Origin of the sequence: Candidatus Flexicrinis affinis (genome assembly GCA_016716525.1) — a bacterium.
Taxonomy (GTDB): Bacteria; Chloroflexota; Anaerolineae; order Aggregatilineales; family Phototrophicaceae; genus Flexicrinis; species Flexicrinis affinis.
The window spans coordinates 517,266-574,936 of sequence record JADJWE010000009.1; the positions used below are offsets into that span (position 1 = coordinate 517,266).

Here is a 57,671-nt window from a genome sequence, read left to right on the forward strand (position 1 = left end):
TCGCCGCCGCCGACCGTGACGCGCACGACGGTTTCTACGACCGCGCCCGGCAGCGCTACAGCGCGCTGTTCACCGTTGCGCCGGAAGCGTCGGCGGGATACGCCAAGATCGCGCTGCGCGAAGGGGATTTCGGCGGCGCGCTGACCGCGCTCAACTCGTGGCTGACGCTGAACCCGGACGACCCGCGCTCTGCCGACTCGTACTTCCTGCGTGGCGAGGCGAACCTCGGCGTGGGCCGCTGGACGACCGCCATCAACGACTACCGGCAGTTTCTGCGCCTGCGCCCGGGTGTGATCGACAGCTACGTCCACGAACGCATCGGCGATGCGTTCTTCGCGCTCGACATGACGTCCGACGCGCTGGCCAGCTACGACGCGGCGGTCGCCGCCTTGCGCGCCCGCGTGCCATTGGCGGCGCTGCGCGAACGAGCGGCGCAGATTTACCGCGCGGCAGGTCAGCCGGCGCAAGCCGTTGCCAGCTATGACGCAATCCTCGCCGACGCGCAGAACCACGCCTACCGCGCCTTCATCGAGCGCGAAGCCGGTGACGCTTTGCGCGCAAGCGGCGATGTCGCGGGGGCGACTGTGCGCTATCAGCGTATCGTCGATACCTATACGGACGTGCCTGCGCACGCCGGCCCGGCGCTGGCCGCGCTGATCGAAAACGGCGTGAGCGTGAACGCCTATACGCGCGGCAAGGTCTACTACTACGCCGAGAACTACGCGGCGGCCATCGAGGCGTTCAACGAGTACACAACATCGGTGACGCTCGATCAGATTCCCGCCGAACTGCACCTGTTCCTCGGCCGGGCATACCGCGCGGCTGGGAACAGCGCTGCAGCACGCGTCGCCTTCCGCACGATCGTCGAGCAGTACCCGACCAACGCATTGTTCGGGGATGCCGTGCTGGAACTGGGCCGGACCGATTTTCTCGCTGGCGACATCCCGGAAGCGATCCGGCAGTACCTGTCGATTGCGGAGACCTACCCGAACCTCGCGGAAACGGCTGCCGAGGCCCTGTGGCGGGCGGGCTTCCTGCACAACGAAGCGGCGCAGTTTGCCGAAGCGCAGGACGTCTTCGTCCGGCTTGCCGAGCGCTATCCTGACAGCGCGCAGGCTGTCAGTGGGCTGGGGATTGCCGCAGCGGCAGCGCGTGCTAACGGGGACACGGGGTCTGCCGAGCAGTTGTACCGTCAGCTTGCCAACGTGTCGACCAAGGCGACCCGCGCGGAAGCCTTGTATCAGGTCGGCCAGCTTGCGGAAGCGCGCAATGCGCCGGATGTCGCCCGTGACGCGTTCGCGCAGGCGGTCGCGGCGGACAGCGACAGCTATTTTGCCGCGCGCGCCCGCGATGCACTCGACGGACGTCCGATGTTCGATCCGCCGGCGAACGTGCAGCTTGTGACCGCTACCGACCCGGCCAGCATCGCCGAGGCCGGCGCATGGCTGATGGCGCAGCCGAGCGTCCCGCCGGAAACGGTGGTCGGCGAACTGCCGCAGACCGTCGCCAACGACCCGCGCTGGACGCGGGGGCAGGCGTTGTGGGACCTCGGCTTGTTCGAGGCCGCAGAAGCGGAGATCCTCGACCTGCTGGAGGCCATGAAGGACGATCTCGCGACCAGCTATGCGCTGGCGTTGGCGCTCAGCGAGATGGGCGTGTACTACCCCTCGCAGCAGGCGGCCGCGAATTTGATCGCCGCGGCAGGTGTCGGGACGCTCGACGTGCCGCCGTCGATTGCGCGCTTGCGTTTTCCGGTGCCGTATGCCGATCTCGTCGTCCAGCAGGCCACCGAGCGCGAGTTCAACCCGCTGCTGCTGTTCGCGCTAATCCGGCACGAGAGCCTGTTCGACACGACTGCGACGGCGGCCGCGGGCGAAAAAGGCCTGACACAGGTCATCCCCGGCACCGGCGACTACATCGCTGGGCTGCTGGCGTGGCCTGACTACGAGCACAGCGACCTGTTCCAGCCGCAAGCCGGCATCGCGTTCGGTGCGGCCTATCTCGACGAGCAGCTTGACCGCTTTGGACAGGACGCCGTAGCGGCGCTGGCGGGTTACAACGCCGGCCCCGGACGTGCAATTGCATGGCGCGAGGCCGCCGGACCGGGCGACGACGCGTTCATCAACGCCATCGCCATTGGCAGCACGCGGCTGTACGTCCAGCGAATCTACACGTTCTTCACCATCTACCGCGCCCTGTACGGCGCATAAGAACGGGTGAATTCGGCACATCGTGGCGCGCGTTAAGCAAATGTGAAGTATAGTATTGAGCAGTACCGTGCGATCGACTGCTGAAACCTACACGCATGACGAGCCTACTTGACCCCAACCGACTCAAGCGGCAGTACGCGTCAGACAAACTCAATCGAGATATCGTAGAAACGCGTGAGAAGTACGCTGTTCCACGGATCGACTTCGTCTCTTGGGCGCTGAGCAGTATCCGCTGGCAGGGGGACGAGTCTGTATTGGATGTCGGCTGCGGCTATGGGCAGTTCTACGACAAGCTGATGCCGCGGATTCCGGACGGATCGTACCATGGGGTCGATCTGCACGCCGGCACGCTGTCGAGCCACCCGGCTCAACACAGCCAGTTGGCGGTCGGCGATGCGGTGAAGCTCCCGTACGCGACCGCGTCGTTCGACGTCGTGATGGCCAACCATATGCTGTATCACGTCGCGGATATCGACGGCGCGCTGGTCGAAATCCGTCGTGTGCTCAAGCCCAATGGCGTGCTGATGGCGACGACCCACAGCGTGCAGACCATGCCGGAACTGCGCTCGCTGCTGCGCCGCGCGGTGATCATCTTGACCCAACAACCGCCGTCCGCGGTGCGCATGCCGCTGACCGCCAGCGACCTGTTCGGCCTCGAAAACGGAACGCGCATGCTGTCGCGCCATTTCTACGCCGTCGCCCGTTCCGAGCTGCCGACTACGATGATCTTCAGCACGGCCGAGCCGTTGATGCAGTACGTCAATGCCTTGCGGGACATGCTCGAGCTGTATCTGCCGCCGGACGTCAGTTGGGAATTGGTGCTCGACGTGCTGAACGATCAGGTCGTGCAGCTTCTCAACCAGTGGGGCGAGCTGCCGATCTCTCGCCTTGCCGGCGTGCTGGTCGCCAGCGATCGCGGTGACTTTATCCGCGATTTTCTTGCGCGCCGCGCTCAAGCTAGGGGCGAGGCTGTCTAGCCGGTGCGCCGCCGCCGCATTCTGGTCGCGTTCCCTTTACTCGTACTGATCGTACTGGTTGCGCTGATCGTCGCTCGGCTGAGCACGCCGCCCGTTCAGCTTGCCCAACCCTCGGGCGCGCTCGCATTCACGACGAATCAGGGCGGAACATGGGATATCGGCATGATCGAGCCGGACGGCGCCGCACGCCTCGTCACGCCGGAAGACGGCTTTCACGACTACTTCGCCAGCTTCGACTTCGCCAGCGAGCGGATCAACTTCCTGTCCAACCGGCTGACTGACGATGCGCTCGGCCCGACTCAGGTCCAACCAGACGGATCGGGGCTGCGCACGCTCGATATCCTCAGCGCAGTGACGACTCTGTTCTTCGAGGGGCGCCTCGATTGGGACCCGGCCTTTGCGCCCGGCGGATCTGCGCTGGTGTGGGCGTCGCTGCGCGACCTCAACCTTGAGCTGTACGTGGATACCGACCCTGTCAGCGACACGGATTCGCCGGTGCGAATCACTTCGACCGGCGCGCGCGACTGGTTCCACAGTTGGTCGCCCGACGGGCAGTGGATCGCATTCGCCAGCGACCGCACCGGCAACGAGGACATCTACGTCGTGCGCCCGGACGGGTCGGACCTCGTACAGGTCACGACGAACGCGGCCGACGACATCTACCCGGTGTGGACGCTCGACGGCGATCGGCTGCTGTTCGTCAGCGAACGGGATGGCTTATTGAGCGACGGCAGCCTCACGCTGTATGCGATCGACGTTGCCGACGCAGTGGCGGGCCGCGGCGACGATGCCGTGGAACTGCTGGCACTGGTTGACGGGCTGGAGGCCGACCCGACGTACTCCGCCGACGGTAAGCAGGTCGCGGTGATGCGGCGTCAGGATGACGAGTGGCGCATTGTGGTCATGGACATTTCGGACGACGGCGAGCCGATGCGCGAGTCGGCACAGGTGCTGACCCGCGACGGCGACGCGCTGTTTCCGGTGTGGCGTCCATAGCACGCGTAACGTATTCAGGGGAGGATGGACGATGGCTCTCAACGGTAAGGTCGTCATGGTGACGGGCGGCAGCGGAAACCTCGGCCGTGGCGTGGCGGCGGTGTTTTCCGGCCACGGCGCGCAGTTGGCGCTGGTCGACTTGCAGGCCGACCGCGTTAACCAGATCGCGTCGGCGCTGCCCGGCGGCGCCGAGTCGCACGCGGGTTTCGCCGGCGACCTGTCCACGCCCGAGGGCGTGCAGGCGGTGATCGACGCAGTGCTGGACCGCTTTGGCCGCATCGACGCGCTGGTGCACACCGTCGGCGGATTTGCCGCCGGCAAACCGGTTCACGAAGAATCGCTCGACGTGCTTGACAGCATGTTCAACCTGAACGTTCGGCCGCTGTATCTGGTCGGTGGGGCAGTGGCGCGTCACATGCTCGACCGCGGCGAAGGCGGCAGCATCGTGTTTATCCTCGCGCGCGCCGGGCAGAAGGGCGCCAAGAACATGGCCGCCTATACCGCCAGCAAAGCCGCCGCGACCCGCGTCATGGAGGCCATGGCCGCCGAACTCAAAGATTTCGACATCCGCGTCAACGGTGTGTCGCCCAGTACGATAGATACCCCGGCCAACCGCGAAGCCATGCCGAACGCGGACCCCGCCAAGTGGGTCACCACGGCGCAGTTGGCGGAGGCGTGTGCGTTCCTGTGCAGCGGCGACACCGGCGTCTACGGCGCTAACGTCGAAGTGTTCGGGAAGAGTTGACGGGCTGGTATTTGCATTTTTCCCGTTTTGCCCCCATAGTTTAGGTAACGCGCGAACTTGTTACTAACTCTTATGGGGGGACTATGACGCGCCGCGCCACATTGATCGTTACGCTTTTATTGGCCGTGCTGCTGGCTTTGCCGGTAGCGGCCGCAGATCGCAACAATCTCAGCTTGACCGTGACGTGCACCGGGTTCACGACGCAGGGCGGATCCATTACGCTCGATCGTGATAACACCGGCGCGGGCCGCGAACGGTTCTCGTTCGTCGCCAGTGACGGCAACGGCACGACCATCTACAGCGGGCCGGTCGAGTCGTTCTACGTTGGTTCCACCATCAGCTTTCCGAACGGCCTCGCGACGAACTTCACCGCGACCCCGGCCGCCAATCCGATCGTCGTATCGTTGGTGAGCGCCGCGGGTAACGGTGTGGGTGAGCAGGTCGTTTACACCGCCGCGGGAAGCTGCCCGAGCCTGCCCACCGGCACAGCCGTCGAGTCGGTTGCGACCGGCCCGGCATCGCCAAGCGTGCCGGTCAACGTGCTGCCGCCCAGCGACGTCAACAGCGACTCCGCGATAGCCGGCCAGCCCGGGTATCTCGTCGTCAATACCAGCTACCTTAACCTGCGCAGCGGTGACGGCCCCGAATTCACCATCGTCGGGCGCGTGCGCGGCGGCGACAAGCTGATCGCGCTGGGCCGCAATGACGACTTCTCGTGGTGGTACGTACAGGCTGGCGACTTGGTCGGCTGGGCGATCAGCGATTTCCTCATCGCACGCCTTGACCTGACCGACGTGCCGGTGGTGATCCCCGCCGGTGAAATCGCGCTGCCGCGTTTCTTCCTGTACAGCTCGCAGAGCCTGCTGCTCAGCCCGTCGGTGGGTTCGCCGGCGCTGTGCACGATCCCCGGCAACCTCGAATACGAGATCGTCGGGCGCAATGGTGACGTGAGCATGGTGCGCGTAATCGCCGACTGCGGCGGCACGTTGGTACGCGGTTGGCTGCGCACGTCGGACGGAGCGGTGCGTAACCCCGGCAATCTGGTGATCCCGATCGCCAGCTAGCCGCCGAAAATCTCATATCGACAAAGACGACCCGGTGACACGCCGGGTCGTTTTTGGTGTGGCGGGAGATGCCTTTCGCACACAGGCGCGACCGCTATTCGCGATGCGCGACAACGAGTCTTGGAGTACATGTATGAAAATGCTGCTGACGTCTGCCGGCGTCCGAAACGCCAGCATCCACAACGCACTGGTCGAACTGCTGGGCAAACCGATAGCCGAGTGCAGCGCGCTGTGCATTACCACCGCGAGTTACGCCTTGCCCAACGGTCCTGCCCTCGCATGGAGTTTCATCACCGGCGAAGGCTCCCAAACGCCCATGACGGAACTGGGTTGGAAGTCGGTGGGCGTGTTGGAATTGACCGCGCTGCCCAGCCTCGACCGGGCGATCTGGCTTCCGCCGGTTCAAAAAGCCGACGTCCTGCTGGTGAATGGCGGCGACCCCTTGTACCTGTGCTACTGGATGCGACAGTCGGGGCTGGCTGATGTCCTGCCGTCGCTGTCTGCCGTCTACGTGGCGCTAAGCGCCGGAAGCATGGTGATGGCGCCCCGTATTGGAGACCACTTCGTCGGCTGGACGCCGCCCTCCGGCGGCGACGAAACGCTGGGACTGGTCGACTTCGCGATGTTTCCGCACCTAGATCACGTGATGCTGCCTTACAACACGATGGCCCACGCAGAAAAGTGGGCCGCCGGGATGCAGGTGCCGAGCTACGCGATGGACGACGAGACCGCCCTCAAGGTGGTTGACGGGACTGTCGAGGTCGTCTCCGAAGGTCACTGGAAACGGTTATCGCCCTGAATAGGGCGCTTCAGCACCGAACTGTTCAGGACTAAAGACTACGCCGTTTTATCGGAGCGTGGGTCGAGCGCGTCGCGCAGGCCGTCGCCGAGGAAGTTGATGCTCATGACGGTCAGCACGATCAGCGTGCCGGGGGCGACCCACAACCACGGCGCGCGGTCGAAGAACTGGCGCGACCCGTCGAGGATGTTGCCCCACGTCGCGGTCGGGGGGCCGACGCCGACGCCGAGGAAGCTGATATAGCTTTCCTGTAAGATCGCGCCCGCGATACCGAGCGTTGCCGTGACGATCACCGGGGCGAGGATATTGGGCAGCAGGTGGTTTGCGATGATCCGAACGTCGCGCGCACCGATCGCTCGAGCCGCGACGATGTACTCGGTCTCCTTGAGCGACAGCACGAGCGAGCGCACGATGCGTGCTAGATACATCCAGCTTGTGAGTCCGATGATCAGAATGATGACGACCACGCTGCCGCTGAACGTGCGCCCGAAGAGCTGCACGGACGGGAATCTCGAGCCGAACACGTTCGCGATCAGCAGCAGCAGGAGCAGGGTCGGGATGCTCAGCATGGCCTCGGTGATGCGCATGAGGATCGAATCCACGATCCCGCCGTAGTAGCCGGTCACGACTCCGATCGTCACGCCGATCGTCACCGACACAGTGACGGCCAGCAGGCCGATCATCAGCGAGATTTGGCCGCCGTAGATGGTGCGCGCGAACACGTCGCGGCCGATGTTATCGGTGCCGAAGATGTGTTCGGCGGACGGGGGCTGCAAGCGTCGCCCGGAGTCCGCGAAGTTGGCGTCGGCCTCGCTGAAGATCAGCGATCCGATGGTGACGTACAACAGGATCAACGTGAGGAGAATGGCCCCGACAACCGCGCCGCGGTGCGCGAAGAAGCGCCGCAGGGCGCGGTTCTCGCTGGCCTTGCGCTCGCCCCGTTCCGACGACAGTGTGACCGGTTTTGCTGCGCTCATGACCTGCCCCTACGAGTACCGGATGCGCGGGTCGAGCAGCGTATAGACCACGTCGGTGATGATCTGGAATACGACGACCGCGATCGAGATCATCATCAACAGCCCCATGAGCACCGGATAGTCCTTTCGTTCGATCTGCTGGATGAACAATTGACCCAGCCCCGGCCACGCGAAGATCGTCTCAGTGACGACCGCGCCCCCCAGCAGAAATGGAATATCCAGACCGATTAGTGTGACCAGCGGCAGCGAGGCGTTCTTGAAGGCGTGGACGAGCACCGTGCGCCGTTCGCTCAAGCCCTTGCTGCGCGCGGTGCGGATGTAATCGCTGTTGATGACTTCGAGCATGGTCGAGCGGATATAACGGCTGTACGCGGCGATGCTGATGAGCGCAATCGTCGTGACCGGCAGGATCAAGTGCCACAACACCTGCTCGGTGGTGCGCCCGACGGCCGGGTCAAAGATTCCGCTGGTGGGCAGATAGGGTAAGCCGGCACTTCGGAAGCCGATCGAGAAGATGTAGATCAGCACGTAGGCCATCAAGAAGACCGGGAAGGAATACAACACGAAGCTGACGGCGGTGAAGAACTGATCGAATAAGGTGTATTTACGGAGCGCCGAGTACATGCCGAGCGCCAGCGACGCGACGATGATGATGACCTGCGCCGTGCCGGTCAGCAGCAGCGTATCGCCGACCCGTTCGCCTACCACCGTCGTCACAGGCTGGCGGCGCGTGATCGACTCCCCGAAGTCGCCGCGGATGACGCCCTTGCGCGTGCCGTAGCGGCCGGTCTCCGGGTCGACCAGCACCCAATCGTTGCCGATCAGCCAGTAGACGTACTGGACCAGCACCGGCTGATCCAGCCCGAGCTGGCGGGCGAGTCGTTCGCGGTCTGCCGCACGGGTCGGTTGGCGTCCGCCGAGGGTCGCCAGCGGGTCGCCGGTGCCCTGCATGATCACGAACAGCAGCATGCTGATGATGAACAACAGGGGGACAGCCTGCAAGACGCGCCGCAGTAAGTATCGGGCCATGGCGACTCTTCCTCGGTACGTTCGCCTCAGATCCGGCGAGGTGCCGGCTTTGGTCCGCGCATGCGCCCATGAACGATACTCATGGGCGCATGCCGCGGGTTGGACGATTAGCCGGCGATATCCCAGTTGTGGGCGTTCCAGAACGGGTACGCGGCGTTGATTTCGGCGTTCAGCAGGCGCGGGTTGTGGATCCACACGTCGGCGTCGTGCCAGATGCCGATCCAGATCACTTCGTCGTGCATGATCTGGTCGATCTGATGGAACAGGTCGACACGCGCGGCCGTGTCGGTCGTAGCGGCCTGCTGGCGGAACAGCGCGTCGAGTTCCTCGTTGCAGTAGTAGTTGTCGTTGCTGCCGGTCGGGTTCTCGTCGCTGGGGATTTCCGAGCACAGCCACCGCGACGTATCCGGGTCAGGGAAGGCCGGATTGGTCGACAGCTCGGCAATGTCGTATTCGCCAGTGCTGATCGGGCCGCCGCTGGCGTAGTCGTTGAAGTAAACGTCGCTCGGGTAGTTGATCAGCTCGGTGCCGACGCCGATCTGCAAAAGTTGCTGCTGAGCCAGCGCCTGCAAGTCCATGCGGATGCCGCGGGTGTTAGTGATAAAGCGCAGCACCAACTCGACGCCGTCCTTGTCACGCGTGCCGTCGCCGTTGCTGTCGACCCAGCCTGCGTCATCAAGCAGGGCCGCCGCCGCTTCCGGATCGTACGGCCACGGCTCGATGTCCGGGTTGTCGTACGGGGTGTTTTCCCAGAAGCCGGACGGAACGAACGTCGCGCCGTAGTTCAGGTCTTCGTTGAAGCTGAAGCGGTCGAAGCCCAGCGCCAGCGCCTGACGCACGCGCACGTCCTGAAGCGCAGGATGGCCGCGCTCGGCGCTCATGTTCAGATACCAGCCTTCGTTGTAGCCGGACGGCAGGATTTCGACGTTCAGGCCGGCTTCTTCGAGCACCGGCACGTCACTAAAGGCGACGAATGTGCCAACGTCGGCATCGCCTGCGACCAAGCCAGCGACGTACGTCACGTCGTCAGGGACGAAAGTGACGACCATCGTGTCGAGGATGGGGCGGCCGAGCGCGAAGCTCTCGTTGGCGGCAAAGCGCATAAACGAGCCGACCGCCCACTCTTCGAACACAAATGGGCCGCTGCTGACGGTCGGGTTACGGTTGAAGTCGGCACTGTCGAGCGTGCCTTCGGCGTCGAACACCGGCTGAAGCACGTGCTGTGGAAGCACCGACGTGAACAGCGTGGCCTGCCACGGCGCGTACGGCTCGGCAAACTCGAGCACGACGGTAGATGCGTCGGGGGCTGAATAGCTGTTGAGCAAGTCGTACGGGTTGCGCGAGTTGACGGCGTTGGCATCGTTCATGATCATGTCGATCGTGAAGATGAAGTCGGCGCTGTCGAGCGGATCGCCATCCGACCACGTCAAGCCTTCCTTGAGCTTGAGCGTGAAGGTCGTGCCGTCCTCGCTGATGCCACCGTTTTCGGCGGATGGCATTTCGGTGACCAGCACTGGGAACGCGTTCAGATCCTTGTCGAACGTCCACGCGGGGGAAATATAAAGCTGGTACGTGTAGAAACCGAATGTCATCGAGGTATACAGCGGGCTGAGGGAGTCAGGCTCCTGCAGCCAGCTTACGGTAACCGATTTGCCCTGTGCCTTCAGCGGGACTACGGCGAATACCGCAATCAACGCCAGAAGCAGAACGACGCGAACGATGCGCATGCTCTGTCACTCCTGATCCAATCGGACTGCTCAGCGGAACGGGCAAAATCGGTTCGTCCCGTACCGTGCCGTAGACTATAGCGCGCGTTGACTCGTTTGCAACACGTTACAGACCACGTTGGGTTAGCGCCTGGAAACCTGATGGATTTCTGACACAGATCGCGGCGGGTTCGGTACACTACGTGCCGGATGAGGAGGGGGATATGACGCATCCGTTTTTGCGCAGGGACTGGTTCATCGCGGCTCTGGCCGCTGTCATCGCGGCAGTCGTGATCGTGTACATGCTGGTGCCGCGGCCGACGTACCTCGACTCGTACTATCACTACAACGCGGCGGCGCGCCTCGCCCAAGGCGACGGTCTGACGGACATGGCGCTGTGGACGCATCTCGGCCTGCCTCCTGAGCTGGTGCTGCCGGCCACGGTGACTCCGTCGCACCTGTACTGGATGCCGATGAGCGCGCTACTCTCCGGCGTGTCGATGGCCGTGTTTGGCGTGTCGATGGACGCCGCGCAGATCCCGATGGCGGTGTGTTTTGCCGGCGCGCTGCTGGTCGCGGTGCTGGCCGGGGGATGGGTCACACAGACGCGGCGCGGGACGTGGCTGGCGCTGGCGCTGGCGATACTGTCCGGCGGGTTCGTTGACGTCTGGGGCGAGATCGACACGTTTGCGCCGTACGCGTTGTTCGGCGGGCTGGCGCTGGCGGCAATGATCGCCGCCCGTGAACGGGGGCGGGTGTGGCTGTGGGCTGCGGCGGGCGTGCTGGGCGGGTTGGGTCACCTCACACGCTCGGACGGCCTGCTGCTGCCGATCGTTGGCGTGCTGGCCGCGCTGAGCGCCCCACGCGGGCGATATGTGTCTGCCGCGGCGGTTGCCGTCGGATACCTGCTGACGATGGCGCCGTGGTTCGTGCGCATGCTTGATGTCGTCGGCGCGCCACTGCCGTTGGGCGGGTTGCAGACTGCGTATATGACCGATTACGCGCAGATCTTCACCTATCCGTGGCGGACGTTAAGCCTCGGCGACGTGGGCATCGGGCCGCTGCTGCAATCGCGGGTCGAACCGCTGCTGATCAACTTCGGCGTTTTTGCGGTCGCGCAAGGCAATCTGCTGCTGTGGCCGTTCATGCTGTGGGGGCTGTTCCGCGCCAACCGGCATTTACTGATCACGGTCGGGTTGTTCGCGCTGGGGCTGCACGCCGCGATGACGTTCGTGTTTGCGTGGCCGGGCGCGCGCGGCGGGCTCTTTCACGGCGCGGCGGCGCTCATCCCGTGGTGGGCCGCGCTGACGGCATACAGTGTCGACGCGCTCGCGCGCAGGCTGAGCCGCCGGCGGCCCCGCCGCCGTACGCTGAATTGGGTCGCCGTCACCGCGATTATCCTGTTGATCGCCGGCTTTATGACCGCGCTGTCCGTCCGCCGCGCATCGAGCGACGCGCCGCCGTATATCGAGGCGATCCGGCCGTATGTGATGCCGGGCGACCGGGTTGCGTCGGTCGATCCGCCAGAGGTCGCCTACTGGCTCGGGGCCGGTGGCGTTGTGCTGCCGTATGCGGCGCCTGACGTGCTGGCGCAATTGGCCGAGGACTTCGACCTCGATCTGCTGATCGTGACTGGCGTGGAGGTCGGCTCCGACGGCCCAACTTCCAGCGCGCTGCCGGAACCGCTACGTCCGATGTTGGCCGCGCTGCCGCCGTCACTGACTCTGGAAGCGGACCTGGGCGCGACGCACGTTTACCGCTTCGTGCGCTGATCGCTACGGAGTGTAGGTCTGAATCCGCTGGCCCGGCACGCGTTGGGCGAGGCGCTGCATCTGGCGGCTGACGTTGGCGATCACGTCGTCCACGTCGATGGTCAGAAGCTGCCGGTCGCGCATCACCACTTGTCCGTCGATGACGGTATGCACGACATCGGACGCCATCGCGCTGTAGACGAGGCTGGTCGTGACGCTGTGCAGCGGCTGATGATGCAGGCCGGACGTATCGACCACGATAAGGTCGGCCAGATAGCCGGCGGCCACCGCGCCGACGCGCCCTCCGAGTCCAACGACGTTCGCCGACTCGTGCGTTGCGATTGCCAGCGCTTCGGGGATGGTTAGCACCTCCGGATCGAGCGCGCGGTCTTTCTGAAGCATTGCGGTCAGGCGCATCGCTTCCCACAGGTCGAGCGTGTTGTTGCTGACGACGCCGTCGGTTGCCAGCCCGACTGGAATACCGACGGCGCGCAGGTCGCGCACCGGCGTGACATCCATGCCGAGCTTGAGGTACGTTTTGGGCGCGGTCGCCACGCCGACGTTGGCGGAGGCCATGCGCTCGACGTCGTCCGGCGTCACGCCGCAGGCGTGCGCAATGATCGTGCCGGCCGCGAGTAAGCCGGTCTGCTCCAGCACTTCGATCGGCGTGATGCCGCGCTTAGCGAGGCTGGCTTCGGTCTGTTCACGGACTTCGGAGGCATGGATGTGGACCCGCACGCCGTGGCGCTTTGCGATACGGCCCGAGGCGGCGAGGAACGCGTCGTCGCAGGTGTACGGCGCGTGCGGGGCGACCATGGTCGTGATTCGCCCGTTGGCCGCGCCTTGCCACTCGCGGATAAACGTGTCGGTCTGGTCGAGCGCAGGCTGGCCGAGGCTGCCGAACATCGCCCAACCCAATACGCCGCGCATGCCGATCCGATCGATGGCCTCGCCGCCGCGATCCATGTGGAAGTAGTGGTCGGCGACGGTCGTGATGCCGGCGCGGATCATCTCGGCAGCGCCGAGCAGCATGCCCCAGTACACGTCCTCGGCGACAAGGTTGCTTTCCAATGGCCAGATGAACTCGTTGAACCAGCGGTCGATACTGACGTCCTCGGCGAGCCCGCGAAACAGCACCATCGGCACGTGCGCATGGCAGTTGACGAACCCCGGCATGACGACCTTGCCGGTGGCGTCGATGACTGTACGGAAGTGGGACGGGTCGGCCATCCGCGCAGGCTGAACGGCTTCGATGCGCTGGCCGCGCACGAGCACGTCATGGCGCCAGAGGATGTCGGCGTGCTTTCCGTCAGGCGATACTGACAGCACATTTCCGTTGGCGATCAAGAGGTCGTTCATGGGACTCCGCAGTGGGTGATGGCACGGGTTGATAGGCGTGCCAGTGTAACGCGGCATGCTGCGGTGTCACAGTCCAATGCGGGCTCAGCGGATGATCTCCAGCCAAAGCACGCCGAACGCAATCGTCAGCAGCGTCACCGGCACGCCGACCCTCAGAAAAGGCATGAAGCCCAACGATTCGCGCATGCCGCGCGCCACTTCCGCGACGATCAGCGTCGCCGCAGAGCCGAGCAGTGTCAGGTTGCCGGCCAGCGTGGACGCCATCGCCAGCGTGAGCCACGCGTGGCGTGCATCGGGCAGTGCGGCGACTTCGGGTCGCATCAGCAGCACCGCCGGCACGTTCGAGACGAGGTTGCTCAATACGCCGGTCGTCAGCGTCAGCGGGACTGTGCCGCCTTCGATCAGCGGGCGCAGCGCGCCAAACACGACCTCGCCCAGTCCGGCCGACTCTATGGCGCCGGTGACGACGAACAGACCGGCGAAGAACGCTAGCAGTTCCCAGTCGAGCGCGAGCAGCTTGGCCGGGCGCAGGCGCGAGATCAGTAGCAAGCCCGCTGCGGCGCAGGCGGCGGTCACGACGCTCACGCCGATCAGGAACAGCACAAACAGCAGGACGACGATCGCCAGTACGCGGTTGAGCAGCGGCGTATACGGCCGGGGAGGGGGCAGTTCGGCGGCGGCAAGCGTCCCGCGGAATTCGTCGCGGAACATCACGACGATCACCGCCCAACTGATCGCCAGACCGACCAGCGCCACGGGCGTAAGCGCGGAGGCGAAGTCAAGATAGCCGATGCCGCTGGCCTGCCCGATGATGACGTTTTGCGGGTTGCCGGTGATGGTCGCCACCGACCCGACGTTGGCGGCGACACCTATGCCGATCAGGTACGGCAGCGGGCGACGACCGAAGCGCCGCACGATGTCGATGGCCAGCGGGGTGACCATCAGGCAGATGGGGTCGTTGAGGAAAAACGCAGACAGCACGCCGGACGCGCCGATCACCAGCGCGAGCAGCATGGCCGGAGTCCGTGCCAGGCGAAGGGTCCGGCTTGCCACGAAACGGAAGAACCCCGCCAGCCGCAAATGGACGTTGATGACCATCATCGCGCCGAGCAGCAGAATGGTGCCGAGGTCGATCGCGCCTAGCGCATCCTGTTCGCTGATGGCCCCGATCAGCACCAGAACGACCGACGCGACGAGCGCGATGGTGGCGCGATTCATGGCGAGCCGCGGCACGCTCCCGACCGCGATTGCCGCATACGCTGCTGTCACCACGATCAACGTGACGATCTGAAGGGTGCTAATGGGGAGCCTCCACAGGTGCGGTCGGAGCACGGGCGGCGATCAGTAGCGAGGTGCGTGACGTTGACGCAAGGGACGGAAAACGACGAAGGCGCTCGGTGTGATACGAGCGCCTTCGCGGGACTGCGAACTGGCTGGTCCTACTTGAACTTCTTGCGCAGGCCGGGCGGCAGAGCGCCGGGTGTGACGCTCACGCCCTGACACTTGCGGCGCCAGCCATGCGCGGGCGCCCACGGCGGCGGCGGATTGCCGCACTCGCCATCGTCGCGGTAGACATCGTCGGGGAAGTCACCGATGTAAATATCGACATCGACGACGATGATGATCACCGCAATGATGATCCCGCCGTCGCCGGACGTGCCGTCGATGCGGACGATGTCACCGATACGGATCACCGTCAGCATCGGGTCGTCAGGGTCGAGTTCAATTGAAATGCCGAAGATGATGATGATGTTTCCGTCGATGGCCTCGATCGGCCCTTCGATGATGATGACGATGTCGTCGTCGGCCTCGGAGACGACGAAGTGCGCCTCGTCGCTTGCGGTGACCGGAGTGTCGCCAGCCATCGCGGTTACGGTGGCGATGTTCACCTGCTGGCCTTCGTCCTCAGGCGAAATCGGGCCGACGACGCACTCGAAGCTCAACCCGGGCGGCAGTTCGGCAGGGATGACGCACGACTCGAGGCTGACCATGCTGTCGGATAGCACGATGTCGGTGAGCGTCTCGGTCCCGTCGTTGGTGACGATGATGCGGAACTGCACCTCGGACTCGGTAGTCACGGCGAGGCCGGGTTCATTGTCCGCCGAGAACCACGCGCCGCCCACGCCGACGAGCTTCTCGATCCGGACCAGCGCGATGGAGCCAGCGAACGCATACGCCGAGTCGGTCGCGGTCAGCGTGGTTCCATTCGCCTGCGCGGTGACCAGCACGGTGTTGACGGTTTGGCCGTCCGCGGCGGCGATCGGACCCAGCACGCATTCGGTCAGCTCGTCAGGTTCGAGCGATTCGGGCAGCGTGCAGGTCGACGCGTCCAGCAGCGTGTCGACCAACGACAGCCCGGTGACAGTCTCATCGCCGGTGTTTGCGATTTGGATCAAGTAGGAGAGCGGGTCGCCCGCAGACACGATCAGTCCCGGCGCGATTTGGGCGTCGTGCCACGTCGTGCCGCCATCCGACGAGACGGACTTGACGACGCTGATCTCGGCGGTCGAGTCGTCCTGTGCGGCGGTGATGCCGACCAGCAGTGCCCCAGTCGCCATAACCAACATGATACGCATGAGAATTCGGATCATTGCGATACTCCTAACGTGCCGTGTCGCTAAGGGCCGGCATGTCTTGAATGATACGTGTTACACCGTTGAGCCAACGTGAATGTTTCAACAAAAGCGATCACGCGTTGGGGGCACCGGAGTCCGTCTCGCCGCTTGACAGCACAACCTCAGCGTCCGTATCATGGTTCCAACAGCGTTGCGGGGGACAGTCCGCGCGCGCACTGACTCGCCAGAGAGCGACCGTCACAGGCTGAAAGCGGTCGCGGAGGCAGGCGCGGAATTCACCCCCAAAGTGGACGGCCCGTCCGTCCTATCGCTGGCTCGTTGAACGAGAGTTATCAGTCGTCAGAAATCAGTTGTCGGGGCAGAGCCTAATCCGGTTCGTTGGGCACTGACGACTGACCACTGATAACTGTCAACTAGACAAGCCCGGTTTGCCCGCCGTTATCGGGGCCAATGAGTGGGGCGCGGTGCAAAAGCCGCGGCCAATCAGGGTGGTACCGCGAGCGACACACATGACACGCTCGTCCCTGCTTGCACGTGAATCGTCGGCCGGGGCGGGCGTTTTCGTTTTCCCTCCGCCGTCCGGCGATTTCAACCGCTCGATTGAGGAGGGTTCATGCTGGAGAAACTAGAGTCGGTACACCAGCAGGCGCAAGCCGAGCTGGCCGAGGTGCGCGACAGCGCCGCGCTGACGGCGTGGAAGTCGCGTTACATCGGAGGAAAGGGCGCGGTCAGCCAACTGCTGCGCGGGATCGGCGGACTGGCTGCCGAGGAGCGCCCGGTGTTTGGCAAGCGCGCCAACGAAGTCATGGCGGCGCTCGACGAGGCGTATGCCGCGCGCGAACTGCTCGTACAGGACATCGAGATGGCCGCCGATCTGGAAGGCGGGGCGCTGGATGTCACGCTGCCGGGGCGCCAGCCCGCGATGGGGCGGCTTCACCCGTCCACGCAGACGCTGCGCCGCTTCAACGAAATCTGGGCGGAGATGGGCTTCAGCGTGTACCGCAGCCGCGACGTCGAAACCGACGACATGAACTTCACGCTGCTCAACTTCCCGCCGCACCATCCGGCGCGCGACATGCAGGACACGTTCTACACGACCGATCCCGACGTCATCCTGCGCACGCACACGTCGGCTGGGCAAATCCGCGCGATGCACGAGCTGGGCGGCGGCGGCACCAAGCCGATCCGTGTCGTGCTGCCGGGCATGTGCTACCGTTTCGAGCAGATTACCAACCGCAGCGAGGCACAGTTCTATCAGGTCGAAGGCATCGCCGTCGGCCGCAACATCACCATGAGCGATCTCAAGGGCACGGTGGCCGAGTTCGCCCGCAAGATGTACTCGCCGGACGCCAAAGTGCGCTACCGCGCGTCGTACTTCCCGTTCACCGAGCCGAGCATGGAGATCGACATCGAGTGCTTCCTGTGCGGCGGCGAAGGGTGCAGCGTGTGCAAGTACACGGGCTGGCTTGAGATCGCCGGCAGCGGCATGATTCACCCGGTTGTGCTGCGCAACGGCGGTTACGATCCGGCGGAGTGGTCGGGCTTCGCATTCGGTATGGGGCCGGAGCGCATCGCCATGCTCAAGCACGGCATCACCGACATCCGCAACTTCTGGGCCAACGACTCGCGCTTCCTCGAACAGTTCTAGGGGCTGACGACATGCAGATACCACTTTCATGGCTGAAGGAACTGGTCGACATCGACGTGCCGGCCGAGGTGTTGGCCGACCGCCTGACGAAGGCCGGCATCGAGGCGACGCTGACGTACATCGGCGTCCCGCAGCAGCACATCCCCGGCATTCAGGTCCCTCCGAGCGACCATTTGGTGTGGGACCGCGAGCGCATCAAGCTGGCGCGCATCCTCGAAGTCAAGCCGCACCCCGACGCCGACCGCCTCGTGTTGGCGATTGTCGACTACGGCTCGGCGGAGCCGGAACAGTGCGTCACCGGCGCGCCGAACCTGTTCGAGTACAAGGGCATCGGCCCGCTGCAAGCGCCGCTGTGGACGATCATCGCGCTGGAAGGCGCGGAAGTTTGGGACGGCCACAGCGACACCCCCAAGCGGATGATCCTCAAGGGCCGCCCGCTGCGCGGCATCTATAACAAATCGATGGTGTGCAGCGAGAAGGAACTCGGCATCAGCGACGAGCACGAGGGCGTGATCCTCATGCATGAAGACCCTGGCAAGCCGGTCGGGACACCGCTGCAAGATGTGTTCGGCGACGTGGTGCTCACAGTCGAACTCACGCCGAACTTGGCGCGCTGCTACAGCGTAGTCGGCGTCGCCCGCGAGATTTCGGCACTGCTGGACAAGCCGCTGCGCGCGCCCAGCACGCACGTGATGATGGCGGGGCCGGACATCGCCCAATCGGTGAAAATCCTGATCGAGGACGCCGAACTCAACCCGCGCTTCACCGCCGCGCTGCTGATGGGCACGACCATTCGTCCGTCACCGGAGTGGCTGCAGCGGCGTCTAAAGCTGATTGGCCAACGTCCGATTAGCAACATCGTCGACGTGACCAACTACGTGATGTTCGAAAGCGGTCAGCCGCTGCACGCGTTCGACTACGACAAGCTGGTCGAACGCGCGGGCGGTGCCGTCCCGACGATCATCACGCGGCGGGCGCGCCCCGGCGAAACGCTGGAAACGCTCGACGGGCAGGTGCGCAAGCTGACGACCGACAACGAACTCGTCTGCGACACGGCGGGCGTGCTCGGCCTTGCCGGCGTCATGGGCGGCGCCGAAACGGAGATCAGCGACGGCACGACCAACGTGCTGCTCGAAGCGGCCAACTGGTACTTCATCAACATCCGGCGCACGATGCAGCAGCACAAGGTGTTCACTGAAGCTGGCACCCGCTTCAGTCGCGGCGTGCATCAAGCACAGGCGGAGATCGGCGTCCGGCGCGGCATCGAACTGATGCGGCAGCTCGGCGGCGGAACCGTCAGCAGCGGGTTGGTGGACGTGGTCGCCAAGCCGGCGCCGCATATCGCCATCACGCTGTACGAGACGGAGATTAAGCGCCTGACCGGCATGGCGGTCAGCATCAAGCAGGCGGCCGACATCCTCGCGCGGCTGCAGTTCGACGTCACGCTGCGCGCCGACTCGCTGGTCGCGGTCGTGCCCGATCACCGCACCGACATCAGCGACGACTCGGTGATCGGCCAAGCCGACCTGATCGAGGAGATCGCGCGGATTATCGGCCTCGATAACCTGCCAACGACGCTGATGGACGAGACGCTGCCCGAGCAGTGGTCGAACGTGTCACTTGACCGCGAAGAGCAGGTGCGCGACGTACTGGTGGCGCTCGGATTGCAGGAGAACATCACGCATCGGTTCACCACGCCGGAAGCGGAAGCGCTTCTCGTCCCGCGGGGCGGGTCGGGTCATGCTGGACTGAATGTGCCGAATGGCGCCGGCTACGTGCGGATCGCGAACCCGATTCAGCCCGACAAGACGGTGCTGCGCCACTCCCTTCTACCCAACATGCTGAATGCCGTGCGCAGCAACTTGCGCCACACGTCGCATCAGGCGGTGTTCGAGATCGGGTCGGCCTACTTCCGCATCGAAGGGCAGCAGCTTCCCGACGAGCCGAGCCGGCTGGCGATCGTTCTGGCCGGCCCGCGCCAGCCCGATCACTTCTCGCGACAGGAGGCGCCACCGGCCGATTTCTACGACATCAAAGGCGTCGTAGAGGGACTGCTGCGCGGCTTGCACATTCCGGCGTGGTCGCTCAAGGCGCAGGGCGGACCGTCGCTGCACCCGGGCCGGTCGGCGACCATCACGATCGACGGTGACGTAGTCGGGCATTTCGGCGAGCTGCACCCGCTGGTGGTGCGGGCTTTCGAACTGCCAGCCGACGTGCCGGTTATGGCCGGCGAGTTCGACCTCGAACGGATCCAAAAGGCCGTTCAGGCGCTGTACCGCACGTCGGCGGTGCCGACGACTCCGCCGGTGTACGAGGACATCGCGCTGATCGTGCGCGATTCGGTGCCTGCCGGCGATCTGCATGCGCTGATCGAGCAGTCCGGCGGCGATCTGCTGCGGTCGGTGCGGCTGTTCGACGTGTACACCGGGGCCAGCGTGCCGCAAGGTCACAAGAGCTTGGCGTTCAGCCTCGTGTATCAGGCCGAAGACCGTACGCTGTCCGACGCCGAAGTAGCGGCGGTCCGCAAGAAGATCGTCAAAGCGGCGCAGAAGGCGTTCGACGCGCAGCTTCGAGGGTAGAGAGAGGGAAAAGGGGAAGGGGGAAGGGGAAAGGGAACCTCGCCCCCTTCGTTTCCCCTGCGAACCTCACCCCTGGGCCCTCATACGGACCTCACCCCCGGCCCCTCTCCCGAGGAGAGGGGAGAACGATAGGCGTGACATCGCGGTTACTGCTGCTGCTCCGCCTTGCCAAAAAGTGTTACCCATGTCTCCGAACGCTGTGTTACCTATGTCCCCGGTCTTTACGCCGGAAGAGGGGAGAACCACACGCGCAGCATCCTAAAGCCCCTCTCCTCGGGTGACGGGTTTGGGGTGAGGTGCATCGCTAACGGGCGGCGGAGCGCCTTGACGCGGGGTGAGGCCGGGCAAGGCGGGCGAGCCAGCGGCTCGCCCCTACAACCCTTGTTGTTGGTATACGCTGACACCCCGATTCCTGACAACTGACCACTGTCCTCTGACAACTGTCTCCTGATCACTTCCCCTCGGCAATCGCCTTGATCCACGGCAGGTGTTCTTCGTAGTGCTCGTAGGTGGCGATGCGGAACCAGTGTGCGACCGGAACCTCGATCGTGCTGTCCGGCTGATAGTGCCGATAGGGGAGCATCAAGTCGTCGTCGGCCATCGCGGTAAGGCGATCGAGGACACGCTGCCGGCTTTCCGCAAATGCGGTCATCACGTCGTCCCATGAGCGATCACGATAGCGCCGCTGGATGACTGCGTTGACGGCGTCCCAGCCCGTTTCGTCGCTGCCGCTCCATGCCGCGTCCCACAGCTCGATCGGAACGCCCAGCACGTGCGGGCGCGACATGCCGTCGAGGAGCGCGGGTAGGCTGTCCTGCCACGCAGCGAGGTGCATCACGTGGTCCTTGACCGTCCACCCGGCGGCGTCGGTGCGTTGAGCGCGTTGGACGTCGGTGAGCTGCCCGAGGTACTGCTGCAGGAGGTTCCAATGGGTGTCGATCTGCCCGAGTATTGCTGCTTTCGTGTTGATGTCCGTCATGGCAGGCGCCCCGTTTATGGGTGGTATTGGTGCGAGATTGGATCCGAATCGTACGACGTTCCGTATAATCCGGGCAGGGGGAAACGGAGGAATCTCGTGATTGTTGTCAGCCACAAAGGCAACCAACTCATCGAAATCGTCGGTGTCGATACTGCGCTCGATCCCGCGATTCCCGTCACGTTTACACAGACGATCGTCGAACGCGATCGGCATACGCTGCTGATCTTCAATGCCGAGCGCAACCAATGGGAGATCCCCGGCGGCGGCCTTGAACCCGGTGAAACACTGGACGACTGCGCCGCCCGCGAGTTGTGGGAAGAGGCCAGTCAGGTGGTCGTGTCGCTGGAACGTATCGGATTCCTGCGTATCAAGCTGGTCACGCGCGGTGGCGTCGAGGTGTACGGCGCCATTTACGGCGCGTCGATCGGTGCGGTGCAGCCGTTCGTGCCCAGCGCCGAATGTTCGCGCATGATGTTGTGGGACGGTATTGCGCCACTGGATGGCGAGTTGGGTGCGTTCAGCCGTGCCATGCTGGCATGGTATGCCGGCCGGCTAGGCGGCTGATTCCGTCCGATCAACCCGGATAGCTGTCGACGATATCGCGCATCCACGGGATGTGTTCGACGTAGTGATCCGCCGTGTCGCCCATGATCCAGCGTACGACCGGATCGGTGCGCGCAGACGTTGGCTGATAGTGGTTGAACGGCTTGAAGAAGTCCTGATCGTCCATCTGCTCAAGGCGCGCACGTGCGCTCTCGTGGGTATCGTGCAGTCGCTGAAGCACTTCGTCCAGCGAGACATGCTGAAACCGCCGATGGAGTTCGGTGTTGACGGCTTCGTAGCCCTCGCGGTAAGTCTCCTCGGTCACTTCGAGGGCGGCGGCCAGCGAACGACTCTCTACCAGCGCGGGCACGGTCTGAAGCCAGATCACGATGTGAACGAGATGATCCTTGACCGTCCATCCGGCGGCATCGGTCGGCACCGTCATTTGCTCCTCGGTAAGTGGCTCAAGGAATGTCGTGAGCGCGGTCCATCCGCGGTCGATTGCGTCCAGCACGTCGGCTTTGCTTCTGGGATCGCTGTCGTTCATGGCTCTCTCTCCTTGACGTGCGCGGCATGTGCCGGCGATGACGATAGACGATGCGCCGCGATGGCACTCATCGCGGCGCGTGATCTCGAAGGTGATGCGTCAAGTTGCCCGATGGCTCCGAGCGACCGGGCGCGAATGCTGCCGAGCCGCTGGTCAGAGCGTCGGTTAGAACGGGTCCGGCGTCGACGTCGCGACCGGGTCGAACGGCAGCGGTGTGAACCCGGGTTCGGCGGGCTGAGACGTGAACGCAGGCGGGAAGGTTCCTGCCGGCGGGAACGTCTCGATCGGCGCAAAGGTCGGGAACTGCGTTGGGAGCAGCGTGGGCTGCGGCGTCGGCGTTGGATCGGGATTGTCGACGTTGAACGTCTGCGTGCGGATCATATAGCCGCCCTCGTTGCTGAAGGCGATCAGACGCATCGTGTACGCGCCATCGGGCCGTCCGATCGTATCCCATGTCGCCAGTACCGCGCCCGGCACCGGTTCCTGCGTCTGCCTTGGGAATCCCGGCAGCAAGTCGAATGTCGACGATCCGGGCGCGGAGACCTCAAGCTGCCAGCGGTTGAAGTTGGCAGTGCCAGCAACTTGGCCGGTGATCTGCACGCTGCCCTGCACCGGCGATGTCGTCGGTCCGTTCAGTACGAGAGTCGGCACCTGCGTGTTGACGTCGCATTCGGCGGTCGGCGCGGCGGTGACCTCGGTCAGGCCCAGACGCTGGGCGAACGCTTGGCCCTGCGCGCTCTGCAGATAGGCGATGATGAACGGGTCGCTGCTGTTCAAGAAAGCCGCCTGAATTTGATCTTCAGGGGCATTGCAGTACTGGCTGACGCGCAGGCCTGTCCAGCTGTTGATGGTAACGCGCGCCACTGGCCCGAGCGCGACGGGCAGCGGTTGACGCGTCTGCGCGAAGTATTCGCTGCGTCCCGGTCCGGGGCAGATGCCCTGCTCGTAGACTGTTCCGGTCGCCGCGCAGATAGCCAGTACCGACATGTTGCCGGGGTCGGGGAACGGCCGTGGCTGACTCTGGCCGCTGATCCCCGCCAGCATCGTGCGCATGACGCTATTCCATAGCGGGGCCGCAGCCGTGAACCCGGTCTGGTTGGTGAAGACCACATTGCTGTCCGGCGTGCCGAGCCAAACACCGACGACGGCATTGGTCGTGAAGCCGAGCGTCCACAGGCTGGTGCGCGCCTGATTGGTGGACGCGACCGCGCCGACGAAGTTCTGGCTGGGCTGCCCTCCCAGCGTAAGGGCGCTGTTGCGCGGGAACATATTGGTGAACCGAGATAGGTCGTCGCTGAGGATGTTTTGCAGCAGGAAAGCGATCTGCGCAGGCAGGACGCGTTCTTCCGGCGGCTTGATCAATTCGGGCAGTTCGACCGTGACGCCATCGCTGTCGGTAATCCCGCCGATGATATAGACCGTCCGGCGCACGCCGCCGTTGGCGATGGTGCCGTATGCGGTCATCAGGTCGCGCAAGCGCACCGGCGTATTGCCGACCGCCGTGGGCAAGCCGAACACCGCATCGCTGTTGAACGAAATGCCCATCTTCTCGGCCATTGCGACGAACGCCGCATCGCCGTATTCCTGATAGATGCGCGTGGTGGCGGGCGCAAGCTGGTTGACGAGCGCCTCGCGCACGGTGATCGGGCCGTAGTACGCGCCGTTGATGTTCTGCGGCGAGAACGCGGGTTGTGCGCTAGTGCCGGGATACTGCGCCGGCACGTCCCAAGCCAGATGACCCGCGGTGGTGTAGTCGCCGAAGTCGACCGAGCCGTTGCCGTTGCGGTCGATGCCCTCGAAGGCGGTGGCGTACACGATCGGGGCGATGGCGCCGCCGGGCTGCAAATATTCGCGGGCGTAGTCGCGCTGGCCCTGAATGAGCGGGTCATCGTAGTTCGGGCTTCCGACGTACGCGCGCACTGCGCCGGTGGCCGGGTCCGTCCACATGACCGCGCCGACCGTGATGCCGGTCCCGTTCAACTCCTGCAGGCGGGCGCGCAGCAAGTCCTCGGCGAGGTTCTGCGCGGTGCTTTCCAGCGTCGTGCGCACCGTGAAGCCGCGGCGGTAAAGCTCTTGGCCGAAGACGGCCTCAAGCTGCTGGCGGACGAGATTGACGAAGTGCGGGTAGCGCGTGACCAGTTCGCGCGGCTCGTAGCGTTCTAGCTCGACGTTGGCCTTCTGGCGGACGACTTGCGGCGTGTTGAAGTCGGCCTCGCTGACGCACGTGCGCCCGCGGCCGGGAATATCCAGACAGCCGATGGCTGCCATACGCGCGAACACGTTTTCGATGGCCGGCTTGATGATGCCGGGGTTGGTGACCGGGTCGATGCCGGTCGGGTTTTCCATGATGGCGGCCAGCAGCGCGGCTTCCGGCAGGTTGAGGTCGGCAGCGGCTTTGTTGAAGTAGAAACGCGCGGCGGCCTCGGCCCCGAAGCTGTTGTTGCCGAACGAGAATTCGTTGAGGAAGAGTCCGAGGATGAAGTCTTTGCTGTAGCGCTGGCTCATCTCGCCCGCGACCACCACCAGATCGAGCGGGGTGCTGGCGCGCGGCTGTGCGGCGAGGACGAGATTCTCGCCGACCAGTTGGGTGATCGTGCGCTGCGGCTCGGCCGCGCTGCCGCCGAGGCTGCGGAACCACGTGCTGAGGGTCTTGCCGGTATCCCAGCCCGGGTCGGTGTAGAAGGTCGGGTTGCGCGTACTGATAACTGCGTGGATCAAGTACGGGTTGATCTGGTTAAGTTCGACCTCGCGCCGGTCGCCGCTGTTGGACAGCCGCGCGATCTCTCGCCCGGCGGCGTCCTGAATTACGACGGTCTGGAACTCCGGCGCATAGGCAGCCAATCCGGCGATCTGCGGTTCGTAGCTGCTGACGATTCCGCTGTACCACCCGTTTGCGAGGAACAGGATCAGCGCGCCGGCAATCAGGAACAGCGCGATGACCGCGACTAGGATCAACACGCCGGTGCGTGCGGCCGCGCTGCGCTGGCGCTGTTCTGCCTGATACGCCAGCTCGCCGACCGGCACCGCATCGATCTGCGGCGGCATCGTTTCGTCGATCGCCGATTCGATGCTTGCGCTGCTGCCGTAGCCCAACGACGATACGTCGGTGCGGACAGTCGCGCCCGGTTGGGTCACGCCTGCATCGAGCGTCTCGCGGTAGGCCGCCGGGCCGACGACCGTGCCGTCGAGATTAGTCGGCGCTTCGGATGGCAGCGGCGTATAGCCCGCGGACATGACGGTATCGCCCGGGCTGGACACTTCGACTTGCACGCCGCTGTCGGGCAGGTAGGGCAGGGTCGAGTCGTACACATCCGCGCCGAACCTGTCGGTCGACAGCGCGGCCCGTGCCGCCTCAGGCAGCGGCGGAATGGCCGGCACCCACTGCTCGTCGACGAACTTGTACCACTGCGCGTCGTCGGCGCCCATGCGCCACCAGATCTGATCGTCGTCCAAGATCATCCGGGCTTGCAGCTCGGCTTCAAACTGCTCGGCGTTGATGGTGTTCTGCTGATACAGCGTGCGCAGATGCGCGATCTCTTCCTGCTGCGTGGCGAATCGGCGCGCCAGCTCTTCGCGGCGCATGTCCGCGCTGGTCAGGCTCGGCGCCTCTTGCGCGGGTTCCGGCTCAGCTTCCGGCGCGAGGTAAGTCGTGCCGCCTTCCTTCGATGCGGCTTCGAGTTCGGCAAGTTTGCGGCGCGCGACCTCGGCGGGGTCTTCCACGCCTTCTGCGGCTGGCGCGTCCTCGGTCGTATCAGTTGAGGCCTCGTCGCCGGCGAGCATGTCCAGCGCCAACAACTCGGTACGGACGCCGGCTTCCTCCTCGTCTTCATCGTCCATCAAGGAGACCATCGAGAGCGCATCTTCAGGCGACAGCGGCGTCGAATCGAAAACCTCGACCGACTCGGCCGCAGTCTCCGGTTCGTCACCGGGCAAGGTCTGCAGCGCATCTTCGGGCGAGAGCGCCGGCGGCAGGTCTTCCGGGGCGACAGGCGTCGCGTCGGCCGGGGCGGTTTCAGGTTCGCCCGGCAGCACGATCAAGATCGCCTCGTCGGTCGGTGTTAGAGTCGTGTCGGCCGGGCGCGGGCGGTGCCAACCGCCGGGCGTGTCCGGCACTTCGGCCATGTCTTGAGGCAGCGCCGATACTTTCCAACCCTTGGCCTGCGCTTGTTCCTCAGGCGCCGGAGTCGTCCCCTCGTCGGGAGTGGTCCACCCGCGCTTGGCGTTCGAGTCGTCGGTGTAGGCATCAGACATGGGTAGCTGCCCCGAGGTTGCAAGCGAGAATAGGGCACGTCGGCCCGTGCCGTTAAGTATACTGCCTAGCACATCCCGCGCAAACGCGCGCACCCTGCGCTCACCGTTGTCGTTGGACTTTTGCCGCGCGGTGTGACACAATCGTAACGACATAGAGGCGAATTATTTGCTGTGTCATCCCGGGCCCCCTGCGCGCCCCTTTATTCCCAGCATGCTTCTTGCGTTTGGGCAGACAGGTGGGGATGCGGACTATGCAGCTTTGCGTGATTGAAGGGGACGGCGTCGGCCATGAAGTCATTCCGGCCGCCGTACGCGTCCTGAGAGCGCTGGTGCCGGAACTCGACGTTATTCCGGCCGAGGCCGGTTTCGAAACACTTCAACGTACGGGGACGCCGCTGCCGGAGGAAACGCGCCGGATCGCGGAGCAGACCCGCGCGGTGCTGTTTGGCGCCGCGGAGTCGCCGTCGTTTCATGTCGAAGGCTACTATTCCCCGATCATTGCGCTGCGTCAACAGCTCAAGGCGTACGCCAACATCCGCCCGACGCGCTACCTGCCGGTTGCCACGGCGCGGCCCGGTGTCGATTTCATTATCGTGCGCGAGAACACCGAGGACCTCTACACTGGCGCAGAGACGGTCGACGAGTCGGGCGACAGCGGCGTGGCCCAGAAGATCATCACGCGGGCCGCGACAGAACGCGTCGCACGTCGAGCATACAAGCTCGCGCTGGAGAACGAACGGCAGCGCGTCACGATCGTCCACAAGGCGAACGTCCTGCCCAAGAGCGACGGCCTGTTCCGGCGTGTCGCGTTTGAGATCGCCGAGCGCTACCCGGAGATCGAGACCGACGAACTGTTGGTCGATACGGCCGCCTACTGGATGGTCAAGTCGCCGACGCGGTTCGACGTCATCCTGACCAGTAACCTGTACGGCGACATCCTGTCGGATATGGGCGCGGCGTGGGGCGGCGGGTTGGGCCTCGCACCGGCGCTCAATTTGGGTGACGATGCGGCGATCGCCGAACCGGTCCACGGGACCGCGCCGGACATCGCCGGCAAAGGCGTCGCAAATCCGACTGCCGCGATCCTCAGCGTTGCGCTTCTGCTGCGCCACCATTTCCAACGGCCGGATCTCGGCTATCGCATCGAGAGTGCCGTCACACGGGCCATCACCGACGGCTTCCACACGGCCGATGTCGAACTCCGCGGCGCGCTCGGGACCGAGGACTTCGCGGACAAGGTCATCGAGTTGGTGACAGCCCACAGCGCGAGCACTGGATAATGATCACGCTCGGCGACCTGCGGATACACTTCATTGACGACGGCGTGACTCACGTCGACGCCGGGGGCGCGTTCGGGCTGGTGCCACGTGTCTTGTGGTCACACTACTTGCAGCCGGACGACGACAATCGCGTGCCGATGATGAACCTTAACCTGCTGGTCGAAACGGGCGGGCGCAAGATCGTGATCGACACCGGGTTGGGCCGCAAGCTGGACGCGAAGGCGCTTGCCAACTGGCGCTTTGAACGCCCGCGCGGCGACCTGATCGACGCGCTGGCGCGTCTCGGCGTTCAGCCGGCGGACATCGACCTCGTGATCGACACGCACCTGCATTCCGACCACTGCGGCGGAAATACGGTGCTCGATGAGGTTGGCAACGTCCGGCCGGCGTTCCCGAATGCCGAATACGTTGTACAGCGCCGCGAATACGAAGACGCGATCCGCCCGAACGAACGCACTGCCGCCACTTACCTGTTGTATAACTACGAGCCGTTGTATAAGTCCGGCCAGCTTCGGCTGTTGGACGGCGACGTCGAATTGGCGCCGGGCGTGACGGGTCACATCACGCGCGGGCACACGCCGGGCCATATGTCGGTGCGGTTGGAAGGCGGCGGCAAGCACGTGCTGTTCGTATGCGACATGGCGAGCTATGCGGTGCACTTCGAACGGCTGGCGTGGATGACCGCGTATGATGTCGAGCCGCTGGTGACGCTAGAGACCAAGCGCCGCTGGCAGCAGTGGGCGCTGGAGACCAACGCGCTCCTGATCTTTCCGCACGACACGCAGCGCCCGGCGGGCAGGCTGGCGGAAGACCCCAAAGGCAAGATGCACATCGTGCCGGAGCCGGTCGAGTTCGCATAAGAGCGACGTCGGAAATATCAAGTGATGCGTGCCGAGAAACCTGCGCCCAGCCTGCGAACGTAAGCCCAGTTCGCGCTATACTGGGATGGACGTGCCTGAACAGGGGTGGTGACGACCATGAACCCGATCAGTCAGATCTCGCGCTATGCACTAATCGCTGTGATTTGGCTCGGCGTGCTGATCTTCAGCATGGGGATGACCGCGATCATCAGCGTGTTCAGCGATGCGGGGATCGCGTTTCAGGACGTGTTCCCGTTGATGGTCTTGTCTGTCATCGGCGCGGCGGTTTCGACCTCGATTATCGCCGCGACGAGCCGAGACAGCGGTGCAGGGGTGCAGGCGCAGTCTCAACGCGTCGACAGTCGCGTCGCCCAGTCCAAGTCCAAGAACGATCAACTGGGCCTCGACCCGGTCAGTCTGCTGACCGAGGACGACCTTGAAGAACTGCGTGCCGAGGTCAAGCAGCATCTGCGCGCGCGGCTTCTTTCGGGAGAAGGCGCCGAAATGAGCAGCTTCGAGGACCTGCTGGCCGAGCGGTCGCAGCAGCGCCAACGTAAATAGCACCGTCCTCGCAACCCTGCCACCCGGTCTCGCGTATATCAACGTAAGCGGGCGCGCTGTCGTACGGCCCCGCCTCTCCCTCGAAACACGCGGAGCAGCCTGTAATGTCAAAAGAGAATTCGTCGAGCAGCCTATCGCGCAACGATCTGGTCGGGTTGATCTGGGGGTGCGTGATCATCCTGATCCTCGGAATGAGCGGGATTGTCGGATTTTCCGGGCTGTCCGAGTCGGTGGCGTTCAGCGACCTGCTGCCTGTCTTTGCCGTCGCGCTGGTGTCTGCGGCGGTCGCCACGTATATCATCATCGAGCGTGTGCCGGACGCGGCGCGCCGGTCGGCGGCCTACCATGACGAGACGGCGCTCGACAAGACGAAGAACGATCAACTGACGCTCAGCGCACTCAACCTTCTCACCGACGAGGACTTGGAAGACCTGCGCTTCGAGATCAAGCAGCACCTTCGCGAACGGCTGTTGACCGGTCAGGATGGCGAACTGGGCGGCCTTGACGCGTTGATCGCAGAGCGGGCACAGAAGAGCCGGCGCGGCTGAGCGCGCTTAGTGAGTTCCGGACAACGTGGACATGACGAATCAATCACCATGGGTTGCAGCACTCCGATACCTTGTGATCGGGATCATCTGGTTGGGCGTGCTGGCGTTCGCGCTGATTGCGGCGTTGGGCACGGCATCGGGCACGGTCGACGCCTCGCCGTTGGAAGGCATCGGCTTTGCTGCGTTCGTCGGGGCGGCAGTGGCGACAGTGGCGCTCACGTCGCCAGATTTTCTGCGGCTGATGCAGCGTGGTTCGGCCGTGGCCGAAGCGGCCAAGGCGAAGAACGAGGACAGCGCGAATCCGATGGCGCTGCTCACGCCGGAAGACCTCGAAGATCTGCGACACGAAGCGCGCGAGCGCATCCGGCAGCGGTTGATCGACGGCGGCGACGGCGAGCTGAGCACGCTTGACTCGCTGCTGGCCGAGGATGACCGGATGCAGAGGCGCAAGTGAGCTGTCTGCTGCGTTAGGTTAGACCACCCCGTCATCGATCGCGGTGGGTTCATGTCAGGAAAGGATCATGACGATGAGCCAGACCTTGATCATCATCTTGCGTTACGCGTTGATCGCACTGATCTGGATCGGCGCGCTCCTGTTCGCGGGCCCATCTGAGACCGTGCTTGGCATCACAGCACTCATCTGCGCGGCAATCGCGTCCGCGGCGATTGCGTCGCCGCAGGTCGATTCGGCAAGATCCAGAGAGCAGAACGCGGCATCGAAAGCCAAGAATGACCGGACAGCCGATCCGATGGCGCTGCTCACGCCGGAAGACCTCGAAGACCTGCGGCAGGAAGCCCGCGAGCGCATCCGGCAGCGGCTGATCGACGGCGGCGAAGGCGAGCTGGGCACGCTCGACTCGCTGCTGGCCGAGGACGACACGGCGAAGCGCCAGACCAAGTAACTGAACGGCCAAGCAGGAACGCGCTGCAACTTTGCTTGCGCGCCAACGTAGATATACTCATATCAACAGTCAGAGCGAACGAGTCGACTATGGTTCAGTCCCCGTGGGTAGCCATTGCGAAGTACATCGTCGTCGGCCTGATCTGGATCGGCGTACTGACGTTTGCCGTGGTCACGGCGAGCACGTCGGCGCTGAGCAGTTCCAATCTCGAGCCGTTGGCCGCGATCGGCATCGCCGCGTTCATCACCGCCGCGATTTCCACCGGCGTGATCCTCGTGCCGGGCGCGTTTAGCAAGAGCGACGGGGATACTGCGGCGCGTACCTCGGAAAAGCCCAAAAACGATAGGTCTGCCGATCCGATGAGCCTGCTGACGCCGGACGATTTGGATGAACTGCGCGCCGAGATGAAGCAGCGCCTGCGCGAACGGATGCTCAGCGCCGGGGAGGGCGAGCTAACGCCGCTCGACTCGCTGTTGGCCGAACAAGAGCACAAGGCGAGGCGCTAAGCCGTGCGCGTAACGGCTGGCGGACTACTTCGGACAACCGCCATCGTGATGGTGTGGCTTACCGCGATGTTCGCAATGGCAGTGGCTGTGAATCGCAGCACAAGCAACGGAAGTTCGTTTTGGCTTCCGTTGATCGTCACGGCGATCGCGATTGCAGCAGCAGTGTTCTTAAGCCGGGTGATCGCCCGCGCCAGAGTCTATATCGAATTCGGACTCGAGCCGAAACGCGTGCCGGCATCCACTGCACTACCGCGCAAGAATAGCGACCTATCAGTGGGCGACCTGCGCGAAATGCTGCACCTGCTCAACGAGAACGATCTCGACGATTTGCGCGCCGAACTGCGCGAGGCGATGCGCGCGCGGATTCGCAACCTGACGGGTCAACCCGAATTCGAGTCGTTCGAACATCTCCTAGCTGAACCGGAACCGCGTCAGCGCGCGAAGCGCGGATAGCGACGAACACCGTGCAAGACGCTATACTTCAGATACGCGCCGCTCGAGGATGAGTTTGCTGCCATGACCGCTGGAAAAGTCGTTGCCGTCCTTGCTGTTTGGATTACCACCGGCATCTTGTTTGTCACGACCCTGAACACGGAATTTGTGCAGGGCGGCAATTTCTTCGGCTGGATCTTGCTTGTCTCGATCCTCGGAATTGCCGCCGGCGCGACCGGTTCGATAACCAGTGGGTCGAATGCCGCCGTTCAGTCCTCGTCGTCCAAGGACTCCGAGCGCAAAGAAGCCGCCGGAAAGGCCAAGCGCGGCGAGAACATAGAAGAGATGCTTGCCCTGCTCGACGAGGACGATCTCTACGACCTCCGCCAGCGGGTGAAGCAGCGCCTGATCGACCGTCTTGAAGACGGTGGCGCTTCTGATGTCGCGTCGTTCGAGCAGCTCCTGAACGAGCAGGGCCGCAAGCGGCGCTAGTCCAGTTCGACCGGGTCCTCCGCGCCGACTCCGAATCCGTCATAGAATCACATCAGCCGAAAGCCGTTCGCGAGGAGTGCGTCAATGCGCCGTCTTTGGATCGTACTGCTTCTGGTTGTGCTGGGTTCATTGGCGGTCGCGCAGGCGCCGCGCGGTGTCCCCGATGCACGCTACGCCCGTCTTGCCAGAGGGATCAACCTCCCGTTCTGGTTCTGGTACGGACCGGGGGAGCAGGCGGGGATCGAGGCGCGCTACTCCGACGAGGAGTTCTCCACGCTGGCCGCGGTCGGCGTGACGTTCGTGCGCATCCCGATCAATCTGCCGTTCGTCCATGACGAAAACGCGGGCGATCATCTCAACGCCGCTAACGTGGCACTGCTCAAGACACAAGTTCAACGTGTGCTGGATGCCGGGCTGGCGGCGGTTGTCGACATTCATACGACCGACGAGAATCAAGACGGATTCTCATGGTGGTTGGAAAACGACCCGACGTTCGAAGCGAAATTCGTCGCGTTCTGGCAGGACTTCGCCGCCAGCATGGCCGCGACCTTCAGCGCCGACGATGTCTTCTTCGAAATCCTCAACGAGCCGATCTTCTATGACACGCCGGGAGATTGGCCGCCGATTCAGGCCGGACTCGCCGCGGCGATCCGTACCGGTGCGCCTGATCATACGATCATCGCCGGCGGGGCGCGCTGGAACAGCTACGACACGCTGATGGACTTGACGCCTCTGGCGGACACGAACGTGATCTACACGTTCCACTTCTACGAGCCGTTCGCGTTCACGCATCAAGGCGCGACATGGGCGGGTCCCGACGTCGAGCCGCTGGGCGGTATCCCGTATCCGTCCAGCCCTGCGATCATCGCACCGCTGTTGAACAATTACATCGGCGGAGCGCGCGCATTGCTGGAGGATTATGGCAACGCGAATTGGAACGCGGCCAAGGTCGCCGGCATCATCGCGGACGCGGCGGCGTGGGCGTCGACCAACAACGTCAAGCTGCTCGCCGGCGAGTTCGGCGTGTTGAAGACGTACGCGCCCAAGGACGACCGCGCCGAACTCATCCGCGACGTGCGGACGGCGCTCGAAGCCAACGGCATCGCGTGGTCGATGTGGGATTACGACAATTCGTTCGGGCTGTTCGTGCGGCAGGATCCGGCCCCGCCGCGCATCGACCCGGCGATTGCGACGGCGCTGGGCCTCGACCCGTCGGCGGCGCTGGCCGCAACCCCGTTTCTCACAGCGACGCAGGCCGGCTTCAACGACCCGGCCGACCCGCTCGAGCCGTTCAAGATCAAGAATGTCTCCGATGGGGATGGGGCGTTCTGTGGACTGGGCGGCGGGTACTACGACGAGCAGTGCGCGCTCGTGCTGACCGGCGGGCCGACCCAAGACGTCAAGGTCAAGCTCAAATGGGCGGGTGATGCGCTCAAGCTGCTCGGTGCGGGGAAGGGCGACGCGATTCAGCTCGTCTTCGACCTGCTGCCGGCGACATCGTTCACCAACGTGAACGTCAAGCTGTCGGTGACGTACACCAACGGCAAATCCCCGTCGGTCACGTCGCATACGTTCATCGACGAGGTGTACGACCATTGGCTGAACCCGCAAATGCTGGTGACCATCGCCAGCAAGAAGATCAACGCCGCCAAGCTGGTGATCAAGGATCGCACCAGCGGTGGAGAAGTGTACATTGACCGGATGAACCTGATCCTGCTGCAGCCACCGGCCGCGCGCCGTGTGCTCGGTGTACCGCCTGCGCCTGAAGTGTTTCGTCATTTCAGCAGCAGGGGTAGCTGAGCCGCGTTCCCTTGCGGTCTGGCGATTTCCAACAACAAACGCGCTTCATTCAACAAAACAGACAAATTGCACACGGTCGGTCCGTTTCGTATGTGGTCTTTTAGTCAACTGTGCTAAAAGCCGCTTGTCCCTTTTTGCACTTTCTCGCTGAATACAGGCGTGAATTGTCACCATATACTTACTCGCTATTGGCGGCTTTAGTGATTCTCAACAACGACGGAGACTCCCCCAATGGCTGATTATCTCGTGCCGGCAGAGGCGAAGGCCTCGCCCGATGCGCTGTTGAAATGGGCGCGCGCGAACGGAATCGAGGAAATCGACGTTCGCTTTCCTGACATTCGCGGCATCATCCAGCACTTCTCGCTGCCGCTGGGTGGGGTCGACGTAGGCAACTTCGAAGACGGGTTTGGGTTCGACGGCTCGTCGATCAAGGGTTTTCAGACGATCGACAAGTCCGACCTCGTACTCTTTGCCGACCTTGCGAGCGCGTTCGTCGATCCGTTCATGAAGCGCAAGACGCTTGCGTTCTACACCGACATCTACGAACCTGCAGGCGGCCCGGCGTACGGCCGCGATCCGCGCGCCGTTGCCAAGCGCGCCGAAGCGTACCTCAAGACGACCGGTATTGCCGACTCGGCCTATTTCGGCCCGGAAGCGGAGTTCTTCGTCTTCAGCAACGTGCGTTACAAGGTCGACCATAATGTCAGCTACTACGAGGTCGACAGCCACGAGGCATTCTGGAACACGGACAGCCCGCAGCCCGGCATGAACTACCTGAACCGGCTGAAAGAAGGGTACTTCCCGCTGCCGCCGTTGGACAAGCTGCAAGACCTGCGCGCCGAGATGGTCGCCACCATGATCGCGTGCGGCATCGATATCGAGGTGCATCACCACGAAGTCGCCGCTGCCGGTCAGTGCGAGATCGACATGCGCTTCGACTCCCTGACGTCGATGGCCGATAAGCTGACCAAATACAAGTACATCGTCAAGAACGTCGCTGCCGCGCATGGCCTGATCGCGACCTTCCTGCCCAAGCCGGTGTTTGCGGACAACGGGTCGGGCATGCACGTGCATCAGTCGCTGTGGAAGGATGGCAAGCCGCTGTTCTTCGGGGACGGCTACGCCAACCTGAGCGAGATCGCGCTGCACTACATCGGCGGCATCTTGAAGCATGCGCCGGCGATCCTCGCTTTTGCCGCACCGACGACCAACAGCTACCGCCGTCTGGTCCCGGGCTACGAGGCACCGGTGAACCTCGTGTACAGCAACCGCAATCGTTCCGCCGCGATCCGCATCCCGGCCTACAGCAAGAACCCGAAGGCCAAGCGTATCGAGACGCGCTTCCCCGATCCGATGGCGAACCCGTACTACACGTTCCCGGCGCTCATGCTGGCCGGCTTGGACGGCATCGCGCACAAGATTCACCCGGGCGAGCCGGCCGACTTCGACCTGTTCGAGTCGCACGTCAAGACCCCGACCGTCCCGGGCAGCTTGCACGGCGCGCTGGACGCGCTGGAAGCCGATCACGACTTCCTGTTGGCGGGCGGCGTGTTTACCAAGGACATCATCGAAGGCTACATCGAGTACAAGCGTATTCACGAGGCCGACGCAGTCGCGATGCGCCCGCACCCGTACGAGTTCGTGCTGTACTTCGACCACTAGACCGGCGACGCACGCTCCATTCTCAGTACGAAGGCGCCCCCGTCGCAACGACGGGGGCGCGTTGTTGTGTACCGCGGCGCGCCAGAAGGCCGCGGATTGAAAACGGATCGACGGTATGCCTCTAGCCGTGGCGCAAGACGGCAATGGCCGGCGCATTTTCGGGCATCGCCGCGCGTTCGACGGCATGTGCGGTGCCGCCGTTTCGAATGGTCTCCACAGCCGCGAACTCGATCAGGTCGACATCGTCCGGTTCGGCCGATTCGTCGTCGTGCACACGCACCTCGAGCGTGTATGGGTCGTACTGACCGCGTACGACGGTATCCATCGCAACGACTAGCTGACCGACGCGACCGGTCGCCGCGCCGACGACGATGTCGGGCAGGCGGGCCGTGGCGAGGCCGCTGTGGCGGCGGTTATGGAACGCCTCGAATACGCCATCCAGTTCACGCTTGAAATGGGCCTCGACGATCGGCCACGCAGCCTCGCGCAGCTCGTGCGGTTTGAGATGATCGGCGTTGCCGACGACCATCTCGTCTAGGATCGGAGCATACTTCGTGGCGCTGCGGAACATGGCGCCCTGATAGTCGACGGTGGCCAGCACAAGCGGGCTTCCGCTCCTGTCGATCGCGGAGCGAACGCCGCGCTCGACCTCTTGGATGTACTGGGCGATCAGCACCTTCTCGTTCTCTGCCTCGCCACCCTTGCCGTGGAACTGCGCGACGCCGCTGCCATACTGCGGGGTAGCGGTGTGGTAGTTGAGCTGGCGTTCGGGGTCGTCCAACTGGGCGGACGCGCGCACGCTTCGCGGCATGTCCTCCGGCAGTTCGACAGCGCGTTCGGATGCGCGCGTACACTCGAACAACCTGACGGCCTTCTGACTCAGCGCCAGCACGAAGAACCGGCCGTTGTGCGTAAACAGGGGCAGCAGCGGATAGATGGCATAGGTCGTGTTGATCATCACGCGCTGTGGCGGAACATACGGCAGGCTGTACGTCAGCATTTCATCCGGGCTGATCAGTACCGCCAGTCCATCCGACTGATGCCGCCAGAACTCCACATCGCGCAGGAGCAGTTTGGCGGGCGCCAGAATCTGGTCCGCGTCGTCCGGCGCGATGCCGCGCGCGACGAGCTGCTGTTCGGCCTGCTTGAGCAGATCGCGGAAAAGCACAGGGTCTTGCTGCGCGTCGGGCCCGGCGCGATGAGTCCGGAGGTAGATCGATACACTGGGGAAATGCTCGCGTTCGGCAAGCTCGCGGAGCGCATCGCGGGTCAGGTCGGGCAGGGTGGGGGTCGACATTGTCACTCTCCTTCTCCATGCCGATATTGAGTTGTGCGCTATCTCCATTATAAGACCGTACCGATCCGATACGGGTATTCGTTTGGAACGCGTAGGATTACGAGTCGATGCGGAACGCGCCGTCGTCAAGGCGAGTCACGCCGTTCAGCGCGATGTCGACCCCGTCGGCGTCGACGCGCAGGACTCCCGCGTGATATTCAACGGCGCGGGCCGGAACGATCGCGCGGCGGTGCGCGATGTCGTCGATCGCCGGCACGCCGTCCGACGCGACGTGTCCCCGATCCGGCAGCATCAGCTTGAACATCTCGCGGTGCAGAATTCGGCCATCGCCAAGCGGCTGCATCGTGTTTGGGCTGAATGCGCGGAATACCGGTGTTCCGGCAGGGTACTCGATAACCAGCCCGGACGCTTCCAGCGGCGCGGTGAGGGCGTCGATCTCGGGCCGAAGCGCGGCCACGGCGGCACGCTCGATATCCAGCGCGTCGTCCCACCCCAACGCGCTCAAGTCAAGATCGCCGGCGGCCGAGCCGATGACGATGTCGCTGGGCGATTCACCGGCCTCGATGCGCTCCATCCAGCTCGTGTGCGTCTCGTCCATCAGGCGGCACAGCGCGGCCCCGGCTTGATAGAAGCGCGTCCAGCCGAACTCCGGAATCACCGGGCCGGGTTCGATGCCGAACAGTGCGTGCCGCGTGGCCTGCTCGACATAGGATGCCGTGCCTTCGAATCGTTCGAGGTAGCGTTCGTAGTCGAGCAACCCGCCAGCCTCAGAGATGTAGCGCGCGCGACGGTGGCGCAGCAGCGCGCCCAACACAGCTAGACGCTCGGCCGCCGGGCGCGTACGATCGTTGAGCAGGTCGGCCTCGATGCGGCACAGGGCCCGGTATTCCGGCACGAGTTCGGGATAGTGTGCCATGGCGGTGAACATATCGGCCGGGGTCGGAACGAAATGGTGCGCTTGATAGACGTGGAAGCCCTCGTGATAGGCGATGGTAACGGCGCGCTCGTGGCTGTCGCACACCCATGTCGGGAGTGTCGCGGTCTGTACGCCGCCGATCTCGACCGCCGTCGCGGCGACGAGCCGGTCAGGACGGGCGGCGGGCGGGCTGGGATGGTTGACGTAGGCAACCACGTCATCGTCGTAGACGGCAAACGGGATCGATTCGAAGTGATATTCGAGCCACGGACGGACGGGTGCTGTGCGGGCGTTCTCGACCCAGTGTGTAACTTCGGAAACGCTTGGCATCGGTTGCTCCAGGGAGTCGGCGGGATTCGGATTCAGGCGCAGATTGGATCATCCGTTCGACCCTATTCTATCGTAGAATAGGCAGCATGATGCCGACACCGGACGAACTCATTCTGGCGTTGCTCTGCGCCCAACCGCAGCACGGGTATGCCGTCGCGGAAGCGTTCGCGGATCCCGAGCGGCTTGGCCTGATCTGGGACATGAGCGTGAGTCAAGTGTACAAGGTGCTGAAACGGCTCGAACAGGCGGGACTGCTCGACGGTACCGATATTCCAGTCGCTGCTGCGCCGAACCGAACCGAGTACCGGATCACCGCGGCCGGGCGCGACGTGCTGAACAAGTGGCTCGACGAGCCAAACCCGTCGCCCAGTATCCGGCACGTACGGGTCGTGTTTTTGAGCCGGATGTACGCCGCGCATGCTTTACAGCGTCCGATTGCCGGCATTGTCCAGCGGCAGATTCAGCAGTGCGAGCAGCAGCGTGCCGTTGTCGCCGCCGAATACGAAGCCGCTCAGACCGATCCGGCACGTTGGGCGCTTGGCCTGCATCTGCACCAGATCGATGCGGTGCTGGCATGGTTGAGTCGGCTCTATGCAGGTCACCCGGTTTCCTGAAGGAGATTTCATGCGCTTGCCGAGATCACTCGCCGCAATCCTGCTGCTTGCCGCAAGCCTGAGCGTGGTCACCGGCCAGTCGCCGCGCACGCTGATTGTGTTCGCTGCGTCCTCGCTGACCGACGCGTTCGAGGAAATTGGCGCGACCTTCGAAACCGAGAACCCCGGCGTCGATGTGCTGTTCAACTTCGGCGGTTCGAGCACGCTCGGCGCCCAACTGAGCGAGGGTGCCGAGGCGGACGTGTTCGCCAGCGCCAATCAGCGCCAAATGGCAGCTGCTCAGGAGGCGGGACGGATCGCCGGCGAGCCGCGGGTGTTCGCACGAAACCGGCTTGCGCTGATCGTCCCGGCCGATAACCCTGCACAGATCGAGTCCCTCGCCGATCTCCAGAATCCGGGGGTCGTGCTGGTGATCGCGGCGGAAGGCGTACCCGTGCGCGACTACACCGAGACGATGCTAACCGCCATGAGCGCCGACCCGGCCCACGGCCAGATGGTTGTCGTTGGAATCCGCGCTAACGTCCGCAGCGAAGAACCGAACGTCCGGCAGGTGACGGCCAAGGTCGCGCTCGGCGAGGCGGACGCCGGCATCGTGTATTCGTCAGACGTGACGCCCGATATCCGCGAGTCTGTCATTCAGTTCGAAATTCCAGACGCGTTCAACGTGATCGCAGAGTATCCGATCGCGGTGGTCGAAGGCGCTGGGGATGCGGTACTTGCGCAGTCGTTCGTCGAATTCGTGCACTCGGACGCCGGGCAAGATACGCTCGAGCGTTGGGGCTTCGTGCGCGGCGTACCGGAGCGGCGCTGCTGGCGGTTGCTGTTCATTCCTGTGTGCAGGTAGCCGATGCGCTGGGGACAGGTCGGAGTATACGGTGCCGCGAGCCTTGCGCTCGGTTTCTTGACGATTCCGGTGCTGGCGCTGCTGCTGCGCGGCGTGCAGGAGCAGGCGTGGGTTGGTGTACCGGTCGACGTTCTGCCGCCGGCCATCGGGCTGAGTTTCGCGACGACCGGCGTGTCGCTGCTGCTGACGGCCGCGTTCGGGACGCCGCTGGCGTTCGTGCTGGCCCGCAGCCGCTTTCGTCTCAAGCGACTCGTCAATACGTTGGTCGAGCTGCCGATCGTGCTGCCGCCGGCAGTTGCCGGTCTCGCGCTGCTGATCGCGTTCGGCCGGCGCGGCGTGATCGGCGGGGTGCTCGACGACGCCGGCATTGCGATTGCATTCACGACCACCGCGGTTATCCTCGCGCAGTGCTTTGTCGCCGCGCCGCTGTATGTCCGTGCCGCGCAGGTCGGCTTCATGAGCGTGCCGAAGGAGATCGAGGACGCGGCACGTGTGGACGGGGCGGACGGATTCATGCTGTTTCGCCTGATCACGCTGCCGCTGGCACGGCGGGCGATTGCGGCGGGACTGGTGCTCAGTTGGGCGCGCGCGCTGGGCGAATTCGGCGCGACGCTGCTATTTGCTGGCAGCTTGCAGGGCCGCACGCAGACCATGCCGCTGCTGATCTACAACATCATCGAGCGTGACATCGACGCCGCGATCTGGACGGGCATCATCCTGATTGGGCTGGCGCTGGTGGCGTTGGCCGCTTCGCAATGGCTGTCCCCGCGAGAGCATAACGACGAACCCGGCTACGGAGTGTTGTAGAAAGTCGTCAGGATTCAGTTGTCAGTGGTCAGGGTGACGTGGGCCGTATAGACTTGCGCTGTGTCCGACAGGTGCGTAAATGGTAGGGACGCGGCGTGCCGCGTCCGCCGTTGATAATGCGCACATTTGCGCCATGGTAGGCCAAGTGCGTGTGTGGTAGGGACGCGATACATGGTGTCCGCCGTTGGTCAGGAAGTACGATCTGTGCTCAACAAACTCGTCCGATTTGCCCGCAAGGGATTTCGCATTCTGTACCGTCGTCTGCGCGATCAAGGTGTGCGGACGACTCTCGTATGGGTATATGGACGCGGCCTATCCAAGCTGACCGGTGTACCGCTGCTGCAGTACAGCCGCGTGACTCCGCAGCTCTACGTCGGCCCGCAGTTCAATGCGCGCGGCAAGCGTCACCTCGAAGCCCACGGCATCACCGCGTCGGTCAACCTGCGCACCGAGTTTGACGACGCGGCGCATGGTTTGGCGCTGGATCACTACTTGCACCTGCCGGTGGTTGACGACTCCGCGCCGACCATCGAGCAGTTCGAGCGCGGAGCCGCGTTTATCCACGAGCAGATCGAGGCGGGACGGGCGGTTTACATTCACTGCGCAGGCGGAGTGGGGCGCGCGCCGACCATCGCCGCGGCTTACCTGATCTCGACCGGCAAGTCGCTGGACGACGCGCTGGCGGCGATCCGCAAAGTGCGGCCCTTCGTCAGCATCACGCCGCCGCAGATGGAACAGCTTCGCGCCTATGAGGCGCAGCTCAGCGAACCGGAGCCTGCCGCATGAACATCCTGCGCAAAGAAACCCCGATCTATATCGTCAGCGGGCTGCCGCGCTCCGGCACGTCGCTGATGATGCAAATGCTGGAGGCTGGCGGCGTACCGGTGATGGTCGACTCTGAGCGGCCGGCCGACGAGAGCAACCCGCGCGGCTACTACGAGTATGCACCGGTGAAGCGGCTGTATGCCGGCGACGCGGCGTGGCTGCGCGGCGCGCGCGGCAAGGCGGTCAAGGTGGTGTCGGCGCTGCTCAGCGCACTGCCGGCGATCCACACCTACCGCGTGATCTTCATGCAACGCCCGCTGGACGAGGTACTGCGTTCGCAGAGCGCGATGCTGACGCGGCTGAACCGCGAAACCGCAGAAACCGACGACAGGATGCTGGAAGACACTGAGCGCCACCTGTGGGCGATCGATCAGTGGCTGTCGACTCAGCGCGGCGTGTCGGCGCTGCATGTCGGCTATCACGACGTGCTGGCCGATCCGCGCGCGCAGGCCGAAGCGGTGGCGAAGTTCCTCGGCTTGAAACCCGACATCGACGCGATGGTCAAGGTGGTCGATCCGGCGCTGCACCGCGAACGCAGCGAACCGGAGTAGCCGTGGCAATCGGCACGCCCCGGCGTGTCGAATGACACTGTCGTCCGAAACGAAGACGCGACATCCTCATCCTTATAGACAATGAACCGGTCAATTGCGTACGAGGCTCGCAGCCGTGCGATGCGCGATTCGCCGGTATTTGTGCGTGTCAAATACGAGATAGAGGGTTATTCCGATGAGCAGCACCGCAACCGTACCGCATTCTGTGCCCGAGCCTCACAGCCGTCCGCTCAGCGTGCTGGCGTTCGCGTGGATCGTTACGCTCGCCGTGTCGTTCATGCCGGACATTCTGATCACCGAGCTTCGCATCGACTGGCCGATCCCGCTGCTTTGGACGAAGGTGATCGCGCTTGCCTTCTTCTTTGGGATCACGTTTGTTTGGGCCGAAGTGCGAGCGCTGCGCTTCTACTTCATTCTGTTTGCCACCCTGACGCTCGCCACCGGGCTGACAACATGGGTAGCTGGGACCGAGTTCTGGCGCGGCACGTTTACCGGCAGCGGGTTTACGGCTCGGATGCTACCTGAACAGCTGCTGCGGCTGATCGTCGCGCTGATCGTGCTGGCCGCGCTCTTTGCGATCTACCGTCGTGGCGAACGGTTCTTTTCCGCGTCGGCAACCTGAGCGCACCCGCCCGGCCTGTTCCGCTGCTGGGCATCGACGCGTCCGTCCGCTGGTCGCGGCTGGGCTGGATCTCGGCGCTGTGCATTGCGCTAGGCGTGGGGGCGTTTGTATTTCTATTTGGGAACGTGTCGCTGGGCGCGCTGGACAGCGTGATTCCGTTACTGCCGGCGGTGCTGCTCTTCGCGGCCATGAACGCCTTCAACGAAGAACTGCCGATGCGTACGGCACTGCTGGCCCCGCTGCGTGACGCTGTCGGGGCGCATCAGGCGGTCCTGATGACGGCAGCACTGTTCGGCCTGTGGCACTTCTACGGCGTGCCCTATGGCGTGCTCGGCGTCGTGATGTCCGCCGCGTTGGGCTGGTTCATCGGCAAGTGCATGGTCGAGACCGACGGCCTGTTCTGGCCATGGTTCATCCACTTCGTGCAGGACATCGTGATTTTCAGCGCGATCGCGATCGGCAGCATTACGCCGGGCGGATGACGCCGCCTACACCTGAAGCGCGAAGGTGATCCGGCTGAACGGGTCGCTTTCGACATCCGGCCCGAACAATCCCGCTGTTTCGCGGTCGACGATCAGGCGCAGGGCGTGGTACTTCTCGCGGTGTGCCCAGTCGCGCAGGGCTGTCAGCAGCACCGGGTTCATCGGCCGCGCCGACCAGCCCCACAGGTCGACGATGCGCGGGTCGTGCGGGACAGGCTGCGCGCAAATCAATACCTCATGGCCGCTGGCATTGAGTTTCACGCGACTGATGTCGCGCTGGGCGAGCTGCGGGATGACCTCCCACACCGACACCCACACCGACTCCCACAGCATTGATGCGCTTTCGGTACGCCCAAAGGTCATCAGCATGCCGTCGATCTGGTCGACGCCGGATTTGGAGTGTTCGGTAACTTGATAGAATCCTTGGCCGGCCTTGGAAGGCACAAGGTAGCGCCCGACGCGCGCTAGCGGTGCGAACCCGCGCTGGCGATAGAACTGCGCGTCGTCGCCGGTCTCGCTGGGCAGCGAGACGGTCAGACGTTTGTCGGGCAAATGGCGCGCCACGTCGCCTGCGCGGCGCAACAATGCGTCGGCGATCTCGGCGTCCGGCCCGGTCGATCCGCCGGTGACCAGATACGCCAGATGCAGATGCCCACCGAACGGCGCCGGTTCGTAGCCCGGATAGGCTTCCAGATAACCGACGATCTCGCCGCGGCGTTCCGCGACGAGCGCCAGACCGATGCCGTGGAGCAGACGTCCAAGCGCAATCGCCGCTGTCTCGACGCTCATCCACGGCCCGCCGTGCGTCCAGCGTTCATAGACAGTGAGCGAGTCGTAGGGCAAGTTTTCGACGCTGCCGCTGGCGGTCAGGCGCTGCCACACGGGAATGCGCGAGCGAAACAACATGCAGATCGCGCGCGTATCATCCAACAGCGCCTCGCGTACCGTGATCTGTTCGGCCATCAGCCGCCTGCTTCCTTGTGCGGGGCAACGGAGGGACTCGTCATGCCGAGATCTCCTGCCCATCTTTCACTGCGCTGAATGTCAGGCCGTCCTCGCCGCTTCCGACGTGGATTTCGGTGCCGGCCTCGGGGTTGGCCTTGAGCATGAACTCGGCGAGCGGCACGCGCACGAACCGCTGGATGATGCGGCGCAGCGGACGCGCGCCGTATTCCGGCTCGTCGTACTGAGTCATCATCCAGTCGACCGAGTCGTCGCCGAACGACAGCGTGATACCGCGCTCAGCCACCAGCTGCGCTTCCTTCTTGAGCTGAAGCAGCAGGATTCTGCGCAGGCTGTCGCCGTTGAGCGCGTTGAACATGACGACTTCGTCAAGGCGGTTGAGAAACTCCGGCCGGAAGTACTCGCGCACCTCGTCCATTGCGGCCTCGCGCACCTCGTCGTCAATGACCGGTACGGCAAGCTGCCTGCTGCCGAGGTTGCTGGTCAGGATGATGACCGTCTCGCTGAAGCTGACGGTGTTGCCGCGTCCGTCGGTCAGGCGGCCTTCTTCCATCATCTGCAGCAGGATGTCCATGACCTGCAAATGCGCCTTCTCGACCTCGTCGAACAGCACGAGCAGGTAAGGCTGTTTCTTGACGCGCTCGGTGAGCTGACCGCCGGCCTCGCTGTCGACGTAGCCGGACGGCGAACCGAGCAGGCGGTTGATGCTGCTTTCGTCCTTGAACTCGGACATATCCAGCGGCAGCATAGCCGACTCGCTGCCGAACATGAACTCGGCCAGCGCCTTCGCCAGCTCGGACTTGCCGACGCCGGTCGGTCCGAGAAACAGGAACGACCCGATCGGGCGCTTGGGGTCCTTGAGGCCGACGCGCGCCGCTTTGATCGCGCGGCTGACGGCGATCACGGCCTGATCCTGCCCGATGATGCGCTCCTGAATGTGCTCGACCATGCTGGCGTAGCGGCTGCGTTCGTCGGCACCCAGCTTGTTGACCGGCACGCCGGTGACCTGACTGGCGGCGAGTGTGACGTCTTCTGCGTCGAGGCGCGTGTCGGCGAGTTCGGGCCGGAACGCCAGATGCGACTGCTTGCTCATGTTGACCATCGCGGCGGTGCGGTGCATCAGATGCTCGGCGCTGCGCGGCAGCGGCAGCGCGCCCATGTAGCGCTTTGCCAGCGTGACGGCCAGCCGGATCGCTTCGTCGTCGATCTCGAGGCCGTAGTCGGCTTCGAACTTCTCTTTGCTAACGGTCACGATCGCGATCGACTCGTCAATCGACGGTTCCGGCACGCGCAGCATCTGGCTGTTCTCGGCGAGGCTGCTCACGGTGAGCAGACGGCCGTTGTATTCCTGCTCGGTGGTCGTGCCGATGATGACCGGATTATCGCTGAGGAATGCCTTCTGGAGGGTGGCGGTCGCCTTGTTGAACTCGGCCTTGGCCGGCCCGCCGAAGAAGCGGTGCAGGTGCGGCACGAATAGGATGCCGTCGCCGGCTTTGGCGAGGCCGGCGCGCACGGCGTTCAGATCGTTGTCGAGCAGGGCGGTTTCGTCCAGCGTGACCAGCGACTTGAGGCCGGTCGGCCCTTTGCCTTCGCCCATCAGCACACCGAGGCTGTAGACCAGCGTGCGCTTGCCGACGCCGTCCGGCCCGACGAGGATGACGTGGCGGTTGACCGACTGCGAGAGGATGTTCATCATGTCGCGCAGCAGCGACTCGCGGAAGTAGACCGGTTTGGCGTCGCCGGCCTTGGTCGTCGCCACGACATCGCGCGCCGTGCTGTCTTTGCGCACGATTTTGCCGGATGCGCGCGCATCTTGAATCGACTTGGGCGTCACGCCGTACTGGCGCAGGATGCCCGACGTGCTCATGCTGCTCTCGGCCAGCACTTGCAGCGCGTGATCGGTATCGACGCGGGTCTCGTTGGCTCCTTGCGCCACCGACAGCGCATCGTCCAGCATAATTACGGTCTGCCGGCTGAGCGGCACGGTCGCGCCGCCCTTGGCGAGAAAATCGAGATTGCCGGGCTGGTCGCGGTTGACGTCGACCGCCAGCTCGACCTGCCGTTCGATCTGCCGCTTCTGGAAATTGCGCGACACGCTGAGGACGTCCAACAGGCGCGCTGCCGCCGTGTCCGACTGGCGGGTCAGGGCCAGCAGGACCAGCTCGGGCGTGAGGTACGTAGCGCGGCGGTTGACCACGACCTGTGCGGCGGCGCTCATCGCCTCGGACAGGTCGCGCGAGAGCAAATCCGGATTAAGCTGTGCCATAAGTTTCGGATGTCTCCATCGGTTCGATGATGAGTTCGTCAGGTACGGATTCGCGGTCGCCGAGCACGTCCTTCACGTAGACCTCGTCCAGCAGCACCAGCAGGATCGCCATCAGCGGCACGGCGAACATGATGCCGAGGAAGCCGAAGAAAATGCCGAACACGATCTGCCCGATCAGGATCAGCACGGGCGGCATATTCATATCTTCGTTCGCCAAAATCGGCGAGACGACTTGGCTTTGCACAAAGCTGACACCGTACACGATCAGGACGATCACAAGCAGCCGGTCGGGCGTCTGCACGGCGCCGACCAGCAGAGCCGGGATCAGCGCCAGCAGCGGCCCGAAGTTCGGGATGAACGACGCCACACCGGCAATCACGCCAAGCGCCGCCCACTGCGTGCGCAGGTCGGCAAGCACAAGCAGCAAAATGCCGGTCAGTACGCCTGCGACCAGCATCGAGACGCCGGTAATCTTCAGCCATGCGCGGATGGCCTCGTCCATGCGGTTGAGGATCGTGCGCATGCGGCTGCGATACCCGACCGGCGTATAAAGGATGATACGGTCGACATAGCGTCCCGGTTCCGCCAGAAAGTACATGCTGATGAAGACGACGATCAGCGTACTGAGCAGGAAGTTGGCGACGCCGCCCAGCAGCGGGAGGACCGACCCGCCGACCGTGCCCAGCGCGGATAAAAGCTGAGTGCCGATGTCTTGCAGAACGGACTGGCTGATGTTGAGGGTCAGGCTGGGCTCGATGACGCCGACCATCTGCGCGATGGTGGGGGCGATACCGGGGCGCCGCAAGGCGCCCACAATGTCGAGCGACGCCACACCTGCCGCACCGGAGTCAAGGCCGGCGGTACTGCCGAAGATACTGGTCAGGTCGACGTTTTCGAGGAAGGGGATCTCGTTGAGGACGCGACCGCCGTCCCACCACTCCGACACGCGAGCGATGCCGGCCGGAATCGTCGTATTGAGGAGCGTGACGAACTGCTCGATGATCTGCTGGGAAGCGACCGCGGACAGAATCATCAACACAAGCACAACACCGACCAGCGTGATGATGATGGCCGTACCGCGGCCCATCTTGCGACCACCGTTGAACGGCAGTGTAATCTTCGTCAGGCGCCGGATCGGAATAGTGAAAAAGATGACCAGCACGATCGACGTGAAGGTCAGCAGCAGAATGCTGCGAATCTGCCAGAGCGCAAGGATGATGATTCCGGTCAGGAACAGCAGGAAAACCCAGTTGGACGACCACCGGTTGGTGACGGGAGTCGCGGAGTTCGGGGCTGTGGACATAGACGTTCGAGTCCTCGATTCGTGCAGCCTCTCAATGATAACGTACTTTCGCCTGTGCGAAGAAGACTGGCTACCTGCTGTTCGGGCGCTGGTTGCCCTGTGTGATCGACTGGCAGCACGCGTCAGCATGCGATGTTGCGGTGTGGGTTTGGGGGCTTGACAACGTTTCAAAAGCCTATATGCTTTAGGAATACCTAATACTATTAGGTTTACGAGGCGAAAAACCGTGAGCACCACGAGATTCCCTACACCCAAGCAGCGGCGCCAGCGCCGCCGCGACGAGATGATCGAAGCGATTGTCGAGGCGTCGCGGACCATTATGCGCGAGCACGGAGTGGCCGCTCTGAACCTCAACGAAATCGCGCGCATGTTGGGCATTCGCGCGCCGTCGCTGTACGAGTACTTCCCCAACAAGATGGCGCTCTACGACCACCTATTCCGGCTTGGGACGCGGCTCGCGCGCCAGAGCCTCGCCCATGTTGATGACGGCCCTGACGTAAACGTTTGGGAGGTTGCCGAGCGCGCCATGACGGCCTACTTCCAATGGTCGATCGACAACCCCGACCTGTTCAAACTCGTGTTCGAGCGCCACGTGCCGGGGTTCGTGCCATCGGACGACACCATGGCGGAGATGATCGAATTCCTGAAGGAAGGCACGGAGCGCATGCAGCGCGTGTTCAGGTCGCTGCCGGCGTCGCGGCGCCTGTCTGTCGAGCAGATGCGCGACATGTTCATCGCCATACAGCACGGAATCACTGCGCTGCATCTTGCCAACAGCCCCGACCTGCCATTGGGGCAGGGGCGCTACGGGGGCATGGTCCCGTTGGTGATCGCCATGCTTCAGGCCGCATGGTCGGAATAGCGAGTACACGTTGAATGTGCTGAGTCATGTGTAGGAGTCGCGCGCTGCTTGACTAGTTCGACACCGCGACACGGCTGATCCAATTCCGCAATTACGAGACGTTGTGCTAAAGGGAGAGGGGTTTGTCATGAGCCAGTCCGCCGCCATTTCCGCGTTTCCGATCGAACGTTCCGCCACGCAGCACGTCCGCGAGATTCCGCCTCTAGCGCGATCCGAGGTGATGCCACAGGCGCGGGTCGAGCTTGACCGCTTCCTCGCACTCGTCGAGCATCTCTCGCCTGACGATCTTCAACAGCGCACCGACTGTGCGCTGTGGTCGGTCAAGGACATCGTCGCGCATCAGGCCAGCCACGTGACCGGGCTCGTCAGTGTGGGCGAATGCCTTAACCAGTTCAACCCGCGTAACTACCGCGAGTACACCGCAAAGGGCATGAACACGCTCGATGCGGCCAACCAGCGGCAGGTCGACATGCGCGCGGATCGCACGCTTGCAGAGTTGATCGCCGAGATGCGCGAAAATGCCGAACCGTCGTTTGCAGGCCGGCAGCGATTCCCGTTCTTCCTGCGTTGGGTCCGAATGCCGGTGCCGGGGTTTGACGGGCGCATTAGCATCGGCTATCTGATCGACACGATCTACACCCGCGACATGTGGATGCACCGCGTCGACATCGCCCGCGTCACCGGTCGCGAAATGGTCCTGACGCCCGAGCATGACGGCCGAATTGTCGCGCTGATCGTCCGCGAGGTCGATGGGCGGCTCGGCAAGGCGCTTGGAACGACGTCGGTGACGCTCCGGTTGACCGGCCCGGCAGGCGGCGAGTGGATTGCCGGCGGCGCAAACGCACCCTCTGCACTGCTCGAATTCGACCTCGTTGAGTTCAATCGGCTTGCGTCAGGACGTACCACCGCGCAGCACGTACTCGACCACGGCTTAGTGCGCATCGATGGCGAGCGGGCAGCTGCAGAGACGGCGCTCAGGAACATCGTCGTTCTGTACTAGGTCCGACACAGCACACATCGCAATCCCCCAACTTTGGTGGGCTGTGCAGGCGCGGCATAGGGTATCAATCAGCCCGGCGTAGGTGCAGAGCATCGTCGATTGCACGTATAATCCGGAGTAGATGTTCTGCATTTCCTCTGGGGACGAAAGGGAATCGACCATGCGTCGGATACTGATGATCTTGAGCGTGCTTGCGCTGGGCGTTCTGACTGCCTGCGATACGATACAACCTACCGGCGACTCGGCGTCTGACGCCGAGTCGGCGCAGAACCAACTGCCGGCGCTGTCGCAGTACACGTCGACGGACGCCGATAATGTGAAGGATGCGCTGACGCGGGCGCTGCAAGTCGGGTCGCTGGGGACAGGTAACCTGATTGCGGCAGGCCTGATCGAACGGCTGAACAACACCGCCGACTGCCTCGGCAACGTCGGCGCGATTGCGGGACGTGTATATACGGGTCTGACTCCGCCGGTCGTCGGTGTGTTGGCCGTGGTCAACAACGAGCGCTTGACCAACAACTTCCTGCAGTGTGCGATCAATCCGGGCTTGGAGGCGCAGAACGAGGGCCGGCAGGCGCTTCAACCATGCGCCAAGAGCGGTTCGTACACCGATAACGGCATCAGCTACAGCTACATCTACGCGGCCAGCGACATCAGTATGTGCAACGCGTTCGACGGGTGGCTGGCGACCAAGAACTAGCGGGGCATTCTGAACATGCTCAACAGGGCGACTCAGTGGGTCGCCCTGTTCGATTCAACTGGATGTCACGGAGTGACGAGAACCCGCTCCAGAACGAACTGGATGAGCCAGACCACCACCGGGAGCAAGATGGCTGCGAGCACTGCGCGCGGCGTTTCCGGTCGCCACGGCCACGTCGGAATGGCCGACAGGGTTCTCTGTTCGGTCTGCAAGCCGTCAATGGCCCGGTTCAGGTTCTCGATATTCGTTAGGTCGTCCGCTTCGATGCGGCGGTGCAGTTCGGCAAACGTCGACTCCATGAGGCGCGCGTTTTCGCGCAGTCGCGCATCTTTTTCGCGCTCCATCAGCCGGTGGACGCCGAGCAGCGGCCACACAAATGTGAATGCCACAACGGCCATCGAAGCGAAGCGAACGATTGTCCACACGGCGGAGTCTGAAAACCCGGCAAGGATGAATACCGGCGAATACATGGCGAGGGCAACGCCGACTGCCGTGCGCGCACTAACGCCGGAAAATGCGTACAGCGGGCCGAGGTTATAGAGGTCGACTCGTGTAAGGCGGTAGATTCGGCTGATCACCCGAAGCTGATGGATGATGTGATACGTGAACGTGCCCACGATGATCCAGTTCACGAAGTAGCCGATACTGTTATACGCAACAGATAGTGTTGTCGTTCCCATCCCAACGATGTTGAGCTGTTCCACGATCGGTGTGCCAGCGATCAGCGTGATGACCGCGACGGCAACCCCGCAAAGCCCGGCCACCAGAGTCCGCCTAGCCGGAAGCGTGGTCAGGCGATACTCCAGCGACTTGACCGCCGCGCTTTCGGTGTCAATCGCAGCGGAGTATGCGACCCAAGCACGCGCCGCCGATCGGTCTAGAAAGTGCATCAGGCCGACAAAGTAGACCGCGATCAGCGTAAAGTAGATGTGGTAGGCGCTGAATGTTCCAACATGATAGGTTCCCGCCTGCCACTGTATCGCGCTCTGGATGATGACCAGCACGAGGGCAATCAGGGCGTAAAATGCGGCAGGCGGGTAGGATTGCCTATCCACCCACTCGGTGAGTCGGTCAATCCAACTGGGCGCATAGGGTAAGGGCTCGATCTGCCGTGAATCCGCGGGCGTTACCGAAACCGAATCGTCCATATCGAATCACCCATAGTGCGGAGCTTCTGTCGCGCTGCGCTTCAGACAGATGGTAAGTGCTTCGGCAATCAACATGAAGATCACCGCACCATCTGCCTTTCGACCAGCCCGGCAGCATACGTCAGCCACAGACTATATTGCGAATCGATTGAACGTGCCACGAACGCAGCAAGGGGCAGCACGCGTGACCGCTTATATTCCTCCTATACAACCCCGGCTTCACCTAAGGCGTACATAAAGAAATCACGGATCGCACATCTTGTCCGTGTACAATCCATTCGACGCTTGTGAAGGGAAATACAAACATGCGCGTCATCGTCCATACGGGTAAAGGTGGCGTAGGCAAGACATCGATCAGCGCGGCGACCGCGCTGCGTTGCGCTCAACTGGGCTTGAAGACCATCGTCATCAGCACGGACACCGCCCACAGCCTCGCCGACTCGCTCGAAGCCAAGATCGGCCCCGAGCCGGTTCAGATTCGCGAAAACCTGTGGGCGCAGGAAGTCGACGCCCGCTACTCGATGGAGAAGTACTGGGGGCGCTTCCAGAAGTATCTGGTGGCGCTGTTCAGCAAGAACGGCATCGACGACATCGTGGCCGAAGAGGTCACGCTGCTGCCGGGTCTCGAAGAGGGCGCTCACTTGCTGTGGATTAACAAGTACATGGAGGACGGCTTCTTCGACGTGCTGATCGTCGATGCCGCGCCAACCGCCGAAACGCTGCGCCTGCTCAGCCTGCCGGACGTCACACGGTGGTGGGTGGAACGCGTGCTGACGCTCACACGCGGCGTCAGCCGGGTGCTGAGGCCAATCGGGCGGGTGCTGGGCCGCAGCATGGACAGCGTGCCGGACGAACAGTCGTTCGATCAGGTCAAATCGCTGTTCGACACGCTCGACAAGATCCGCGGCGTGCTGGCCGACCCGTCGATCAGCAGTGTGCGGCTCGTCGTCAACCCGGAGAAGATGGTCATCAAGGAGACGCAGCGGACGTACACGTACCTGAATCTGTACGGCTACGCGACCGACGCAATCCTGTGCAACCGGATCATCCCCGACGAGGTGACCGATCCGTACTTCACCATGTGGAAGGCCAATCAGAAAGAGAACATCGAGTTCATCAGCGAGGCGTTCGGCGGCTTGCCGATGCTGAAAGCCCCGATGTTCAACGGCGAGATCAGCGGGCCGGAGCGGCTCGAGATGCTGGCGCAGGAATTGTACGGCGACACCAACCCGGCCGATTACCTGTTCGACGGGCAAACGCACCGTATCGAGAAGGCCGACGACGGCACCTACCGCCTGATCGTCCCGCTGCCGTTCGCCGAGAAGTCCGACATGGACTTGTACCGTTCGCGCGACGAATTGACCCTGCGAGTAGGGCCGTATCGCCGCAATATCGTCCTGCCGTATGCGCTGTGGGACCTCGAGGTCGCTGATGCAAAGTTTATCGACCAGAACCTCAACATCCGTTTCGCTGCACGACAGCCCGACGGCGACAAACAACCCGCCTGACCGGGTGACAGCGACCAGCAGCGACGGCATGGCGACCGGCATGTACGGCGCTGTCGACCAACTGCGCGGTCGCCCGCAAACTCCACCCGAACGCACCGAGCCGGAGCGCCCGCCGCACTCCGGCTTTGTGCCGGTGGCCGCAGGCAGCACCGTCCCCGCCAGTATCGCGGACGTCCCGCGCGGGCGCTCGATCACGAACCAGTACCGTTTCGTGATGGTGCTGCTGTGGGCGGCGCAGCTGTTCGCCCGCGTGCTGTTCTGGCAAATCTACATGCGCAAGATCGTACCCGGCTACGTCGAACGGACGAACCCGCAGCGGTGGGTGCGCTATGCCAAACAGTTCCGGCGGTTTGCGCTGGCGCGGGCCGGGCTGTTCATCAAGCTCGGCCAGTTCATCAGCACACGCCTCGACGCGCTGCCGGAGGCGGTGATCCGCGAACTGGAGAGCTTGCAGGACGAAGTGACGGTCGTGCCGTATCATCAGGTTCGCCGGACGCTCGAACGCGAACTCGGCCCAATCGACACTCACTTCGAATGGTTCCGCGAAGAACCGGTCGGCGCGGCGTCGTTGGGGCAGGCGCACCGCGCCAAGCTCAAGACCGGCGAGCGAGTGGTCGTGAAGGTACAGCGACCGGGCATTCGCGGCATTTGCTACACCGACATCGTCGCGCTGCAGATCATTGCGTGGGTGGCGGACAAGTTCGCGTTCATCAACCGCCGCGCCGACGCACCGGCGCTGGTGCGCGAGTTCGGTACGGTCGTGCTAGAAGAACTCAGCTACTACCACGAGGCCGGCAACGCGCATAAGTTCGCCGCGATGTACGAGACCGACCCCGGCGTGTACATCCCGGAGGTCTACGACGACCTCAGCACCGACATCGTGATGACGATGGAGGACGTGACCAGCATCAAGATTAGCGACTTCGCGGCGCTGGAAGCCGCGGGGATTAGCCGCAAAGCGGTTGCCGAGCGCCTGATGGACACGTACCTCAAGCAGATCTTCGAGCACTTCTTCTTCCACGCCGACCCGCACCCCGGCAACCTGTTTATCTATCCGCTGCCGGTGGACGATCCGACGCCGTATATCAAGGCCAAGGGCGGGCGGCCGTTCTACCTGATCTTCATCGACTTTGGCATGACGGGCCGGCTGACGCGCGAGATCGCCAGCGGTATGGTCGACACGCTCAACGCGGTCATCATGCGCGACCCGCACAAGCTGGTGCGCAGCTACAGCGAATTGGGGTTCATTCTGCCCGGCGCCGACCTCGACCGCATCGAAGAGGCGGCGAAGGCGGCCTTCGACGAGGTGTGGGGCATGAGCCTCACCGAAATTCGCGATATGGACTTCGATCGCGCCGCCAACCTCGCCGGCGAGTTCAGCGACCTGATCAAGTCGATGCCGTTCTACCTGCCACAGGACTTCATTTACCTCGGCCGTACGATCAGCATCCTGAGCGGCATGAGCACCCAGCTCGACAGCAGCTTCAACCCGTGGACGGAACTCGAGCCGTACGCGCAGCGTCTGGCGCTGCAGGGATTCGGTGCGCCGGTCAGCTTCAACGCGGGGGACAAGACCGGCTGGGAATTGGCGCGCACGCTGTTTAACGGCGGGGGCGGGCAGGTGCTTCAACTTGCCCAGCAGGCCGTCCTGAGGCAGTTCCCGACGCTAAACAACGCCGTCGAAGTGCTGACGCGATTGAACGCCGGCGACCTGCGCGTGATCAGCGAGCCGAGCAGCGCGTACAAGGCGCAAATGCGGTCGCTCGAAAGCGCCCAACGCGCGACGAGCCGAGCGGTCGTGTTCGGGTCGGTGCTGGTGGCCTCGACGCTGTTGCTCACGGCGGGCGCGGCAGTGCCCGCGGCTATCGGCTACGGCTTCTGCGGCGTATCCGCCCTGTACGGATGGTTCAAGCGGTAAGTGGTCAGGAGTCAGGAGCCAGTAGTCAGTAACAAGCTGAATGGAGGGACACGGCACCTCCGTGTCGGGTAATCACGGGCTTGAACCCCAGAGGCCGCAGACCTCACCCCAAGCCCCTCTCCGAGCGGAAAGGGGCTTTCGTGTCCAGCACGTGTCTTTCTCACCTCTCTCGACCTACCGGCGCACCGTAGGTCGAGAGATCGGGATGCAGCGGCGCAGGAGAGTTCCGCACCAGTGAAGGAAAGAATCACGCGATTCGACTCAGTTAAGGTACCCGATCATAGACATAAAGCAGCCCATGTGTCCACAGGGGAATGGCACTAGCAGCGTGGCGCACGTGCTCCAATTCCAGGAAGGTCACTTGGAGCCCGGAGTACGATTGCTCTTGGAGCGCGTCATAGGTCCGCCGCGCGTCGCGTGCCCCCACGGCAGCTGCTCCAAGAAAGAGCCTGGTCGGTTCACCAGTCGGTTCGGCTCCAAAGACAGAGCTCAAGCCGGCGAGTTTCTCCGGTTCATAGGTTGTGACTCCTGTTGCCACGTAGCGCCCAAACAACTCGGGGCGATTGACCAAGACATACATGACAAACTTGCCGCCGACGTCATGTCCCATCAGCGTCCGCTGAATTGGTGTCGATTCTGTCCGGTACTGCGCGTCGACAAGGGCAATGAGCTCGTCGCCAACGAAATCTAGGAAGGGGCCCGGAGAGCTGGCCATGTCAGACACTCGCTGATTGATGAAGTCTTCGGTATATCCTATTGCAACGACGATGAAGGGTGGCAGTTCGTTCACGCCATCAGTGAGCCAGTTCAAGTTATGCATCGCCCCGAATAGTATGTTTCCATCGAGGACGTAGACCACCGAATAGCGAGTGTCGGCATTGGCGGCGTCGAAGTAGGTCTCCGGCAGTGAAACGAAGATTTGGTACTCGCGGCCGGTGATCTCGGATGTGATGTTGAACGTCTCGGTGTTCGGCAGCGTGACCTGTGGTTGGCCATCGCCGATGATGTCAGCGTCCGACGTGGTCTGGTCGGTCTGATCCTGTGTGCCGCTGGCTACCAGCCAGAGATTGTCAGGCGGACGGATTGACAGCAGAGCAGTGATCGCGGGGATAACGAGCGCAATTGCCGCCCATCGTGCGAGCTGGCGGAAACGAGGTATGGACTTGCGCGAATCACGGTGGGGAAGCGCGATCGTGGTCATGGCGTCAGGTTTCCTTCCATTCGAGTTTGCATGCGAAAGACGCGCGACGAGCATAGCTTCGAGGGCGTCCGCCGTAGCCGCGTCCGGCGTCTGGCGAAGTTCCTCGAAAAGCTGCTCAACCCGATCGTTGGGGCCGTCCTGCTGGATGTCGTTCATTCATGTTCCCCAATTTCAACGTTCCACAGCACGGGCTCGGAGTGAAGGTTGCGACGCAGGTGTTTGACCGCGCGGTTGAGCGTAGATGCTACCGTCCGCTCGTTAATCTCGAGGACGACGGCAATGTCCCGGTTGCGCACCTCGCCGAAATACCGCAGCGTGATCACCTCCTGCTCGCGGGGCGTCAGGCGTGCGATCAAACGGCGCAGCGCCGCGAATCGCTCCTTACGCTCTACCTCGTGTTCCGGCCTCGCGTCCTCGCCGGCGATGTCCGGAACATCGTCGATGGGGACATCACGCAAGCGGTGTTTCTTGACGTGCCGCACGGCCTCGTGATAAGCGATTCGGAACACCCATGCGCTAAACGAACCCAGCCCGCGGTATTCATAGCCCGCGAGGCCATTGACGATACGCATGAACACATCCTGCGTGACAACGTCTGCATCGTGACTGCTGTCCACGCGCGACGCCACGTAGGCAAACACGCGCGGGTGATAGCGCCGGAACAGAACGTGGAACGCCTGTCCGTGTGCGTTGTGCCGCGCCGCCTCGACTAAGAGGGCATCATCATGGGAAGAGTCCGGGTCGCTCAGCGTAACTGCCCTTTGCTGCTCTACGCGTCGAATCTTAAACCGGATCGGACTCGAAATTACTCCACAGTTTGCGATCAGCGTAGGGATTCCGTAGGTTTCAGTGAAGGTGTCAGGCGTCAGGAATCAGTTGTCAGTCGTCAGTAGGGAAGTGGCACTGCCGTGTCCGGTTGGCGATGACTTAAAGCCCGAAGGCTGCGGCGACCCCAGAGAATCAGGAGGGGCGACCGATCGGTCGCCCCTGCATATCTGTTTCGTCTTGGTGGAATAGGGCCAAGGCACGCCTTGGCCGGTCGATGTCAAGCGCGACTGGGCGCTACTCTTCCGCGGCGTAGATGATCGCCACGTTGCTGGCCGATGCCCATTCGAGGATCACGGCGGTGGCGCGGTCGTACGGCGCGAAGACCACCATCCCCTCGTCCATGCGCACGGCCACCGCGCGGTTGAGGTAGACCAGCTCCGCCGCCGGTCCGCGGTCGTAGATCATATCATCGCCGCCCGCGCGGCCCGGATCGGCCACGGCCAGATACAACCCCACGGTCGTGCCGGTCTCACGCAGCAGCGGGGTGTCGGCGTTGAGCCGGATCAGCAGGCGGCGACTGACCGCGACGGTCGGACGGCTCGGGTCATCGGGGATTGGCGTGGCGGTGACGTATGGAACAACAGTTGGCAGCACCAGCGTGCTTGGGTGCACGGTCGCGAGTGCCGACCCTTGCTCCGGTATCGTCGTGAACGCCGGGTCGACAGGCGGTACGGTAGCCGGGAACGGCGTCGCCGTGATGACCGGCACGTCAGTCGGCGGGCGCGTAGGTGGCGGCGTGTCGCTCGGCCGCTGTTGGCGCGGATCCTGATCCTCGCCGGGCGCGCCGACGACCAGCGGGCCGTTCGGTTCGCCGCCGCCGGGGGGCTGCATGGCGAATACGAACACGATCCCGGCGATGAGCGCGGCGATTGCGGCCCATCCGGCCAAGCGGTACAGCGGTGATGCG

Annotated in this window: 51 protein-coding genes (2 of these 51 cut by a window edge); 33 read left to right on the top strand and 18 right to left on the bottom strand. The window is 63.6% G+C overall.

Going from position 1 to position 57,671, the window contains the following annotated elements; translation table 11 throughout:
- From IPM16_21465 to IPM16_21490, 6 genes are all read left to right on the top strand, one after another.
- A protein-coding gene (locus IPM16_21465; GenBank protein MBK9125673.1) for a tetratricopeptide repeat protein crosses the window boundary here: on the top strand, nucleotides 1–2,210 show its 3' portion. It extends 250 nt beyond the left edge of the window; only the last 2,210 of its 2,460 coding nucleotides appear in the window; its start codon lies beyond the left edge, outside the window; the stop codon is at nucleotides 2,208–2,210.
- A gap of 95 nt (nucleotides 2,211–2,305) precedes the next feature.
- The gene (locus IPM16_21470; GenBank protein ID MBK9125674.1) at nucleotides 2,306–3,187 is read left to right on the top strand and encodes a class I SAM-dependent methyltransferase; all 882 of its coding nucleotides are present in this window, start codon (nucleotides 2,306–2,308) and stop codon (nucleotides 3,185–3,187) included.
- A gap of 3 nt (nucleotides 3,188–3,190) precedes the next feature.
- Entirely contained in the window at nucleotides 3,191–4,183 is a 993-nt protein-coding gene (locus IPM16_21475; GenBank protein MBK9125675.1) for a PD40 domain-containing protein, read from the top strand.
- A gap of 31 nt (nucleotides 4,184–4,214) precedes the next feature.
- Complete coding sequence (locus tag IPM16_21480; GenBank protein ID MBK9125676.1) at nucleotides 4,215–4,928, top strand: SDR family NAD(P)-dependent oxidoreductase; 714 nt, start codon at nucleotides 4,215–4,217, stop codon at nucleotides 4,926–4,928.
- An 83-nt stretch (nucleotides 4,929–5,011) separates the two neighbouring features.
- Nucleotides 5,012–5,992, top strand: a complete 981-nt coding sequence (locus IPM16_21485; GenBank protein ID MBK9125677.1) for an SH3 domain-containing protein — start codon at nucleotides 5,012–5,014, stop codon at nucleotides 5,990–5,992.
- A gap of 133 nt (nucleotides 5,993–6,125) precedes the next feature.
- Complete coding sequence (locus IPM16_21490) at nucleotides 6,126–6,791, top strand: Type 1 glutamine amidotransferase-like domain-containing protein (protein ID MBK9125678.1); 666 nt, start codon at nucleotides 6,126–6,128, stop codon at nucleotides 6,789–6,791.
- A 38-nt stretch (nucleotides 6,792–6,829) separates the two neighbouring features.
- On the opposite strand, the gene IPM16_21495 is transcribed toward IPM16_21490, so the two are convergent.
- The 3 genes from IPM16_21495 to IPM16_21505 all read right to left on the bottom strand — a co-directional run bounded on the left by IPM16_21495 (nucleotide 6,830) and on the right by IPM16_21505 (nucleotide 10,524).
- Complete coding sequence (locus IPM16_21495) at nucleotides 6,830–7,768, bottom strand: ABC transporter permease (GenBank protein ID MBK9125679.1); 939 nt, start codon at nucleotides 7,766–7,768, stop codon at nucleotides 6,830–6,832.
- A 9-nt stretch (nucleotides 7,769–7,777) separates the two neighbouring features.
- Nucleotides 7,778–8,797, bottom strand: a complete 1,020-nt coding sequence (locus tag IPM16_21500) for an ABC transporter permease (protein ID MBK9125680.1) — start codon at nucleotides 8,795–8,797, stop codon at nucleotides 7,778–7,780.
- A gap of 107 nt (nucleotides 8,798–8,904) precedes the next feature.
- The gene (locus IPM16_21505) at nucleotides 8,905–10,524 is read right to left on the bottom strand and encodes a peptide ABC transporter substrate-binding protein (protein MBK9125681.1); all 1,620 of its coding nucleotides are present in this window, start codon (nucleotides 10,522–10,524) and stop codon (nucleotides 8,905–8,907) included.
- A 203-nt stretch (nucleotides 10,525–10,727) separates the two neighbouring features.
- On the opposite strand from IPM16_21505, the gene IPM16_21510 reads away from it, so the two are divergent.
- The gene (locus IPM16_21510) at nucleotides 10,728–12,275 is read left to right on the top strand and encodes a glycosyltransferase family 39 protein (protein ID MBK9125682.1); all 1,548 of its coding nucleotides are present in this window, start codon (nucleotides 10,728–10,730) and stop codon (nucleotides 12,273–12,275) included.
- 3 nt (nucleotides 12,276–12,278) lie between these two features.
- Here the strand turns inward: IPM16_21510 and IPM16_21515 are convergent, their stop codons facing one another.
- The 3 genes from IPM16_21515 to IPM16_21525 all read right to left on the bottom strand — a co-directional run bounded on the left by IPM16_21515 (nucleotide 12,279) and on the right by IPM16_21525 (nucleotide 16,204).
- Nucleotides 12,279–13,613 (bottom strand): amidohydrolase, encoded by a 1,335-nt coding sequence (locus IPM16_21515; protein ID MBK9125683.1) that lies wholly within the window; start codon nucleotides 13,611–13,613, stop codon nucleotides 12,279–12,281.
- An 84-nt stretch (nucleotides 13,614–13,697) separates the two neighbouring features.
- Entirely contained in the window at nucleotides 13,698–14,915 is a 1,218-nt protein-coding gene (locus tag IPM16_21520; GenBank protein MBK9125684.1) for an anion transporter, read from the bottom strand.
- A 137-nt stretch (nucleotides 14,916–15,052) separates the two neighbouring features.
- Nucleotides 15,053–16,204, bottom strand: a complete 1,152-nt coding sequence (locus tag IPM16_21525) for a hypothetical protein (GenBank protein ID MBK9125685.1) — start codon at nucleotides 16,202–16,204, stop codon at nucleotides 15,053–15,055.
- Nucleotides 16,205–16,802: 598 nt separating this feature from the next.
- On the opposite strand from IPM16_21525, the gene pheS reads away from it, so the two are divergent.
- Nucleotides 16,803–17,837: a phenylalanine--tRNA ligase subunit alpha gene (pheS, locus tag IPM16_21530; GenBank protein ID MBK9125686.1), complete on the top strand. Its 1,035-nt coding sequence runs from the start codon at nucleotides 16,803–16,805 to the stop codon at nucleotides 17,835–17,837.
- An 11-nt stretch (nucleotides 17,838–17,848) separates the two neighbouring features.
- Nucleotides 17,849–20,416 carry a phenylalanine--tRNA ligase subunit beta gene (locus tag IPM16_21535; protein ID MBK9125687.1) on the top strand — a complete coding sequence of 856 codons (2,568 nt, stop codon included), beginning with the start codon at nucleotides 17,849–17,851 and terminating at the stop codon, nucleotides 20,414–20,416.
- Nucleotides 20,417–20,867: 451 nt separating this feature from the next.
- Here the strand turns inward: IPM16_21535 and IPM16_21540 are convergent, their stop codons facing one another.
- Entirely contained in the window at nucleotides 20,868–21,395 is a 528-nt protein-coding gene (locus IPM16_21540) for a ClbS/DfsB family four-helix bundle protein (protein ID MBK9125688.1), read from the bottom strand.
- Between the two features lie 96 nt (nucleotides 21,396–21,491).
- Between IPM16_21540 and IPM16_21545 the strand changes: the two genes are divergently transcribed.
- Nucleotides 21,492–21,959, top strand: a complete 468-nt coding sequence (locus tag IPM16_21545; GenBank protein ID MBK9125689.1) for an NUDIX domain-containing protein — start codon at nucleotides 21,492–21,494, stop codon at nucleotides 21,957–21,959.
- Nucleotides 21,960–21,969: 10 nt separating this feature from the next.
- Here IPM16_21545 and IPM16_21550 read toward each other — a convergent pair whose 3' ends face one another.
- Together IPM16_21550 and IPM16_21555 are read right to left on the bottom strand one after the other, a co-directional pair.
- The gene (locus tag IPM16_21550) at nucleotides 21,970–22,485 is read right to left on the bottom strand and encodes a ClbS/DfsB family four-helix bundle protein (GenBank protein ID MBK9125690.1); all 516 of its coding nucleotides are present in this window, start codon (nucleotides 22,483–22,485) and stop codon (nucleotides 21,970–21,972) included.
- A 165-nt stretch (nucleotides 22,486–22,650) separates the two neighbouring features.
- On the bottom strand, nucleotides 22,651–26,736 hold the full coding sequence (locus IPM16_21555) for a transglycosylase domain-containing protein (protein MBK9125691.1): 4,086 nt from the start codon (nucleotides 26,734–26,736) through the stop codon (nucleotides 22,651–22,653).
- 251 nt (nucleotides 26,737–26,987) lie between these two features.
- Here IPM16_21555 and IPM16_21560 point away from each other — a divergent pair, with 251 nt between their 5' ends.
- From IPM16_21560 to glnA, 11 genes are all read left to right on the top strand, one after another.
- On the top strand, nucleotides 26,988–28,016 hold the full coding sequence (locus tag IPM16_21560) for an isocitrate/isopropylmalate dehydrogenase family protein (GenBank protein ID MBK9125692.1): 1,029 nt from the start codon (nucleotides 26,988–26,990) through the stop codon (nucleotides 28,014–28,016).
- On the top strand, nucleotides 28,016–28,876 hold the full coding sequence (locus IPM16_21565) for an MBL fold metallo-hydrolase (GenBank protein MBK9125693.1): 861 nt from the start codon (nucleotides 28,016–28,018) through the stop codon (nucleotides 28,874–28,876). Before IPM16_21560 ends, IPM16_21565 begins: the two co-directional genes overlap by 1 nt.
- Nucleotides 28,877–28,993: 117 nt before the next feature.
- Nucleotides 28,994–29,437, top strand: a complete 444-nt coding sequence (locus IPM16_21570; protein MBK9125694.1) for a hypothetical protein — start codon at nucleotides 28,994–28,996, stop codon at nucleotides 29,435–29,437.
- 104 nt (nucleotides 29,438–29,541) lie between these two features.
- Complete coding sequence (locus IPM16_21575) at nucleotides 29,542–29,985, top strand: hypothetical protein (GenBank protein MBK9125695.1); 444 nt, start codon at nucleotides 29,542–29,544, stop codon at nucleotides 29,983–29,985.
- Between the two features lie 31 nt (nucleotides 29,986–30,016).
- Nucleotides 30,017–30,439 carry a hypothetical protein gene (locus IPM16_21580; GenBank protein MBK9125696.1) on the top strand — a complete coding sequence of 141 codons (423 nt, stop codon included), beginning with the start codon at nucleotides 30,017–30,019 and terminating at the stop codon, nucleotides 30,437–30,439.
- A 73-nt stretch (nucleotides 30,440–30,512) separates the two neighbouring features.
- Nucleotides 30,513–30,887, top strand: coding sequence for a hypothetical protein (locus IPM16_21585; protein ID MBK9125697.1), 375 nt, complete (start codon nucleotides 30,513–30,515; stop codon nucleotides 30,885–30,887).
- 89 nt (nucleotides 30,888–30,976) lie between these two features.
- Entirely contained in the window at nucleotides 30,977–31,393 is a 417-nt protein-coding gene (locus IPM16_21590; protein MBK9125698.1) for a hypothetical protein, read from the top strand.
- Nucleotides 31,394–31,396: 3 nt separating this feature from the next.
- Nucleotides 31,397–31,846 (top strand): hypothetical protein, encoded by a 450-nt coding sequence (locus IPM16_21595; GenBank protein ID MBK9125699.1) that lies wholly within the window; start codon nucleotides 31,397–31,399, stop codon nucleotides 31,844–31,846.
- Nucleotides 31,847–31,909: 63 nt separating this feature from the next.
- Nucleotides 31,910–32,317 (top strand): hypothetical protein, encoded by a 408-nt coding sequence (locus IPM16_21600; protein MBK9125700.1) that lies wholly within the window; start codon nucleotides 31,910–31,912, stop codon nucleotides 32,315–32,317.
- Nucleotides 32,318–32,401: 84 nt separating this feature from the next.
- Nucleotides 32,402–34,117 (top strand): cellulase family glycosylhydrolase, encoded by a 1,716-nt coding sequence (locus IPM16_21605; protein MBK9125701.1) that lies wholly within the window; start codon nucleotides 32,402–32,404, stop codon nucleotides 34,115–34,117.
- A gap of 231 nt (nucleotides 34,118–34,348) precedes the next feature.
- Complete coding sequence (gene glnA, locus IPM16_21610; GenBank protein ID MBK9125702.1) at nucleotides 34,349–35,779, top strand: type I glutamate--ammonia ligase; 1,431 nt, start codon at nucleotides 34,349–34,351, stop codon at nucleotides 35,777–35,779.
- 121 nt (nucleotides 35,780–35,900) lie between these two features.
- Here glnA and IPM16_21615 read toward each other — a convergent pair whose 3' ends face one another.
- Both IPM16_21615 and IPM16_21620 read right to left on the bottom strand, forming a co-directional pair.
- On the bottom strand, nucleotides 35,901–37,076 hold the full coding sequence (locus IPM16_21615) for a hypothetical protein (GenBank protein MBK9125703.1): 1,176 nt from the start codon (nucleotides 37,074–37,076) through the stop codon (nucleotides 35,901–35,903).
- Between the two features lie 97 nt (nucleotides 37,077–37,173).
- Complete coding sequence (locus IPM16_21620) at nucleotides 37,174–38,322, bottom strand: hypothetical protein (protein ID MBK9125704.1); 1,149 nt, start codon at nucleotides 38,320–38,322, stop codon at nucleotides 37,174–37,176.
- Between the two features lie 86 nt (nucleotides 38,323–38,408).
- On the opposite strand from IPM16_21620, the gene IPM16_21625 reads away from it, so the two are divergent.
- The 7 genes from IPM16_21625 to IPM16_21655 all read left to right on the top strand — a co-directional run bounded on the left by IPM16_21625 (nucleotide 38,409) and on the right by IPM16_21655 (nucleotide 43,067).
- On the top strand, nucleotides 38,409–38,936 hold the full coding sequence (locus tag IPM16_21625; GenBank protein ID MBK9125705.1) for a helix-turn-helix transcriptional regulator: 528 nt from the start codon (nucleotides 38,409–38,411) through the stop codon (nucleotides 38,934–38,936).
- A gap of 10 nt (nucleotides 38,937–38,946) precedes the next feature.
- On the top strand, nucleotides 38,947–39,780 hold the full coding sequence (modA, locus tag IPM16_21630) for a molybdate ABC transporter substrate-binding protein (GenBank protein MBK9125706.1): 834 nt from the start codon (nucleotides 38,947–38,949) through the stop codon (nucleotides 39,778–39,780).
- A 3-nt stretch (nucleotides 39,781–39,783) separates the two neighbouring features.
- Entirely contained in the window at nucleotides 39,784–40,587 is an 804-nt protein-coding gene (gene modB / locus IPM16_21635) for a molybdate ABC transporter permease subunit (GenBank protein MBK9125707.1), read from the top strand.
- Nucleotides 40,588–40,758: 171 nt separating this feature from the next.
- Nucleotides 40,759–41,373 (top strand): dual specificity protein phosphatase family protein, encoded by a 615-nt coding sequence (locus tag IPM16_21640; GenBank protein MBK9125708.1) that lies wholly within the window; start codon nucleotides 40,759–40,761, stop codon nucleotides 41,371–41,373.
- Between the two features lie 5 nt (nucleotides 41,374–41,378).
- Complete coding sequence (locus IPM16_21645; GenBank protein ID MBK9125709.1) at nucleotides 41,379–41,963, top strand: sulfotransferase family protein; 585 nt, start codon at nucleotides 41,379–41,381, stop codon at nucleotides 41,961–41,963.
- Nucleotides 41,964–42,138: 175 nt separating this feature from the next.
- Nucleotides 42,139–42,585 (top strand): hypothetical protein, encoded by a 447-nt coding sequence (locus IPM16_21650; protein MBK9125710.1) that lies wholly within the window; start codon nucleotides 42,139–42,141, stop codon nucleotides 42,583–42,585.
- 149 nt (nucleotides 42,586–42,734) lie between these two features.
- Nucleotides 42,735–43,067: a CPBP family intramembrane metalloprotease gene (locus IPM16_21655; protein MBK9125711.1), complete on the top strand. Its 333-nt coding sequence runs from the start codon at nucleotides 42,735–42,737 to the stop codon at nucleotides 43,065–43,067.
- A 6-nt stretch (nucleotides 43,068–43,073) separates the two neighbouring features.
- On the opposite strand, the gene IPM16_21660 is transcribed toward IPM16_21655, so the two are convergent.
- Genes IPM16_21660 through IPM16_21670 form a run of 3 tightly spaced genes read right to left on the bottom strand, consistent with a single transcriptional unit; the run spans nucleotide 43,074 to nucleotide 47,599 of the window.
- On the bottom strand, nucleotides 43,074–44,030 hold the full coding sequence (locus IPM16_21660) for a hypothetical protein (GenBank protein ID MBK9125712.1): 957 nt from the start codon (nucleotides 44,028–44,030) through the stop codon (nucleotides 43,074–43,076).
- Between the two features lie 40 nt (nucleotides 44,031–44,070).
- The gene (locus IPM16_21665) at nucleotides 44,071–46,296 is read right to left on the bottom strand and encodes an ATP-dependent Clp protease ATP-binding subunit (GenBank protein MBK9125713.1); all 2,226 of its coding nucleotides are present in this window, start codon (nucleotides 46,294–46,296) and stop codon (nucleotides 44,071–44,073) included.
- Nucleotides 46,283–47,599 carry an AI-2E family transporter gene (locus IPM16_21670; protein MBK9125714.1) on the bottom strand — a complete coding sequence of 439 codons (1,317 nt, stop codon included), beginning with the start codon at nucleotides 47,597–47,599 and terminating at the stop codon, nucleotides 46,283–46,285. Before IPM16_21670 ends, IPM16_21665 begins: the two co-directional genes overlap by 14 nt.
- Before the next feature lie 226 nt (nucleotides 47,600–47,825).
- Here IPM16_21670 and IPM16_21675 point away from each other — a divergent pair, with 226 nt between their 5' ends.
- From IPM16_21675 to IPM16_21685, 3 genes are all read left to right on the top strand, one after another.
- Nucleotides 47,826–48,461, top strand: coding sequence for a TetR/AcrR family transcriptional regulator (locus IPM16_21675; protein MBK9125715.1), 636 nt, complete (start codon nucleotides 47,826–47,828; stop codon nucleotides 48,459–48,461).
- A gap of 127 nt (nucleotides 48,462–48,588) precedes the next feature.
- A complete protein-coding gene (locus IPM16_21680) occupies nucleotides 48,589–49,461 on the top strand; it encodes a maleylpyruvate isomerase family mycothiol-dependent enzyme (GenBank protein MBK9125716.1) in 873 nt (290 codons plus the stop codon).
- 160 nt (nucleotides 49,462–49,621) lie between these two features.
- Nucleotides 49,622–50,161 carry a hypothetical protein gene (locus IPM16_21685; protein ID MBK9125717.1) on the top strand — a complete coding sequence of 180 codons (540 nt, stop codon included), beginning with the start codon at nucleotides 49,622–49,624 and terminating at the stop codon, nucleotides 50,159–50,161.
- Between the two features lie 65 nt (nucleotides 50,162–50,226).
- Here the strand turns inward: IPM16_21685 and IPM16_21690 are convergent, their stop codons facing one another.
- Nucleotides 50,227–51,309 (bottom strand): hypothetical protein, encoded by a 1,083-nt coding sequence (locus tag IPM16_21690; GenBank protein ID MBK9125718.1) that lies wholly within the window; start codon nucleotides 51,307–51,309, stop codon nucleotides 50,227–50,229.
- 305 nt (nucleotides 51,310–51,614) lie between these two features.
- Here IPM16_21690 and IPM16_21695 point away from each other — a divergent pair, with 305 nt between their 5' ends.
- Complete coding sequence (locus IPM16_21695) at nucleotides 51,615–52,817, top strand: ArsA family ATPase (GenBank protein MBK9125719.1); 1,203 nt, start codon at nucleotides 51,615–51,617, stop codon at nucleotides 52,815–52,817.
- Entirely contained in the window at nucleotides 52,741–54,735 is a 1,995-nt protein-coding gene (locus tag IPM16_21700; protein ID MBK9125720.1) for an AarF/ABC1/UbiB kinase family protein, read from the top strand. Before IPM16_21695 ends, IPM16_21700 begins: the two co-directional genes overlap by 77 nt.
- A 265-nt stretch (nucleotides 54,736–55,000) precedes the next feature.
- On the opposite strand, the gene IPM16_21705 is transcribed toward IPM16_21700, so the two are convergent.
- The 3 genes from IPM16_21705 to IPM16_21715 all read right to left on the bottom strand — a co-directional run.
- Nucleotides 55,001–56,092 (bottom strand): alpha/beta hydrolase, encoded by a 1,092-nt coding sequence (locus tag IPM16_21705; GenBank protein MBK9125721.1) that lies wholly within the window; start codon nucleotides 56,090–56,092, stop codon nucleotides 55,001–55,003.
- Nucleotides 56,089–56,577: a sigma-70 family RNA polymerase sigma factor gene (locus IPM16_21710; GenBank protein ID MBK9125722.1), complete on the bottom strand. Its 489-nt coding sequence runs from the start codon at nucleotides 56,575–56,577 to the stop codon at nucleotides 56,089–56,091. The genes IPM16_21705 and IPM16_21710 overlap by 4 nt, the downstream gene beginning before the upstream one ends.
- Nucleotides 56,578–56,998: 421 nt before the next feature.
- Nucleotides 56,999–57,671, bottom strand: the 3' portion of a protein-coding gene (locus IPM16_21715; protein ID MBK9125723.1) for a hypothetical protein. It continues 197 nt past the right edge of the window; 673 of the gene's 870 nt are visible here — the last part of the coding sequence; its start codon lies beyond the right edge, outside the window; its stop codon occupies nucleotides 56,999–57,001.

Excerpts from the sequence above, each read along its gene's own strand:
- IPM16_21570 (MBK9125694.1), top strand. The coding sequence starts at position 28,994 with ATGAACCCGATCAGTCAGATCTCGCGCTATGCACTAATCGCTGTGATT.
- IPM16_21495 (MBK9125679.1), bottom strand. The coding sequence starts at position 7,768 with ATGAGCGCAGCAAAACCGGTCACACTGTCGTCGGAACGGGGCGAGCGC.
- IPM16_21515 (MBK9125683.1), bottom strand. The coding sequence starts at position 13,613 with ATGAACGACCTCTTGATCGCCAACGGAAATGTGCTGTCAGTATCGCCT.
- IPM16_21505 (MBK9125681.1), bottom strand. The coding sequence starts at position 10,524 with ATGCGCATCGTTCGCGTCGTTCTGCTTCTGGCGTTGATTGCGGTATTC.
- IPM16_21620 (MBK9125704.1), bottom strand. The coding sequence starts at position 38,322 with ATGCCAAGCGTTTCCGAAGTTACACACTGGGTCGAGAACGCCCGCACA.
- IPM16_21665 (MBK9125713.1), bottom strand. The coding sequence starts at position 46,296 with ATGGCACAGCTTAATCCGGATTTGCTCTCGCGCGACCTGTCCGAGGCG.
- IPM16_21670 (MBK9125714.1), bottom strand. The coding sequence starts at position 47,599 with ATGTCCACAGCCCCGAACTCCGCGACTCCCGTCACCAACCGGTGGTCG.
- pheS (MBK9125686.1), top strand. The coding sequence starts at position 16,803 with ATGCTGGAGAAACTAGAGTCGGTACACCAGCAGGCGCAAGCCGAGCTG.
- IPM16_21640 (MBK9125708.1), top strand. The coding sequence starts at position 40,759 with ATGGTGTCCGCCGTTGGTCAGGAAGTACGATCTGTGCTCAACAAACTC.
- IPM16_21600 (MBK9125700.1), top strand. The coding sequence starts at position 31,910 with ATGACCGCTGGAAAAGTCGTTGCCGTCCTTGCTGTTTGGATTACCACC.
- IPM16_21605 (MBK9125701.1), top strand. The coding sequence starts at position 32,402 with ATGCGCCGTCTTTGGATCGTACTGCTTCTGGTTGTGCTGGGTTCATTG.
- IPM16_21580 (MBK9125696.1), top strand. The coding sequence starts at position 30,017 with ATGACGAATCAATCACCATGGGTTGCAGCACTCCGATACCTTGTGATC.
- modA (MBK9125706.1), top strand. The coding sequence starts at position 38,947 with ATGCGCTTGCCGAGATCACTCGCCGCAATCCTGCTGCTTGCCGCAAGC.
- modB (MBK9125707.1), top strand. The coding sequence starts at position 39,784 with ATGCGCTGGGGACAGGTCGGAGTATACGGTGCCGCGAGCCTTGCGCTC.
- IPM16_21695 (MBK9125719.1), top strand. The coding sequence starts at position 51,615 with ATGCGCGTCATCGTCCATACGGGTAAAGGTGGCGTAGGCAAGACATCG.
- IPM16_21510 (MBK9125682.1), top strand. The coding sequence starts at position 10,728 with ATGACGCATCCGTTTTTGCGCAGGGACTGGTTCATCGCGGCTCTGGCC.
- IPM16_21535 (MBK9125687.1), top strand. The coding sequence starts at position 17,849 with ATGCAGATACCACTTTCATGGCTGAAGGAACTGGTCGACATCGACGTG.
- IPM16_21560 (MBK9125692.1), top strand. The coding sequence starts at position 26,988 with ATGCAGCTTTGCGTGATTGAAGGGGACGGCGTCGGCCATGAAGTCATT.
- IPM16_21480 (MBK9125676.1), top strand. The coding sequence starts at position 4,215 with ATGGCTCTCAACGGTAAGGTCGTCATGGTGACGGGCGGCAGCGGAAAC.
- IPM16_21555 (MBK9125691.1), bottom strand. The coding sequence starts at position 26,736 with ATGTCTGATGCCTACACCGACGACTCGAACGCCAAGCGCGGGTGGACC.
- IPM16_21625 (MBK9125705.1), top strand. The coding sequence starts at position 38,409 with ATGATGCCGACACCGGACGAACTCATTCTGGCGTTGCTCTGCGCCCAA.
- IPM16_21550 (MBK9125690.1), bottom strand. The coding sequence starts at position 22,485 with ATGAACGACAGCGATCCCAGAAGCAAAGCCGACGTGCTGGACGCAATC.
- IPM16_21590 (MBK9125698.1), top strand. The coding sequence starts at position 30,977 with ATGGTTCAGTCCCCGTGGGTAGCCATTGCGAAGTACATCGTCGTCGGC.
- IPM16_21660 (MBK9125712.1), bottom strand. The coding sequence starts at position 44,030 with ATGGCCGAACAGATCACGGTACGCGAGGCGCTGTTGGATGATACGCGC.
- IPM16_21490 (MBK9125678.1), top strand. The coding sequence starts at position 6,126 with ATGAAAATGCTGCTGACGTCTGCCGGCGTCCGAAACGCCAGCATCCAC.
- IPM16_21575 (MBK9125695.1), top strand. The coding sequence starts at position 29,542 with ATGTCAAAAGAGAATTCGTCGAGCAGCCTATCGCGCAACGATCTGGTC.
- IPM16_21680 (MBK9125716.1), top strand. The coding sequence starts at position 48,589 with ATGAGCCAGTCCGCCGCCATTTCCGCGTTTCCGATCGAACGTTCCGCC.
- IPM16_21525 (MBK9125685.1), bottom strand. The coding sequence starts at position 16,204 with ATGATCCGAATTCTCATGCGTATCATGTTGGTTATGGCGACTGGGGCA.
- IPM16_21705 (MBK9125721.1), bottom strand. The coding sequence starts at position 56,092 with ATGAACGACATCCAGCAGGACGGCCCCAACGATCGGGTTGAGCAGCTT.
- IPM16_21650 (MBK9125710.1), top strand. The coding sequence starts at position 42,139 with ATGAGCAGCACCGCAACCGTACCGCATTCTGTGCCCGAGCCTCACAGC.
- IPM16_21700 (MBK9125720.1), top strand. The coding sequence starts at position 52,741 with ATGCAAAGTTTATCGACCAGAACCTCAACATCCGTTTCGCTGCACGAC.
- IPM16_21685 (MBK9125717.1), top strand. The coding sequence starts at position 49,622 with ATGCGTCGGATACTGATGATCTTGAGCGTGCTTGCGCTGGGCGTTCTG.
- IPM16_21615 (MBK9125703.1), bottom strand. The coding sequence starts at position 37,076 with ATGTCGACCCCCACCCTGCCCGACCTGACCCGCGATGCGCTCCGCGAG.
- IPM16_21565 (MBK9125693.1), top strand. The coding sequence starts at position 28,016 with ATGATCACGCTCGGCGACCTGCGGATACACTTCATTGACGACGGCGTG.
- glnA (MBK9125702.1), top strand. The coding sequence starts at position 34,349 with ATGGCTGATTATCTCGTGCCGGCAGAGGCGAAGGCCTCGCCCGATGCG.
- IPM16_21500 (MBK9125680.1), bottom strand. The coding sequence starts at position 8,797 with ATGGCCCGATACTTACTGCGGCGCGTCTTGCAGGCTGTCCCCCTGTTG.
- IPM16_21470 (MBK9125674.1), top strand. The coding sequence starts at position 2,306 with ATGACGAGCCTACTTGACCCCAACCGACTCAAGCGGCAGTACGCGTCA.
- IPM16_21585 (MBK9125697.1), top strand. The coding sequence starts at position 30,513 with ATGAGCCAGACCTTGATCATCATCTTGCGTTACGCGTTGATCGCACTG.
- IPM16_21485 (MBK9125677.1), top strand. The coding sequence starts at position 5,012 with ATGACGCGCCGCGCCACATTGATCGTTACGCTTTTATTGGCCGTGCTG.
- IPM16_21690 (MBK9125718.1), bottom strand. The coding sequence starts at position 51,309 with ATGGACGATTCGGTTTCGGTAACGCCCGCGGATTCACGGCAGATCGAG.
- IPM16_21540 (MBK9125688.1), bottom strand. The coding sequence starts at position 21,395 with ATGACGGACATCAACACGAAAGCAGCAATACTCGGGCAGATCGACACC.